The following is a 54,741-nucleotide window of genomic DNA, read 5'->3' on the forward strand; positions in this document are numbered from 1 at the left end:
GAAAACAGCAACGCATCCTTTTTTATACAAAAAAAGGAGTAAAATTCAACTTTTCACAAAAAAAATAATGCCCTTATTTTTTGTTCATACACCAAAAAATGATACAGCGCAAAAAGCTCCTCGTATAAAAGTATTGACATCCAACCCTGATTTTATGAAGTCTTCGCCTAGATGCTCTATTTGTTGAAAAGCCCCTACATCAAATTCTGAGCGGGATTCAGGTCCGCCAGCGGCTTCTAGCTTATATAGTGCCTGTAGATTTTTCCCTTTAAATTTTTCCATTCTTTCCACTAGCATCTCATCGATATCTTTACCTTCAAATAAATGGTTAAAAGGTGCGTGGATAGCTGATTCCCCTAAAGAGCCAATATGCTCATCAGAATATAAAAATTTCATTACTTCCATCGCTTCGTCTTTATGTTGACTTGGCTCTGTAATACCCAACCCCCATCCGCCTGCCAACGGACCAATATTGGGTGCCTCTTCCCATTGTGGGTATGTGACAATATCAAAGTTTAAATCTTCAGGCGTACCTATATCCAGCCATAAAGGTCTCATCGCCAGTGTTCTTGATTCTGTCCAAGGGTCCACTTCCGGCATTTCATTCCCTGGCATGTTATAAACATTTTCCACCATTTCTAACCATTGCTTCACATAGGGACTTTTTGTCCATAATACTTCATCCGTTTCAGGATCAATTAATTGGGTCCTTCCAATGATTTGGCTCATAGGCAAATGCCCATTTCCGGTGATATCCAGTCCTTGATATTGAACGCCATTCCTTTCACCAGTTACTTGGGATGCAAGAGCTGTCACTTCTTTCCATGTCATTCCATCCTTGGGATATTCAACGCCAAATAGATCGAAAATATCTTTATTATAGTGCAATGCATAATGATCAGCCATAAAAGGCAATAACCAAATTTCCCCGTTCGCCCATGATTTCCATTCATCTAAATGAGCTGGATCATAACGAGATAAATCAAAGTCATGTTTTTCTAGTAATTCCGTCATATCATAATTCAGCTCATATTCTTCCAAAAGATTGACATGGTATTGACGATAAGCAAAAATAAGATCTGGAACATTCCCAGCAGTGAGTGCCTCTTCAATCCAATCTTTATTACCAGTATCCCCACCGATATTTTTTACAGTAATATGGGGAAATTGTTCTTCCACTACCTCTTTAATATTCTCTTGAAAACCTTGTCCCCAATCTTCCCACATCATAATCGTTAAGGTAATATCCTCTTTTTTTCAATGTTCCCCTCAGAATCAGAAGTGACATCTTTTTCCTTATTGCAACCAAACAATAGAAATAAAGATACAAAGAACATAATAGATAACAATAATTGCTTGTTCAAGAACATATACATCTCCTCCATCTTATTTAATTTTGAAAACTGTGCTTACCTACTTTCACCGTCCCGTCTAAAAAAGAAAGAGTAAAACCCGTTTTACAGCCAATTTCTTCATTAACCTATAGACCAATTTATCTAATTGTAATTTTCTGATATATCGCTAACTTTATACCGAACTTATCTTTTCTTCTGTAAAAAAACTGTTAGGTTTACCTTTTTTACTCTATTTCATTCACCGAAACTCTCATTTCCCCAGGTTCACGATTATCCCACACACAATAAGGAATCGCTTTCATTTTAGGCCTTTCACTTTCACTGTCTTCCCAACCTGATTCATCATAAGATAAAGCATCTCCTTGAATAGTTGCCATACCATTCAGTAAATCTTTCCGGAAGTCTTATCTGGTTTTCAATTTGCCTTCACTATGTGTCGCCATGGATTCGATTACTGTTCTATTAAACCTCAGCCACCTTTCTTTTCTCTTTGTTATGATTACTTGCATTTTTCATGCCAAAAGAATGGATAGAATATACTATCCATGTCAACTTTTCTAAAGAATAGAATTTTTTATATAAATCTTTTTTCATTGGGAGAAATAATACCAGAGAAAGGAAAAATTTTTTACACATAAATCTTTTTATTCTAAACTCTTTGACAGCTCATTTTTCAATTCTTATGCTTCCATAAATGTAAAAAAAGAAAGGGAGTGTAGTCATTTTTCCTACACTCTCTTACAACAAATCTCAGCTTTTTACGTTCGTATATACATTTTTATTGACCATCCGTATACCGAAAATCCGCCTAACTCTTCCTTGAGGATGGGCTTGGAATTTTACAGTTACATGACTCTTATCTTCATAAATTTCTGGAGGAATAACATAGTTGACAGTATAAAACCTGGATGTTTCATTAAACCCATCTGTTGGCTGTACCGTTAAATGGCGGTCATTTATAAAAATATCAAATTCCGTTTCTCTTCTTTGTAATTCTTTTGCATAGGTAATGACCAACATCATTTCTTCTTGATGATCTACCTTGAGATCAAAGGAAAACCAGCCCCACCATAAGCCGTCCTACACTTTCTACTTTGCAAGGCACCAACTCGCGTATCGTCCCCATCAAAATGATGGTCACGTTCTGGTTGCATTTCTCCGGGCTGAACATAGTCGATTGTTGCCTTTTCTAGAATATTTATTTGTTTTCGAGCATGGAGATAATCCTTCTGACGCTTTTCCCATTCTTCTTGCGTAAACAAATCCCAGTAAACCGAATACATTTTATCATGCATACGGTAGAACGGATAAAGTTCAATATCTCTTGGATACCCCGCTTGGACCGTTCGGAAAGTATTTGTTTTTCCTTGTACAGGCTGAATCCATCCAGATAATGATTTTCCTTCGGGGATAAATACAGGTGTATACAAAAAATCAGTTGCTTCCGGGTCACCCAACGGGCCCAATTCCCCGGCAAGGACGAGCGGTCCATACATAATGGCGACCCGCTTCGGATTATCTGGCATCCTTTCGAGACGTAATGTCATCGGAATCTTAATTTCCACTCTGTCATTGTTGTTCCAAACTCGTTCAATCTCGATAAAACTTCCAGGTTGGGCATCCGTTTCATAATTTTCATCGTTTATTTTGATTAAAATTCCTTGTTCTGCCCAAGATGGGTAACGGATATTCATGGTGAATTTTTCAGGTTTCGCACATTGAACACGGATATAAATATCATTTTCTTCAGGATATTCTGTTTCCTGAAATACTTTAATCCCTCTTTCACCCCAATTCAGAGAAGATGGAATATATTGATTCACATATAATTGGTCTCCATTATGGAAGTAAATGCTATTTCCATAGCTTGCATGATTTTCCATTCCAGTGCCAACACAACATGTAAAATGATCAAACTTATGATTATATTCCTTATACCCTCCCATATCCAATGACAAAAAGTAGGTGACCCCTCCTTCTAGTGGATCTTGAGAAGCCAGTATATGGTTAAAGAGAGCCCTTTCATAATAATCGGCTGCTTTTGTAGAGCGATTCCATTCAAATAAATATTTCGTCAGTTTTAGCATATTATACGTATTACAAGTTTCGGTCGTATGAGGGCCAAGGCGATCACTAAGTTGATCTGGAGGACCAAAATATTCTTCAAAACTATGCCCGCCAGTAACATAAGAATGATGATCAACAACTTGCTCCCAAAAGAATTCAGCTATCTTCTTCCGTTTCATATCATTCGTCAACTCATATTCCCTTGCAAGACCGATAATCTTTGGAATTTGTGTATTCGCATGTCTTCCTGGCAAACTATCTTCCTGCTCCGAAAGTGGGTCGAGAATTTGCTTATGCCAAAATCGTTGAGCCATTTTTAAATATTTCTCATCCCCAGTATCTGCATATAAGTCGACCAATACCTCATTAATTCCTCCAAACTCACATTCCATTACTTCTTGCATTTGCTCCTCATCCAGTCTAGAAAATACAGTATCAAGCCAGTCGGCTAATTTAATAGCGACATTAAGAGCTTTAGAATTCCCAACAAGATGCAATGAATCACGTAAACCAGCAAATAATTTATGGATTGTATAAAGGGGTGCCCATAAACCATTTAGATCAAAGCCTTTTGATTCAATCTTCCCCTCCGAAACTTGTTGGAAAACTTCTTTCGCATTTGGAATACCTGAAACATAGCCATCCCCATGAGCTTCTTGGCATTCACTAAGTTCATCCACAATATAATTGACTCGCGTTTTGAAACGATCATCATCTAATGAAGCATAAAGCATTGCACAAGCGGATAAATAATGACCGAGTGTATGCCCAGATAAGCTCATCGCCTCCCAACCTTCATATTGAGGGGCTTTTGGTTCCAAACCGGCATACTCTCTAAACCTGGCTAATAGTCGATCTGGTTCAAGTTGCAGCAAATAATCTCGATTCAACTCCATCGCATGCTTAAAAGGTCCACCCAACACTTTGACATTTTTCAAATGAAAAGGTTTTGCCATTGTTTCAATTCTCATTTCTAGCATCATCAGGTCCCCCTTGTAAATTCAATATGAGCGCTTAGAATTACATCTATTTCCGATCCTTCTTTTAAAGGATGATAAGGTCTCGTGGTGACTTCGTTAATATTTCATTCCCATTTTGTTTAATGAATAGATCATCTTCAATTCTCACACCACCTAAATCGGGAAGATAGATGCCTGGTTCTACAGTGATCACCATTCCCGCTTGTAAATCTTGAGTAGATCTTGGCGACAAAAATGGATCTTCATGAATCATTAACCCAATACCATGACCTGCTCCATGTCCGAAATAGTCTCCGTAACCTTCTTTTTTAATGAAATCACGAACGATCGCATCTGCTTGTTCTGCAGGCATCCCATGTTTGATTACTGCTGTACATTGTAGCAATGCATCAAGAACAATCTGATAAATTTCTTTTAATTTTGGATGTGGGTCCCCAACGGCAACCGTTCTCGTCATGTCTGACCGGTACCCCTCATATAATGCACCAAAATCAAGTGTGACCATATCTCCCTTTTCAATCACTTTTTCACTGGCAACACCATGAGGGAGGGCTGACCGGGATCCAGAAGCGACAATAATGATGGAGGAATTGGATGTCGCTCCATTTTTCCGCATACAAAATTCCAGCTCATTTGCAACCTCAATCTCCGTTACACCTGGACGAATAAAGTTTAAAATATGCTCAAACGCCAAATCGGCAATTGAAGCTGCCTTCCGCAGTTTTTCAACCTCCATTTCCGTCTTGACTAAACGAAGACTTTCAACAACATTGGTCGTTGGGCAGAGGCCCACATCAAGTTTCTCATTTAATTGCAAATAAAAGTCATAGGTAACAAAACTTGCTTCAAAGCCAAATTTCTCCATATTTTCACTTTTAACTAGCTGAACAATCGTCTCCATCATCGAAGCCGATTGACCACAAATATGAATATCATAGTCTGTGATTTGTTCATGGGCTTGTTTGTCGTAACGGAAATCTGTCAAAAAAATCGCTTTTGTCCGTGAAACAATGACAACCCCAGATGTCCCTGTAAAATTCGTTAAATAGCGAACATTTTCCGGCTTACTAATAAGCATTCCATCCATCTGAAGCTTTTCAAGCTGTTCTCTAATCTTCTCTACCAATAACATCAAAATCCTCCTCACTTATCATTCTTTCATATTCTTCACTTATAAACATGCAAGTCCTATGCCAATCTTGCAAAACGAACGATTTAATCCAATTCTTTTCTTTAAGTCCATCAATCTTTCTCAACGAATAGATGGGCATAATTATTGTGCAAAACGGTATAAAATATTGTATAGTATATTAAAAAACATCACAAAATTTGGTTATTTGGTGCAAATTCAAGAAAGGAGGTAAAAAATTGGAGCTAGGTTTGTTTCAAAAACAAACAACAAACTTGGTCATGACGACAGAACTAAAACAAGCCATTGCCTTATTACAGTATTCAACAATGGAATTAGCGCAATTTATCCAAGAACAGGCATTGGAAAATCCGCTTATTGAATTAGAAGAAAAGAAACAACAATCACAGGTTGAGGAAACCTATGACTTTTCAAGAAGAAATTCCACAAGAAATAATGAACCGCTAAGTCCTTTAGATTTTGTTGCAGAGGAAAAAGGAGGGTTATCGGAAAGCCTATTGGAACAACTCCAATGGTTAGACATATCCGCAAAGGATCGTTCTATATTAAAGTTTTTAATCCATAGCCTGGACGACAACGGATATTTAACGATCAGTAGTCGAGAAGCAGCCCAACATCTATCGATTGCAGAGCCTATTGTTGAAAGGAACATTAAGAAATTACAAGCTTTGGAGCCAATAGGCGTAGGTTCCAGAGACTTAAAAGAATGCTTGCTTTTACAATTGAAAGCCTACTATCCTGAAAAGGAATTAGCCGCAAAAGTAATAAGTGATCATCTTGAAATGTTTGCTCATAAAAAATGGCCAGAGCTTGCGCAAAAATTACGTGTTTCATTAAATGACATTAAAGATGTTGCGAATTGTATCCAGACACTCCAACCAAAGCCATGTATCGGGATTGAGTATGGTCCGACAAGATACATGGTTCCCGATATTACGATCGTAAAAGAGAATGATGAATATATCGTCTCTTTAAATGACCATTTTCTGCCAGGGATTCGGTTGAACACAACCTATAAAGATATGTTATCCCAAAGTAATGAAACCGCTCACTATTTTCATGAAAAATATAACCACTATAAATGGCTGACCAGGAGTATCGAACAACGTCGGAATACACTGTTGAAAATTGTTGACGTACTTGTCAATAAACAAAGGGAATTTTTGGATCACGGCTTTTATATGTTACAACCCTTAACATTAAAGGAAATCGCCTATGAAATTGACATGCATGAATCTTCCGTTAGTCGGGCGGTAAAAAACAAAGTGATTCAGACTCCGAAAGGGACGTTCGAAATGCAGCGGCTATTTACGTCCAAATTAAAAAAAGAGGATGGCGGTCATACCTCCTCAACAAAAGTAAAAATCTTAATTCAAACCATTATTGAGCAAGAGGATAAACAAAAGCCTCTCTCTGATCAAAAAATAGCCGAACATTTATATAATCATAATAAAATCGCCATTTCCAGGCGGACAGTCGCCAAATATAGAGAAGAATTAAACCTGCTATCTTCAAGTAAACGAAAGGAATTTTTTTAAAGATGGGAAAGGGCCTCCACACACGTAGAAACCCTTTCCTTGTTACTGTAGATTCACCCAAATACTTTTGACTTCCGTATAGTTATCCAATGCGTAACTACCCATTTCTCTTCCCATTCCAGATTGTTTATAGCCACCAAATGCAGCAGCGGGATTCTCAAGATTATAATCATTAATCCAAACGGTTCCGGCTTTTAAGCGATGGGCTACATGATGGGCCCGTTTCACATCCGATGTCCATACACCTGCTGCTAAACCGAATGCACTATCATTTGCCCTCTTAATCACTTCTTCTGTTGTATCAAATGGAAACACAGTAACGACCGGGCCGAAAATTTCCTCTCGCGCAATCGTCATATCATCCCCGACATCGGCAAATACCGTAGGAGTAATAAAATACCCTTTATCAAAGGCTTTTTTACCTCCTGTCACTAATCTGGCCCCTTCCTCAATCCCTTTTTGTATATAGCTCAATACCCGATTACATTGTTCCTCCGACACTAATGGTCCCATTTCCGTTGTTGGATTTAAACCTTCACCCAATTTCATCTTTCTTGACCGGTCAGCCAATTCGGCAACTACCTTATTATAATATTTCCGTTGAACATATACACGGGATCCAGCACTACAGTTTTGACCGTGATTATACATTATTCCTTGAAAGGCACCTTCAATCGCCTTATCCATATCGGCATCTTCAAAAATAATATTCGGCGATTTTCCTCCGAGTTCCAGTATCACATGTTTAACCGTTTTAGCGGCTTCACGCATAATTTCTTTCCCGACAACTGTTGAACCTGTAAAGGCAATTTTATCGATATCTTGATGTCTTACGATGGCAGCACCGGCTTTTTCTCCAAACCCAGGAACAAAATTGACCACCCCATCAGGAAAACCGGCATCTTTAAACAATCTCGCTGCATAAAGTACCGAGAGTGGCGTTTGTTCGGCCGGTTTTAGAACAACTGTACAACCTGTTGCAAGGGCTGCCCCTAATTTCCATGATGCCATTAATAGAGGGAAATTCCATGGAATAATTTGGCCCACAACCCCTACTGGTTCATGTCTTGTATAATGTAAATAATCGGGGAGTATTGGGGTTGTTTGTCCCAATACCTTCGTTGCCCAACCGGCATAATAGCGGAAATGTTCGACAGTCCCAGGAATATCATCCTCCAAAGCCACAGCATACGGTTTACCATTATCCAATGCTTCCAGCTGGGCTAGTTCCTCCTTATTTTCCTCGATGAGGTCAGCCAATTTATAAATCAGATGGGATCGTTCAGCTGCACTTAATCGAGGCCACTCTCCCTCTTCAAATGCTCGACGTGCTGCCCGTACAGCCCGATCGATATCCATTTCTTCCGCCTCACTCACTTCAGCAATCACTTCTTCTGTCGCCGGATTGGTTATAGCAAAAGTTTTTCCAGAGGTTGCTGGAACAAATTCACCATTTATATATAACGGAATCTCGCCAGCCAGAAATTCTATTACTCTAGGTTTTAACTCGATATTTGTGGTAATCACTTATATCCACTCCTTTTCATTTTCCAAGACTACTAGACTTTCTAAGATGTTTTGAAGCTTGGTATCTTCTTCCGTTGAAAGGGGAAGCCTAGGTTTTCGAGATGGTCCACCAGCAAGTCCTTGTAACTCCATTGCTCGCTTCACAATCTGTACATATTTCCCAGAGCCCTCTAAGAAACGACAAAGTGGTAAAAGGGGATCGTATATCTTCCAAGCAACTTCTAGTTTATTTTCCTGTACCTTATCAAATAAATCAGTCACCAGTCGCGGAACAATATTTCCCGCCACTGAGATCCATCCTGTCGCTCCCACTAAAAACGATTCCAACGCAAGGTCATCCGCTCCACAAAATGTATGAATATAAGGGCTGCCCTGTCTTGTAAGATCCCGAACTTTGCGAATGTCCCCACTGGACTCTTTAACATGTGTAATATTCTCAACCTCACGTCCAACTTTTAACATTAATTCTGTACTCATATCTACCCCCGATGTAAAAGGATTATTATAAATCATAACAGGGAAGGCAACAGAGCTTGCAACCGATTTAAAATGTTCATAGATTTCATTTTCTTTTGGATGAGCATAGTAAGAATTGATGAGCAAAGCGGCGTCTGCCCCGACAAATTCTGCTTGCTTCGTATACATAATAGCATCATTCGTTGTTTCAGCCGCTGTCCCAACAATCAATGGAATACGTCCATTTACTTGTTCCGTCGCGATTTCTGCTACACGAAAACGCTCTTCTTTCGTCAAGCTCACAAATTCACCTGTACTGCCGTTGACAACGATTCCGGCAACTTTATTCTGAATAAAATGCTCAATATTCTGTTTTAAACCCGACCAATTGATCTCACCATTCTGTTCCATCGGTGTAATTAATACGGGAAAAACTCCTTCCAATTTCTTCATTTATTATACTCCCTCCTTATGAAATGCCCATCTTTTTTCCGCCTTATTTTCAAGGGGTGGTAATACTTATTTTAGTAAAAAGCCTTCCTCAAATGGATCGCGAGGATCATAAATAAACTCATGTGTACCAGTAATAAACCCTCTTGATTTTACAAAAAAACGATTGGTTGTACCCACTATCTTATGTGCAGTCAAGGAACTCGAAAATATGCTTTCGTTTGTAAGTGAATCCATTTGTTTCCTTACAGCTAATTTTGTAAAAATGGCAAATGTGCTATCAAACCCCGGGGAACGGACAATACTGCCATCTTTTGCAAATGTCAGGGAACGAACTTTATTGGATAAACCAGATAAGGGTTCATATAAAATCACACCATCCATTTGGACATTTTTAGTCCTTATCTGTCTCGTGACCGCCATCCCCCATGTTTGCAAAGAGGTCATTTGCTCAAGTTGGATCGCTTGGATATCGCGAGGCAGCGGAAAAACATAATAATAACGAGTCTCATCAACAGCCACGACACTGTACTCTGGTGTTTGCTCTAAAAGAATACAGTTTTCACTTTCAATCGAAACAGAGATGACGGACTGGTTCGCCACTATCGCCTCTATTTGATAAATACCATTAAGCGTTTCAATCTTGTATTGATTCATATGTTTTTTTTCAAGATTGCCAGTTTCCAACAATGCTGTCACCGTTGCGATTAATCCACTATATTTAAATGGAACATCCCCATCATGGTGTAAAAAGAGAAGGGCAAAATCAGCTACTTCGGATGTTGTAACGATACAACCATTCATACCACGATGTCCCCTAGGTTCATTTAATAAAAAATATTTTCCTCTTTTATATTCTTCCACCAAGAGACGGGAATTTTCCATGAGACCCTTCTGATTTAGCTTTATAGGTGAATGAATAATAATTCGAAATGCTTCACCCTCTACATGGGTGTCAATCGTAAAAAAGATTTCTTTCACGTTCATTTATTCACCTTCTAATAATGATTTTTCATCGGAGGGATTAGTAAAAAACCTTCCTCTAATGGATCTTCCTTTTGATAAAAAAAGCGATGCATCCCCATTATCCACGCCGATCCCGTTATTTCGGTAATCACTGCATCGGTAGTCTCCACCTTCGTTTTCTCCAGCACTTTTGCCTTAAATAATGTACCGACAATACTCTCATGAATAAATGATTCATTCATTTGGATTTCCCCTTTATGAAACATAGTTGCAATCTTTGCCGATGTCCCCGTTCCACAAGGGGAACGATCAATTCCACCAGGGGGAACAACAACAGTGTTTTTCACATTGGCATCTGGATGGACAGGATCAGAATAAAACTCGATATGGGTCAGGCCTTTAATAAATGGAAATTCGGGATGGATCACTTCCTCGGTTGCATTGATTGAATTGCGAATCTTGATCGCCTTCTCGATAATGTCTGAGGCATTTTCTTTCGTTAAATGTAAGTTGATTTTACGAGCATCAATGATTCCATAAAAATTTCCTCCGTAAGCAATATCGCATTCCACTTCCCCAACTCCATCCACGTATAATTGGATAAATTTTAAAAAGAAAGAAGGAACATTCGTAAACGAAACCTCCTCCGCAGTCCCATTTACCACTTTTATCTTCACTTCTATCAATCCGGCGGGTGTGTCTATTTTTACAAAGGTGTAAGGCTCCATTACTTCAATCAAGCCCGCTTCTATTAAAGCTGTACAACATCCAATCGTATCATGACCGCACATAGGTAAATAACCACCGGTTTCGATATAAATCACACCTATATCTGCTTCCGGGTGACATGGTTCAACTAATAAAGCCCCAGACATCACAGCATGTCCTCGCGGCTCATTCATTAAAAACTTTCTGATCCAATCATAATTCTTTTCCATATAAAGCATTTTCTCCGCCATCGTGCTGCCTTTCAGAAAAGGAAGGCCACTGATTAATGTTCTAGTTGGATTACCCCCTGTATGTGTATCAATCGTTGTAAACACACGTTGAACATTCATTTATGGATCACCCCTTCCTTAAATCGATCATTACGGAGTGGATGAAGTGGGACGGATGTGTCCTTCTCATTCAATATTTCCTCCATTAATTTTCCAGTGATGGCGGCGAGTGAAATCCCATCCCCTTCATGACCCGCTGCGATGTAAAAACCAGAAACCTCTGTCACTGGCGAAATAATCGGCAAATGGTCTTCTGTCCATGGACGTAATCCAGCATAGGTTCTAATCACCGTCATATCAGCTATTTTCGGATAAAATCTTAACGTTCGTTTTGCCATTAGTTTCGTTACTTCCTGATTTACTTTTAAATCAAAGCCGCAAAACTCACGGCTACTTCCAATTAGAAAATTTTGACTTTCAGTTGGCTCAAATACCAAGGCAATCCCGTATTTTTCAAGGGGTGGTTCGACTGCTCTTTCTCCACCAAATTTTGACATAAGGTAGCCGAACTCCATCACCTTTCTCAAGCCGACAGGTTGTTGTCTTGATGCTACAATGAGTTGACCTTTTCGCGGCTTGATCGGGATATCGACATTCAACATTTCGCCAATAACGGGCGCCCATATGCCACATGCATTCACTACTCTATTAGCCGTAAACACATGATTACTCGTTTCAATCACAAATTGTTTGTCTCCATTTTTATAGATATGCTTAACCTCTGTGTTTGTATGAATTTTTGCACCTAAACGTTTGGCACCATCAAACATTGAATATGTCAACATATATGGATTGACCGTTGAATCTGTTTTACACTCAAGACCACCTAGTAAGTCATTGGCAAAATATCGAGATTCATTCCGTAAATCTTGTTGATCTAACATTCGGAAATCAAGTCCCGCCTCTTGTTGCTTTAGAACCCATTGACTAGCGGCTTCCATTTCCAACTCGTTTTCACACACTAAAATACTGCCCGGATTCCGGTATTCAAAGGGAATCTCTAATTCTTTGCTTAATTCATGAACAAGTTGTTGACTCTTCAAAGACATTTGACTGTCAAATCCGGGGTCCTTATCAATGGCTAGAATATTTCCATCACACCGAGAGGAAGTACCACTTGCCAGTTCATGTTTTTCCAAAATGGTGATATCTAGTCCCCCTTTTACCCCATAGTAGGCAATGGCTGCCCCAATAATGCCCCCTCCAATCACAACAACATCACAATGAATCGTCCTTATAATGCCTTCACCCTTTCTGACCATTTAATAAAATATAATGCAATTATTATGCCAACCCAACACCTCCCTATTTTTTGAAAAATTGCATTTTTAACGCAACCATGTCAAAATGTTTTTAAAGTTGTCCATAAACTTATACACTGAAAGGGGATTCATATGTTCTTATTACAAAAGGAGATAATGGATTTTATTTCTACTAATATGACCGTTCTAGAAGAAGGACACAAGAACATTGAACAGCTAGTATATGAGAAAACAACAGCCCATCCAGACACTGAAATATTTCTTCGTAAACAAAATAGTGTGTACGTTTTAAAATATAACAAAGACCGTCAACTTATTAGTCAAAAATGCAAAACGATTGCTTCATCTGCAGATATACAAGAATTAATTAACTTATTCGGGGATTACAAACAACATGAAGATTCACAAGTCATTGTCGTGAAACTAAATCATACCATTATCGGTTTTATTCATATCAAAAGTTTCTTATCCACACTTTTCTATAAATATCAAAAACTAGATGTCTTCTTTCAAACGGTATTAAACACTATTGATACATCTTGTACAGTAATAGATCATGAGAAAAAGGTCTTAGTATGGACAAAAGGAGCAGAAAAAATATTTTCCATTAAGAAGGAAGAAATTCTAGGTAAAACCATTACAAATTTTTTCCATCCAGACGATTTAGAGATCATTACAACACTTGAACAAGGAACCTCTGTAAATTTCAAACAGCATCATGCAAGGGACAATCTAATTGTGTTAATTAATTCAAACCCTGTGAGATTAAATGGACAGACGATCGGGGCCGTTGTTTCAGAAACAGATATTACAAGTCAAGTTCGCATGAATCGTGAATTATTTACCATATCCGAAAAAATGATAGAACTTGAAAAAGAAATGAAAGCCCATTCAAAAATGGATAATCCTTTTATACATATAAAAGGAAACAGTCACCCATTAAAAGAAACAATCAGTAAAACGAAAAAAGCAGCCTCAACACCGGCTAATATTTTAATTCTCGGGGAAAGTGGCGTCGGCAAAGAACTGTTCGCAAAAGCAGTCCATGATCTAAGAGAACAAAAAAACGCACCATTTGTTCCGATCAATTGTGGTGCCATTCCTTCAGCACTTTTTGAAAGTGAATTATTCGGTTATGAGAAAGGTGCTTTTTCGGGAGCCGATCATAAAGGGAAAAAAGGAAAGATAGAACTTGCTAAAAACGGGACTCTGTTCTTGGATGAAATCGGAGAAATGCCAATGGAGATGCAAGTGAAGCTATTAAGAGTTCTTCAAGAGAAACGCTACTTTCCTGTTGGAGGCACAAAAGAAATCGAAGTTGATTTTAGAGTTGTGGCTGCAACCAATCGTGATTTATTAAAAAGGATCAAAGAGGGAAGTTTTCGGGAAGACCTCTACTATCGATTAAATGTGGTCAGTTTAGAAATCCCTCCATTAAGAAAACGAATCGAAGATGTGATTGAACTAACCCATTACTTCTTATATGAACTCTCTGTCAAATACCATCGGCCTGTTCATGGGATTTCACAAGAGGTTATGCAAGCACTACTGCAGTATCAATGGCCTGGAAATATTCGTGAATTGCGGAATGTCATCGAAAGACTCGTTGTTTTTTCTGAAAATGGGGAACTAAATATTACAGACTTACCATTTTACAATGAAAACATCTCCGGTTCAGAAAAGAACAAAGCCAATGAACACTTGGCTTTAAGCCAGAGGTTACAACGCTATGAAAAGGAAATTATTATCAGCGAGCTGGAGAAAACAAAGGGGAATAAATTATTATGTGCTAAAAATTTACATATTTCTCGTGCTACACTCTATAACCGTATGAATAAATTAGGGATACACGAGTAATGATGAAACCGCTAAATAGTGGCGGTTTTTTATTCTTTTGGCCCGAAACTTGCATATTACAATAATGAGAAATATAAATTTTCTTCCATTGAGGTGTTCTATTTTGGAAAATAATTCGTTTATTATCTGTAGATGTGAGGAAGTTTCCTATCAAAAACTTTTAGAAACCATGACCGCCTTTCACTGTTCTCCCAGAGAGTTAAAATTACGGACGAGGGCTGGCATGGGGTATTGTGGAGGAAGAGTCTGTCGAACATTAATTGACGAAATTGCCCATTCAATCCATCCTAGGCAAAACGGGATTCCTTTAAAATATCAACCTCCGATAAGACCGGTAAGTTTTGGAGAATTAGGTGGTGAAAATAATGACAAACAGAATACTTGATCATCCTGTACTAGGTAAGATTGATGGAGAACCGAAAATTTCTTTCCGTTTCAATCATCAGATACTCACCGCAAGAAGTGGAGAAACGCTCGCGGCAGCATTATTAGCGAATGGAATCCGTCGTTTGCGTGAACATGAAGAAAGTGGCGCCCCAAGGGGAATCTATTGCAATATCGGTCACTGTTATGAGTGCAGATTAACCGTAGATGGAAAAACAGGTGTAAGAGCCTGTTTAACTCTAGTCAAAGAAGGAATGATTGCTGAAAGTATAGAGAAGTTACCCACTCCCCTAAAGAATCGGGGCATTTACCATGAATGATGTCATCATAATAGGAGCTGGGCCCGCAGGTTTATCGGCGGGGATTGCTTGTGCTAAATATGGATTAAAAGTACTTATTCTTGATGAATTTATGTTTGCTGGCGGCCGCCTTTTAGGTCAATTATATCAGGAGCCTAATGGAATTTGGTGGAATGGAATAGAAGAATCAAGGAAATTAACGGAAGAGGCGGTCCGCCTTGGTGTAGATATCCGATTAAATACATCGATTCACAACATTGAAAAAAACGGAATACAGTGGGATGTTTACACGGAACAAAATATTTTTCAAACACCTTCTCTGCTTCTTGCTACTGGTGCAGCGGAAGCTCCCATACCCATACCCGGGTGGACCTTACCGGGAGTTATGTCCATTGGTGCAGCTCAAGTCATGACCAATTTACACCGAGTAAAGCCTGGCAAGAAAGGGATTATTATTGGAATGAACATTCTTTCCGCAGCGATAGCGACCGAGTTAAAATTGGCTGGTGTGGAATTATACGCCCTTACATTACCTAAGCGAACGAAGCTGACGGAAAAATTCGCTAACCCGATTAGTACTCTCGATTCTCTTGCAAGTTTAGCCCATTTAGCCCCGAATAAATTCATTCAACTATCAGGAAATTTTTTAAGAAAGGACTTTTTCAGCAAAATGATCCTTGCGCTTTATCCAAAAAAAGGAATTAAAGTGTCGGGAATTCCATTCCAATTAAAAAAAGCTGTAATTGATATTTACGGAGAAAATTCAGTGGAAGGGGTAACGATTGCCAGTATCGATCGGAAAGGTACAGTGATTCCCAACAGTGAAAAGCAAATAGAAGTTGACTTTGTTTGTATTGCTGGTGGTCTTTATCCCCTAGCCGAACTCGCAGCGCTTGCCGGATGTCCTTTTTATTACATAGAGGAACTAGGTGGCTATGTTCCTCTTCATAATGAAAAAATGGAGACAACGGTTGAAGGTCTGTTTGTCGCTGGTAATATTACAGGTATTGAAGGTGCAAAAGTAGCAATCGCCCAAGGTACAACAGCAGGATTAACGATTGTTCATAAATCCGGAGTAAACGTGGAAAAGGAGCTTCAAAATTCCATTCTAAAAATCAATGAAACAAGAGAGAATGCCCTTATTCAATTTCATCCCAAAATCGCGCAAGGAAGACAAAAAATCTTCCAAGAATGGGAGAAATATTACTCTGATTCACAAGTCGCCTTAACCTATAATTAGAGGAGACGAATGGTTCATTTTTACGTGGCAGAAACGTTTACAAGTGTCACTTGAGAATCCGTCAATCTTCAAGACTCCTTGTTCAATGAATTAAGAAAAGCGCAAGGCGCCTTGTTCAGCCCCGACAAGCAAATGTTCTGAGACAAGAAAAGTCCGGTCTTGACTTTTATTGTCTCAGGTTATTTGACCTCGAGGGGCTAGGCGCTGGAGCTAGACCTAGCATTAGCCAATTTTTATACTTTCTTACCTTTTTAAGAAAAACCGGGCAAACCCCGCCCGGTCCTTTTCTATCCACCCAGACTAGAGGAAATCCGATAATTTATATTCCTGTCCATGTAGGCCTTTATAATACTCTGGATATATTTCTCCACCACAGTTCTCACAGCTGAATCTTGGTGGGGTTGTTGGATCTCCCCCATCCATTAAATCAAATTCCCTTACAATGTCATAAGGAATTTCCTCCTCCTCATGATTTGTTCCAATCGCAGGTCGACGAATATAACGGGGCAATATAGGCTTAATCCTTTTAAACACCGTGCAATATAAAATTCAATAAAAATAAACCCGAGATAATATATAGGGGGATGGAAACTTGGGATGCTTTTCCAACGACTAATTTTGCAATTGGATAAGCAATAAATCCAAATGCAATTCCATCAGCAATACTATACGAAAAAGGAATCATAATAATAATGAAAAATGCTGGGATTACTTCTGATAAATCCTCGAAATTAATACTTTTCACATTTTGCAGCATTAATCCTCCAATAATAAGAAGAATTGGTGCAATGGCACTATTCGGTATAATGGTTACAAATGGAATAAAGAAAATCGACAATAAAAATAACAGACCCGTTACGATTGATGTAATTCCGGTCCTTCCTCCTGCAGTAATCCCGGCTGCCGTTTCCACTGTCGAAACAGTAGGGCTAGAACCAAATATACCGCTAAGCACTGCCGAAATCGAGGTAACCCGAAAAGCTTTACCATACTTTTCATTTTGATTTAGCTGTCCTAACTGCCCACTAATCAATCCAATATTTTCAAAAACAAGTACCATTGTTAAGGAAAAAACGGCGATCCAAAACGTGATGGACGTCATACTTCCAAATGTCATTGCACCAAATACAGATCCATAATCACCAGAAGAAATTCCAAAGCCGTTTTTTAATAAACTCATATCCACAAGCCCGAACATCCAAGCAATGATTGTTCCAACAAAAATAGTGATTAAGAAGTTGGCAGGAACATTTCGTAAAAATAGAATCACAGCAAGAATGAGTGTTAGGATAAACGCAATGACCTGGGGACTACTTATATCCCCTAAACTAATTAAAGAATGTTCTCCTCTTACGATCAGTTGACTTTTTTCTAATCCTAGCAAGGATAAAAATAAGCCCAAGCCAACACTAATAGAATCCTTCAACGAACTAGGAATCGCCGTAGCAAGAATAGCCGCCAGTGGGGTAAAGGCAATGACAGCAAATAATAATCCGGCAATGAATACTACAGCAAGCGCTTCATGCCATGTTAGGCCCATAGAATGGACAAAGGTATAAGTAAACATGGCGTTGAGACCCATACCTGGAACGAGGATAAGGGGCAAATCCCCCCATATTCCCATCATTAAACACCCTGCTACACAGGTTAGAATCGTTCCCCAAACCGCAGCCTGCATTGGTATACCCGCATCTGCTAAAATACTTGAATTGACAGCAATAATATATACAATTGTGAAGAATGAGACGAAACCAGCAAGGAGCTCTTGTTTCATCGTCGTTCCTTTTTCAGTAAGATTTGTGAGGTTATTCAACTTTCCTTTCATTTTATTTCCTTCTTTATGAATCTCCCTCGCCCACCCAGTCTTTTATTCCCGAGGGTAAAAGACCAAAAGTAATTTAATAATCTGTTTTTGCATTTCCACCTGAAACAATGGCCACCCCGGAGCTAGCCCCAAGTCTTGTTGCACCAGCTTCAATCAATGCTAGTGCTGATTCACGACTTCTTACACCACCAGAAGCTTTCACACCTACATTAGGGCCTACTGTTTTACGCATTAATTGGATATCTTCCACGGTTGCTCCACCAGTTGAAAAACCGGTAGATGTCTTAACGTAATCAGCTCCAGCCTTAACAGCAAGTTTGCATGCTATCACTTTTTCAGTATTTGTAAGTAGACAAGTTTCTATGATTACTTTAACTAATGCTTTTCTTTTTGCCGCTTCCACTACATTTCTTATATCTTTTTCAACATAATCAAGATCGCCATCTTTTAATTTAGCGATATTGATGACCATGTCGACTTCAGTTGCACCATTTTCTATCGCATCTTTCGTTTCCAATGCCTTTATGTTAGTTGTGGTAGCCCCTAATGGAAAACCAATTACCGTACATACTTGTACATCAGAACCTTCTAACTGATGAGATGCTTCTTCCACCCAAGCTGGGTTAATGCAAACCGAATAAAAACCATATTCCTTTGCTTCTTCACATAATTTTATAATTTGTTTTTTTGATGTATCTGGTTTTAAAGCTGTATGATCAATCATTTTTGCAATGTTTTTTTCCATGATTATCTCCTACCTCTTTTTAATCCATGCCATTTACAAACGTTCGACAATCCCTTTTACTAAGTTTAAGAAGTTTTCTTTTGCTTTTTCTGTCGTTTCAATCACTTCTTCATGGCTAAGTGGTTGATTCAAAATACCCGCAGCCATGTTCGTAATACAAGAAATTCCAATGACGTTCATTCCAGCGTGACGAGCAACAATAACCTCTGGTACTGTTGACATTCCAACTGCATCCCCACCGATTTTTTCTAGCATCCGTATTTCTGCCGGTGTTTCATAACTCGGGCCACTATTCCAAACGTAGACCCCTTCTTTTAGTATAATGTTCAAATCCTTAGCAACCTCACGTACAAGTTTCTGTAAAGAAGGTGTATAAGCCGTTGACATATCAGGAAAACGCACACCTAATGTATTCTCATTTGGACCGATTAATGGATTGGCTCCTGCATTATTAATATGGTCGGTAATTAACATTAAATCCCCAGGAGTGAAGGTTTGGTTTACTCCACCAGCAGCATTCGTTACGACAAGCGCTTCAACGCCTAAGGCTTTCATTACTCGAACAGGGAAAGTTACCTCATCTAAAGGATATCCTTCATAGTAATGAAAACGTCCTTGCATGGCTAATACCGTAACACCTTTTAATTCCCCAACCACCAATTGTCCAGCATGCCCTTCCACTGTTGATATTGGAAATCCAGGAATCATTTCATATTTAATTTTTACCGGATTATCTATTTCATCTGCCAATACTCCTAAACCTGAACCTAAAATAAGGCCAACTTTTGGTTTGGAGGCAATTTTTCCTTCTAGAAATGTTTTCGCGCGCTCGATTTTATCCATACCCATCCTCCTTCAAATTTCGTTCAAAAAGCTTTTTCCATGTTGTGGACTGTTAACCTGGAAATTTTCCGCAATGGTCTCACCAATATCCGCAAACGTATTTCTTATTGGTAACGATTTTCCTTCTGTGACTCCTTTATGATGTACAAGTAATGGAACATATTCTCTCGTGTGGTCTGTCCCGTGATGGATAGGATCGTTCCCATGGTCTGCCGTAATGATAAGTAAGTCGTCCTCTTTAAGTTTTCTCAATACTTCAGGTAATCTTGCATCATATTCTTCTAATGCTTTCCCATAACCAAGTGGATCACGACGATGGCCAAATTTCGCATCAAAGTCTACTAAATTCAAAAAGCTTAGTCCAGTAAAATTCATGTCCATTGTTTCTAGTAATTTGTCCATACCATCCATATTTGATACTGTTCTTAGAGACTTGGTTACCCCTTCTCTATCATAAATATCGGAAATTTTCCCAATGGCGATTACATCATAATTAGCATCTTTTAACTCATTCATAACTGTACGACCAAACGGTTTTAAAGCATAGTCATGGCGGTTTGGTGTACGTTCAAAATGACCTGGTTCCCCGACAAATGGGCGAGCAATCACACGTCCGACCATATATTCAGGATCATTTAATAATTCACGAGCGTATTGACAAATATCGTAAAGTTCTTCTAATGGAACTACTTCTTCGTGAGCGGCAATTTGTAAAACGGAATCAGCTGAAGTATAAACGATTAGGCTTCCAGTTTTCATATGTTCTGCACCTAACTCGTCTAAGATGGCCGTTCCTGATGCCGGTTTATTTCCAATAACCTTTCGACCAGTCTTTTCCTCAAGCTTATGAATGATTGCATCCGGAAATCCATCAGGAAAAGTTCTAAAAGGGGTATCAATTTGGAGCCCCATAATTTCCCAGTGTCCTGTCATCGTATCTTTTCCTGCTGAGGCTTCCTGCATTTTTGTATAATGTGCAAGAGGTTTCTTTGCTGGTTTTATACCTTTTAATTCACGAATATTACTTAATCCAAGGGCACCCATATTTGGCATGTTTAATCCATTCATATGTTCTGCAATATGACCTAATGTATCCGCTCCTTTGTCATTATACTTCTTTGCATCAGGTGACTCCCCGATACCGACTGAATCCATGACAATTAGAAATACTCGTTTAAAAGGTGATGTTTTGCTCATCCCTCTAGTTCCTCCTTTATGATCTACTTTTATTGTAAGACGTCCAACCTCTAAAGGTCAATAGTAGGGGTCCAAAATTTTGGACCCTCTATGTCTATTCAGAAATAACATTATACACTAATGGATTGCTATCGACCGGTTCGCTTGAAATCGAATAGGATTCATATATTTTCCCCATTACTTCCCCTACATCTTCTCGATTACTGTGAATAGTTACAAGTGAATCACCTTTTCGAACTTGATCCCCGATTTTTTTATTTAAAACAAGACCTACCGCTAAGTCAATTTGTGATTCTTTCGTCACACGACCCGCGCCTAAAAGGCTTGCCGCGATTCCTATTTCATTTGCGATAATTTCTGAAATATATCCATCCTGTTTTGCTTCCACTTCAAATGTGTGTGCTGCGGTTGGTAATTTTTCCGGTTCATCGATAATCGATGGATCGCCACCTTGTGCAGCAACAAAGGTTTTGAATGTTTCAATGGCTTTACCAGATTCCATGGCATCCACTAATTTTTCTCGTGCTTCTTCTACTGTTTCTGCTTTTCCCCCTAAATAAACCATTCGACTTCCTAATGTTAAACATAATTCTTCCAAATCTTTTGGACCTTCGCCTTTTAACGTATCAATGGCTTCTTTAACTTCTAAGGCATTTCCAATGGCAAATCCCAATGGTTGATTCATATCTGAGATGACAGCAATGGTTTTGCGGCCAGCCCCATTCCCAATCTGAACCATAGCTTTTGCCAATTCCTTTGCACTGTCAAGATCTTTCATAAAAGCTCCTGAACCGGTTTTTACGTCAAGTACAATTGCATCGGCACCAGAGGCAATTTTCTTACTCATAATCGAACTTGCAATAAGTGGGATGGAATCTACTGTCGCTGTTACATCTCGAAGTCCATATAGCTTTTTATCTGCAGGGGTCAAATTTCCACTTTGACCTACAACAGCAATCTTATTCTTGTTCACTAATTCATTAAATGTTTTACTATCAATTTCTACTTGAAATCCTTTAATGGATTCCAGTTTATCAATGGTGCCGCCTGTATGTCCTAATCCGCGGCCAGACATTTTAGCTACAGGGACACCAATAGAAGCAACAAGTGGTGCCAGGATAAGTGTTGTTGTATCACCTACCCCTCCCGTACTATGTTTATCCACCTTAATACCATCAATATCAGATAAATCAATCTGATCCCCTGACTCTACCATTGCCATAGTTAAATGGACTCGTTCTTCTGGAGTCATATCTTGATAAAAGATGGCCATTGCCAATGCGGACATTTGATAATCCGGTATCTCCCCTTTTGTATAACCCTGAACCGCAAAATCAATCTCTTCCTTCGTTAACGAATATCCATCACGTTTTTTCTCAATAATATCGATCATTCTCATCATGGTCACCCTTTCCTTCAGGCTATAGATGTTTCTCAAATTTTCCTAATTCTATTTATGAAAAGAACATACCCGCTACTGCTGCGCTTAATAAAGAAGCCAAAGTCCCGGCTAATACCGCTTTTAATCCTAGTTTAGCAATATCATTTCTACGACTTGGAGCCATACCTCCTAATCCCCCTAACAAGATTGCCATTGAGCTTAAGTTGGCAAACCCACATAATGCGAAACTAACAACAAGTGTCGTTTTTTCTGATAATACTCCAATTTCCGGAGCAAAGGAGGCATAAGCGACAAATTCATTTAGTACTAATTTTTGCCCAATAAAACTTCCTGCTTGTATTGCTTCTGACCATGGTACACCTACAGCGAAGGCAATTGGAGCAAATACATAGCCTAAAATCTGTTCTAACGTAATTCCACCGAAAATTCCTAAAATCCCATTGATTAGGGCAATGAGTGCAATGAATGCTAACAACATCGCCCCTACATTCAATGCCAATTTTAGTCCGTCCGACGCCCCCTTTGCAGCTGCATCAATGACATTGACTGTTTCCGTATCTTTTTCCAATTGAATATCATCAGAAATTTTCGCTTCTTCTGTTTCAGGCATCATCATTTTTGCCATTATCAATCCAGCTGGAGCTGCCATGAAACTTGCAGCAAGTAAATACTCTAGTGGTACTCCTAATAAAGAATATCCAACCAATACTGAACCAGCAACAGATGCCAATCCACCAGTCATGACAGCAAATAGCTCAGATTGTGTCATTTTCTCTAAGAATGGTCTTATAACAAGGGGTGCCTCTGTTTGCCCTACGAAAATATTAGCTGCAGCTGACATAGACTCGGTCTTACTTGTTCCTAGTAATTTAGACAGTGCACCACCAATGATTTTAATAAACCATTGCATAATACCAAGATAATATAAAACCGAAATTAATGCTGAAAAGAAAATAATAATTGGTAAAACGTGAAAAGCAAATATAGAGCCAAACTGATCACTATCCGCTAAAGATCCAAATAAAAAGCTAATTCCTTCATTAGCAAAATTAATAACATCTTGAACCCTTAGCGTAAACCATTGAAGGGCTTCCTTTCCCGCTTCCCATTTTAATACAATAAATGCAAATGTAATTTGAATAGCTAATCCACCAAGTATCGTTCTTAGTTTAATCGCTTTCTTTTTATTAGAAAAAAGAAAAGCTATTCCTAATACAACAACTATCCCCATGATACCCCATAGGATATTCATATTACACTCTCCTCTTTCATTTTTTGGGTATTCTATTTTTACCAGAAAATAGATAGGACGTCCAACTTAAAACTCCCATTGTAATCCCTTTTGCATTGATTACAATCCCATTTTAAGGTTAGACGTCCAACAAGTCAAATGTTTTTTAAAATATTGTCGAATATTGTTGTAAATTTTTACGAAAACTTTATAAATTCTTTTGATTATTCCTTAACCAGATTTTTTTCACCTACATGTGACGTTTGCGCAATACATTAAATGATATTTGAGTAGAATTAAAGAAGTTTATGGAGTAAAGAACGGGTCTATTATCTAAATCATAATGAATTTGACGCAAAATTAAGAGTGGTGTGTCTTGATCACAATTCATAATATCAGAGATTTCCTCGTTATAGCCCATTGTTTTAATTTCAGCTTTTGCATAACTAATCGTGATCCCTACTTCTCCTAGCGATAATAGTATTGACTCCTGGTTTAATTTATACCCTTTTTCAAGTAAATTCGCTGGAATTTTATCAATACAATAAACTAGCGGTGTCTCGTCGGCTGTTCGAACTCGTTTAACTAAAAATACTTGTTCGTTTTTCTCCAAATTTAACTCCTTAATGTCATCGCCATGTGGATCAACATAGCCTGTAAAAAGAATTTCCGTTCCTGGCTTTTTCCCTTGTCTTTCGATCATATCGGTAATGCTAAATAACTCCTCTATTCCACCGGAGAATATGGGCTTTTTATTCACAAACGTCCCAATTCCATGCTTACGGATAATGATATTTTCCTCTTCTAGAATTCGTAAAGCTTCCCGTAGTGTGTTACGCGAAACTCCTAATTCCTTTGCAAACTCCATTTCAGAAGGTAAACGTTCACCTGGTTCCAGCTTGCCTTCTTTGATTTTTTCCTTTATTTGTTCAATCACCACAAGATAACGAGGTGTTTGAAAATTATAGTTGTTCATACCTTCCCACTCCTTTTATGTCTCTCATTTTACATTTATTATAAATCGCTTTCAAGGTAGTTGGTGGCACTTCCTGAATTTTGTTAGATCTTGTAGAATGCTAAAGAAATGCGCAAGCGCCCGTTTTATATGGAAGAAGAATTGATTAGTGGAATATTAAAATGGAAAAAACTGGATCAAAGAAAAAACATATGTTCAATCACTTCAGTTGTAATTGACATCATATGTTTTTTAAACAATCCTATTAAGGTCTGTTTCTGTTCATTATCCCACGTTGCAGATAGATCATTTCTTCGGCAAGTTTTTGAATTCTCTCGGAAATTCGTTTATCGATTATTTCATCGCTTTCGATATCAAAGGAATCATTGTGGATGAAGACATTTCCTGTTGGAACTAGTCCTTTAAAATAAGATAGGATCGATCCTAAATGATATTCCAAGACAAGAAAATGTTTATTCGTCCAGCCTGTTGCCACCATCCCTGTCACTTTATGTCTAAATGCGTATTCGGGTAAGTGATCAAGCAGGTTTTTTAAAGCACCTGAAAGAGATGCTTGATAAATGGGTGTGCCGAATACAAGAAAATCTGCAGATAAAATTTTTTGGACAACACTCCGAGTATCTTCATTATAAGCTGCCAATGGGAGTCCAGCCGAAAATTCAATGTCGAAATCTCTCAAGTCAATTAATTCTGTCTCTACAGTCGAGTCATGGCGTCGAGCAGCAGCTAAAACACTATGTACAGCGACAGATGTTTTCTCACCAGCAAGTGCTCCAGATACACCGACAAGTTTCATTATTTTCACCTCTTTCCATATAAAGTGAAACTTCATTCAGTGGGGATTTTTTTCATCCCCACTGAATGTTAGTTGAACGAATCGGGGATTTACTGGCAGTTGATCCCCCACTTGCAATTCTTGTTTTCCCTCGAATTCTCGAAGTGGGGGTCTTACTGCCAGTTAATTCGGGATAAATGAAACTCATTGCCCTAATGCGGGATAAATAACCAATTAGTGATAGAATTTTAAGTCCATGTAATTACCAAAAGATAAGTCAGCAATATTAAATTTTACTATCACATCAATGTCACTGAATTCTTTTTGCTCCTCGCGGCTGTACGAACCGAATAAACCAATTCGCTTAACACCATATTTTTCTTTCCTGAGTTACTATTGATCATTATCTTGCATTGCTGAAGCGTTCACCTTTTGCCATTCTTTCCCTCAAAGCTATCGAGTAATACACGCACTTCATCTGTTGATTCTGTGTCCATCAATTGGTTTCTTAATTCACTTGCTCCTCGAAACCCACGGACATATATCTTAAAAAAGCGGTGCAATGCCTTGAACGAACGCCGCTCTATTTTAAAGTATTTATCATAGAGATCCAGATGAGACCTTAAGAGACCAAGCAATTCCTGACTGCTATGCTCTCTTGGTTCTTTTTCAAAAGCAAATGGATTGGTGAAAATACCACGCCCAATCATCACACCATCAACACCGTATTGACGGGCAAGACTCAAGCCTGTTTGACGGTCAGGAATATCCCCATTAATCGTTAACAATGTATCTGGTGCGACCTGATCGCGAAGTTTCTTTATCTCCGGGATCAGTTCCCAATGGGCATCTACTTTGCTCATTTCTGCTCTGGTACGTAAATGGATGGAAAGATTCGCAATGTCTTGTTTCAATATGTGTGTCAGCCATTCTTGCCATTCCTCTACATCCGTATAACCAAGCCTAGTCTTTATACTTACGGGCAATTCTCCTGCTTTGGCTGCCTGTATTAACTCTGCCGCAACTTCTGGTCGGCGAATAAGGCCAGAACCCTTCCCATTCTGGGCTACATTAGGCACAGGGCAACCCATATTAATGTCCACACCGTTAAATCCTTGTTTTGCCATACCAATACTCATTTGCCGAATGAACTCAGGCTTATCTCCCCATATATGAGCTACAATTGGTTGTTCATCCTCTGTAAAGGTCAAGCGGCCACGCACGCTATGGTGCCCCTCTGGATGACAATAACTTTCCGAGTTTGTAAACTCAGTAAAAAACACATCAGGGCGGGCTGCTTCACTCACTACATGGCGAAAAACAACATCCGTCACATCTTCCATTGGTGCCAACACAAAAAATGGCCTTGGTAAATCACGCCAAAAATTTTCTTTCATCTTCCCACTCTAATCCTCTCATCTATGGATAACAGACAAAGGCCCTTATCAAAATTAAAAAGCGGACATACGCCTGCCATTTTTATTATATTCATGACAATAGTATCACAAGAATATTGAACAGTACAAAAGACTGAATCCCTATTGGCACCACCTAATTCTGTGAGTAGAAATCATAATTTGACTCGTTTTATAATCCATTTCATTTATTTTGTTTTCTAACCCTCAAATTTTTCTGCTATCCAAGAGTAAAAAAGGGCAGACCACTCCCTTTGTGGCTGGTACGCGTTTTTTTCAGCCCGAAAACTAATTACTTCGAACATTTCGATAAGACATTCACGTTCACCCCATTTTGAAAGATGAATGAAGTATAGCACATTGCACATCCATTTTGATGTGCTTCGTACCAGATGGTATATGATAATTCCATTATACGATTATATTAAACAATTGCTCGAACTAGATAATACGATTGAGTGACCGCTAATCCCTTCTCCGTAGCTTTTTCCTCAAAAACCTTGGAAATCTGGTTGAGATTTTCATCTTTCACTTTTTCAAAGACTTTTGGTGTCTGGCCAAAACACCTTCGCTTAATAACGTCCAACGGGGTATGGAAATATTCGATACTATTCACAATCTCGATCTTAGAACTTGTGAAATGGCTTTTTTCTATTACCTGTCTAATCACATGGAGGACAGGCGTATCTGTGGATTCCTCAAAAAGGTTCGGGAATAATTGTGGAAACTCTTTTTGCGCCTCATCACCGGGATGCAAAGCAAGGATTTCTCCGCCCTTTTTTACGACTTGGGGCAAATACGGATAAACCGATGTCGGCCCTTTCCGAATGTATACGCAATCAAAGGTATCAGCAGCAAAAGGTAAGCCTTGTTTTGTATTGCCTACTACAAAAGAAACATTGGGTTTCCTGTTTCCATCGCCCACTTTTATAAACGCTTCGGTTGCATCAAGGCCGGTAATCTCCTTTGCCAGTGAACCACATTGATTGGTGAATTCTCCGTGACCACAACCCACATCTAGGACTTTCTTATTCTGAATCATCTGAGCAACTTCTTTATCAAAGACCGACTCCCCGTTTGGTTCCGTATGAGTGGAGTCCCAAGAATACTCATATATCCCTTGTATCCTACTAAGCTGGTTATACCATTTTAGCGAATGTGGGGGGACCCAATCAGGTAAATTGGTTGGATCGTAAAGTTTCGTCATTTTCATGGCTATCCTCCATTATTTGTTAGACTGATGCGTCTCTTTTTACTACACCGCATATTTAATTTATTTACTTTGCATAATTAATCAGACGAATTCTCTATTAATTCGGAATAATAACGAACAAGTTCTGGGTATTCATATATCTCTTTTTTACCTAATTCGCTGATGATGTATGTTCCTCTTCGAACTCTATTAAACCAACCATAATAGTTTTTATTAAGGATGGATAAGGTCTTGTCCCCAGTCCCCAAATTGCGTAGTCCTTTAGGCGATAACGGGCCAAAATGTTCAAGACAACAAGCAATGTGGATACAATTTTCTTTATATGCTGTCATAATTTTGGTATTATGACTCCCACCAATATTATGGTCTCCATGCCTCCCCTTAAGTTCTTTGAGAAGCTGGCTCCTTTTGTTCCTACTCCTTTCCATGCTCTTTTTTCGATCAAAAGAGGATGGGGGAATTTTTATCTCTACCTGATCATTATTACGCTCTAATGAAACGATGATCAGACCTAACTCCAGTCTTCTTATTAAGTAACATATATTTTTCCATTTCTTCGAATATAGACTGTACTTGGGTTTGGGAATAGCGATGTAAACGAGATCAGATAAGCGTTGTCTTATGGTAGCTTGTATAAGGAGTTCTACACTTAGATTAAGTTTTAATTCAACAATAATCAGCTCGTTCTCTTTCAAAGCGATTAAGTCACAATGGTTGACTTCTCCATAAACCTCATAACCACGTTGGATGAAGTAGTTTTGAATCGGCTGATATAAATGAGTTTCGTATAATTTTTCTGTTTTATGTTTCATCGCTTATCAGTACACCCCTAAAAAAAGCTGAGGATAAGTCCATTGCAGACCCTATCCTCATACTTTTACTTGATGAAAGTCCGATGACATATTCTTATTTCTCCGAATTATTAAATCGGAAAATAAGCTGATATCCATCAAAAGTTTCTCCATGTTGTTCCTCCATGTACATCCCATTCGTATAATTAGAAATCGTCTTTCTCCAAAATTTTTGCCCTACGATGTTTTTTTCTGATGGATTTGTAAACAATTCCCAATTCCCTTTAAATTGTTCAAACACTTTATTTGCCGCATATTCAGCAATCCCTTGCCCCCTTAAGGATTGAATTAAAAAAAATTCATTTATAAAATAGTCAATCCCTTTATTGCAATGTGGTGGGGTTGCGATGAGGATAAACCCTGCTGGTTTCCCATCTACTAAAATTAAGTATGGAAACAAAATATCTGGCTTTTCCCACCAAATATTTTGCACTTCATACTGATCACTCAATGTTTGGAATTCATCACTATCCTCGTAAATTCCATGTGAATTTGGAAGTCTGCTATAATGTCCTGATAGATCATACAGATACAAAGGATATAAGTTTTTTATCCTATATGCTTCATTTTTATCTGTTAATTGTACATCAATTTTCATTGGATTCTCCTTAATGATAAAAATTTGTCACCAACTAATCCCTTTACCGTTAGTTGAACAAGAAACGTTCCCCATTTAAGTATTTTCTACAAAAGTTTTCAACTACAAAGGGAGTGGATTTGGCTAATTCATTGTGTTCATTCCTGTTTTTAGATAGAAATGCAAAATTACGTATAACTGCCCATATAAAAAACGCCTCTAAAACTTCCGTATAATCTCCTTCTAATTTTCTTTCCTTCTGATAGTATGTAATGAATTTTTCCCTATTGTTTGGACTAAGGTGTAATAATGTTTCTGCCATATCAAATAAGTAATATCCGAAACCACAGGATGAAAAATCAATAATGGAAGGTTGTCCTTGGTTCATTACATAATTGCTTTCATGTATGTCTGAATGAATCACTCCCCAAGCATCCTTACTTTTACCCTGTGAATGAATGACCGATTCTATTTTATTCGTAGTCTTCTGTAATATTTTAAAGTCATCGATAGTTATTGCATGTAAACTTATCAATTGTTTTAATTGGGTTAGTGAATTTAATAAATTTTCAGCATTGTAGTAAGGCCTTTCAAATGTTTCTGGGACGCACCAAGTTAAAGAATTTCTGTGAAGAGTAACCAGTAAGTGAGCTAACTTTTCAATTTCTGCGTCAGTTGGTTGTCTCTTTAATGTTTCTCCTTTAATCCAATTTTGTAAAGTCCAGTAAGCATGATCACCCGTTTTATGATCATTTATTTTGGTAATAAATTGATTGTTTATATTTCTTATAGGTGTTTGAACTTTTAAATCTGTATTGGTTTCTAATTCCTCAAGCCATAACAGTTCGGATTCAATATAACGTTTAGATTTAGCTCCCATATGAAGTTTAAGCAAATATTTTTTCCCCTTAATCATGTCAATGCGAAAGGTAATATTATCACTCTTCCCTAAATATTCTACCTTTTTTATAGTATCTAAGTTGTAATACCTAATCAATTCTTCCTCTACCTTTTGGAGACTTGGCACTTCATAGTTCAAATACTTTCCCCCTAAAAATAATACTTCTATTAAGTTAGCAAAAACTGCTTATCCATATCCATTCAACAAAGCAAAAAGCGACTCATGCCCAAATCTCGTTTTTCCTTCTGTTAAAATTTGCATAAGAAGGTCATCAAGTTCGTTTGTTAATAAATGTAAAGATTGACGAACATATCCCTTTTCAAAATGATCAAGCGCCACAGGCAGCTCTTCCTCATCTAAAATAGACCAATCACCATTCGGAAAAACCAAAACATCGATAATCAGATCTTCAAAAGTGATAAGGGAATCTGTGATAGAGGTGTTTTTCACGATATTAAAATAGGCCCCCAAATAATGACCGTTTTTGTCTCTCCAAGTGTACAAATTATAAGGGCGATCTTCCCAATAATAAGCCAGCGTATAACTCCCTACAGGGATGGTTAAGGTTGTTTGATCAGTCACCATCGAAAAAGAATCCTGGATCTTATGAAAAAGGACCGCATGTTGCTTATCCTTTTGTAACAAAAAACAAGGATATTCCACAATTTTCGCGTCATAGCAAATTTTTCTTTCTATTATATTTGGTTGTATGGTATGTACAGAGATTGGCAAATCCCCCTTTTTAAAAATATGCGAATAAGATAGACTTGATCGTTCTTCATATAGGTCTTACCTCATTTAATATTTCAGATTTTATACTTTGATGAATAGAATTTTCTGTGACAACATCAACATTCCTACCCATTAATTTTATTTCTTGCTTAAACCGAATTAAATCGAATAAACTTCTTCGCTTCTCAAAACTTACCAATAAATCAAAAATCACTGTCATACGAATCATCTTGCAACCGACCCAAAAACGTTGATACTGTCAACACCATGTTCTTTTGCACATTTTAAAATATCTTCGCGATGAACTCTTAACTTTGTAAGAATAGATAAGAGCCGCCACTTCTGAAATACTCATTTATTGAGTTTAAAGCTTATTCTTATTCTATAACACCCTTACTACGAAGTATATATGACGGTGAACAATGATGAAAGAAAACCCTCTCAAAACACTCATTTAAGTTCTGAAAGATGGAGCGCAATTTCTCTTATTCTTTCATCCGTCCTTTCTTCCAAAATACCCCTATCTTCATTGTTTGAATAAAGCGTATCACCTTTACTAATGTGGTCCGATAAATTCAGTAAGCTTACTGCCTTTTTATTAAATCTTTTTGCAACCGCAAATGTGGTAGCTGTTTCCATGTCAACCCCAATATAGCCTTGATTAGCCCACTCTTTTGCCAATCCACCTGTTTCTGCCATAATGGCCCCTGTACTAAATACAGTCCCCGTAATGTATTTATAATTCTTTTCTTCACAATACTTAACAGCCTTTTCCACAAGCATTTCATCTGCATATACGGTTTTTTCATTAGGAAGATACCAATGGGAAACCCCATCTTCCATTACAGCAGCAGTTACAATGAAAATATCTCCGTATCGAATTTCATGAGATAATCCTCCGAAATAACCAGTCTGAATAAACCGATTGGTTCCGAGAACAGCAAATCTATGGGCAATCGACGCGGCAATTGGCCCACCGAACACATTCGCAAACCCTATCCTTTGTTTATTATACTCCCCAATAATCGCATTCCAGCTAGGGATCCATTGTTCTTCTTGTAAAATTTTTTTCCAATAAGAAATGTTCCATTCATGCTCCCATTCCCCATGTAATATAAACGATTGTGGTATTTCCTCTTCTTTAATTTTTAAAATGGACAACCAATCCGCTTTTGTAAAATCGCCATATAATTTCAACCTATACACCTCCCTAAACTAAGCCTTCCAGATAGGCGAACCTTTTTTCCAATCGACCATCAATATCATTGTGTCAATAATGAAGAAACCTTTTTAATCCACTCTCCCTCTTCATCGGCAAGCAATGTGTTCCAACATAGATGAATAGCCCCTTTAAAGTTTTTCTCTTGGTCATCAACAAATAACACTTTGCCGTTATCTTTTAGATAAAATTGAGTCTTTAAGTATATATCGATTTCTGGTTTACAATAACCTACTTCAGCAGAAATGGTCATACTTTTTATGTAATCTTGGACAGGGTTGATAAGATGCTCTATCCACTCTCTACGGTGATTACTTAACAAATGAATATCTGCATATTCACTCCATATCGGAATTTTTTCAATAGCAGGCAATGGTTTTATAATCGATAATAATTTACACCTTGCAGGTTCAATATCCATGTTGGGCAACTGACTTTTTAATCCGGACCAAAATTCTTGCTCGGCTATCCTCCCTTTCCATAGCTCTTCACGAATCCCTTTTCTAAATTCAAGCAATTCTTCATAACGCACACCATAAATGGTAGATAAGTAGCGCCAAAATGAAGGTGAAAAATTAGTGGCCAGTACTCCGGCGATGTCTAAGACTAAATCAGGTTTTACCTTCATTTTTCTCACTTGCCAAAGCTTCTTTCCATGCTTGGACAAATTCCTTCACACTTGCATAGCGATCATGCCACTCTTTTTCTACAGCTTTCATGGCCACTTCGTATAAGGCTTGAGGAGCCTCCCATTTATTTATAGAGCGGTCCAATTCCCCACCTACTAACGCAAATGCTGTTGCCCCCATTAGGAAAACATTCGTTTTTTCGTCGATTTTAGCTCCCTTTGTAAATTCCTCCGGAGACATAAACCGTGATGAGCCCCAAAGTCTGCCCATTGTATTGATGTAAGGCTTTTGCTGATACAAATCAATATCACATATTTTCATTTGATGATTCTTAAAATCGTACAGCATACTGCCATCATAGAAATCAACCGCCACATACCCCATTTCTTCCACATGGACATGGAATTCAAAGATCTTCCTTAACGCATCTAGTCGAAGTTCAATAGGCAATTGCCGAAAGCGAAAAAACGGGGATTCTGGATGTTCATATTTCAGTGGAGGGGGAAATTCCCAATGTGGGTGTAAGCCCTCTCCCTCAAACCAATCAAATACGAGCGCATACCCATTTTCAAGTTGAAAATGATCGACGAGATTTACTAAGTGCGAATGTTGTAAGTCTTCATAAATGGGGATTGCATCTTTTAACCTTGTGATCGCTTCTTGCGGCTCTTCAGCAAAGTGAACAGGTCTGGCTCCCGCATATTTCACGAACTGCTTTATCCCATCCTTTTCCACACCAAAGCTGATATTGCCCGAATCCTGTTCAGCAAAAACAGTGAATACCTTACCTAAATCTCGGATCCAAGCAAAATCATGTGGTTCTTTTAGCGAAAAAGACACGTGATCCAACGATACAAAACTGCTCATTTCATCCCTCCGATTGTTTACCTTTGTTATCTATATTCGATTCTAAGAAGGAAAAATCCTTTGACGGGGGTTCAAGATTCTTTCAATCTGTAACAGCTATAGATTGATACAAGTTCTCTTTTTTTGCAATACTTGTGGATCCTGCTACTATCAAAATAGTTGCGTGATCTACGTTATAGCTCTTAAGACATCCTATTCTAGATTTCCTTGGTTCAATTATTTGATCATGAACAGCATCGGGTAAATATTGATAGACCGCTAATATCATGAATCGTTTCAACGAACTCAGTATCAAGCTTTAATGAGTATTTAATAAATTGAATGAACCAGTTCTGAATTACAAGCGTCTTGTTAAGTGAAGGGGGTGAGTTGGCTGGAAGAGTTTACAGATGAATGGTTAATTCAACGTAGTATTCAAGGGGATCAGCAGGCATTCAGTCTTTTATGTCAACGGTATGAGAGTTCCGTGACTCGCTTTATCCGTTATCAAGTGAATGATACAGTGGCACGGGAGGATATTTTTCAAGAAACGCTGCTAACTTCATGGCGTAATTTAAATACTTTGAATAAGCCTGACAAGTTCAAAAGTTGGATTCTGCAAATAGCGCGTAATAAATGTAAAGACTATTATCGGCGTCAAAATCACGTTGATCAACCTATGGAAGATGAAGTATTGGAATATAGGATCAATCGTCACGGTGTTACGCACCAGAAAAAAAGTTCATTAATTGAAAGAGTACTAGAGGAAATGGAGGAGATATCTCCTGCTGAAAAACAATTGCTTCGATACTTTTATTTCCAAGGTATGACAGTAGCCGAAGTTGCTGTAAAAAACGGGGTACCGATTGGGACTATTAAAAGCCGATTGCACACTGCCCGACAACACATTAGAAGAAAGCTAGATCTAAATAATGAGAGGAGTCCAGAAGATGAACAATAAAATCATATATGATGAATTCCCGGAGAAATGCCCACCAATCCATATACAGCCACTAGATAAGAAGACTATTACTGTAGATTTTCCTGAATTACGCTGGTGGTTTGCTATTCCAGAGGTGGGTTATCAGTGCAAATGGGCACAGTATAATGTCGCACAAGGGGCACTAGAGGTCACCGTTGACATGAAAGCAACTGGTGAGGCTGTCATCCATGACATTCGTGGCATTGAATTTGAAGTGACTAAACGTGAAAAGAAAAACCATTGGAAACCTGAAATAATGCGTATGTATGCCCGACTAACTAAACAAACGGTCCAGTGGCTAGCTGTTTTTAACATACAAAGCAATGTTAGAATACTAAGAACGTTTTTAGATGAGCATTTTGAAGAAGATTGGGGTCCTGAAGAACAACGCCTGATTACCGGGGATGAAAAGTTTGGTTATACGATGGCAAATGTCCGAATTGGAGAGCAAAATTTCGAGTGTCTACGGGTAGTGGAAATTGATTACCAAGGTAATGATAGCCCTGATGAGGAGGGGATATTAATAGAAACATTTATCTCTACCGCAGGCCGCGCAGTTCTTACAAGAAGATATAATGGGCGCAAATGGGCATTGAAAAAGGGAGAATTTGCACAAGGAGAACAACCTTGGGATGAGCGTTATCCAGACAACCACAAGATAATTTTAGAGGGACAGACCTATGTTCATTGGTATGATTATGTTCCTGAGTCTGTGATTTAAACCTCTCGTTTTGAAAGATGTTTTTAATTAAAAGACACCGAATGTATTAGAACAAATTGGTTAGCTATCGGTCCTTATTCTAGAGACTGTGAGGAATTTTGACCTCATATGACCTGCAATTCTCCAGTATGCATTCGGAGTACCGTTAGTTTTTCTGACTAGCGGTATTTTTATTGATTCTTAATAGGGCTTCTTTCTTTTAAGCGAATACTCGTTAATTAATCGACTCCATTAACTTCTTTTCATCACAGACTCGGACCGTATTATATGAAGAATTTTCTCCGAATCCCCTTCTACATAATAGTCATTCGTATCCAAATACAAAGGTGGGCTTACATTAATTGCGATAATACAACCGTCATCATTTCTTGTTTTAAATTCTTCCACAACGATTCCCACTCCCTCATCACCTAAGCCAATAGTGAGGATTATATCGTATTCCTCTAAACTTGGAATATCAACCCTTTCGGAATTTGTTTGATAAATTGGTTTCATGCCTGTTTTTTCATGTAGTCCATCTATATTTCCGGTGGCTAGTACAAATCCGTATTGATCACATAATTCTTTTATGTACCAATGATTTTGGTTAGGTTTGGAGGCAGTGAAGTGGCGATAGTATTCTCTTGCCTTTTCTATTCGAATACTTGTCTTATTTTCAATAATATCTAGAAAATATTGTTCTGGTGGGTGAAATATACTTTGTTGAAGGGACATTATTCCATCAAGATCAGGAACTTCTGAAGCAATGGATATTCCTGCTCCGGTAAAAACTAATACATTTTTTCCCTGAAGTAGTTTCATTACCTCGTTTGGTTGTATTTTCTTATAGTTTCGATTGGTTGAATGATCTTCATAGTTTTCGACACTGGTCTGTGGAACCTCTTGTTGTTCTAGGTAAAAATTCTTCAGTAAATCGGTTAGAACAACTGGAGAGTTAGGTGTCCAGCAAGCAGACAACCCTTTAAGTGGAACACATTGTCCGTCATCTTGTTGAACGATTTCCCCCTCTGCTGTTAAAAAGTCATTGGATTGAAAGTTGATCTTTGAAAGATTGTTTATCTTTTTTTGAACATATTCTGGAATAACAGTTGTGATCATGGCAAAACAAAGCCTGAATTCTCCACGATTATGCATTGCTCCTAAAATGGTCAAAGTCTTGCTTTCAAAATCATATTTCGAGTTACAAGCAAAGTATGACATTTTATCCCCCCTTTTCTTCAAATAACATGAATTCAGAATAGTCCCTCTTACATTATTCAATATAGGTGGTAAACTTGCCTGCTTTTTTCACCTAAAACTTTGAAATTGTTCCAAAACCCACTATTTACGGAGCGTATAGCACAGGCGGTATACATTGCAACTAACAAGAGCAAACCCAAATCGAACAAGCGATGATTTCGATTACTTGTTCAACATTCTCCACCTGTAACATAAATAATCGCTCAAGTTTTTAATACTTTTAAAATTTCCTAAACCAGAACAAAAGTGCAAGTGCCTGTTTAGCGATGTTCGGTATATGAAAAGACATTGCGGACCTTTATTCGTCGTTGAGATGGATTTATTCGCCGTCATCCGTTTTTATTCGTCGTCAGGCTATTTTTACTCGTCGTACTCTGTCTTTATTCGTCATCATGCTACTTTTATTCGCCGTTATGACTTTCATGTTATGAATAAACTCGGTGCAAGGCACCTGGTCTAGGCATAGACCGCAATTCACAAGCTGAGATTTTCATACGCTAGACCATAAAAATAAAGCGTAGACAAAGTTAGTACACTTTATCTATGCTTTGACAGTTTGAAACTCAGGTTTTCACTGCGACTTCTTCAGTTTTTCTCCTACCTGTGAATTTTTAAGATTCCTTTTAAAATGACTCGATAGTTCCAATAATAATCACCGCATACCCGGTGTTAGTCCTTGTCGTTAATCTATACCATAAAACAGCAATATAAAATATTTTTTCATGGATTCGAACTTCTTCGATCCTATTCAGCCCTATTGATAGCTTTTCTACATACAAAAAAGGTTCCAAACCACCTCAATCTGTTGTATAATACCAACAGAATTACCGGAGGTGATAGAAAATGGCGAATAACCTGCCGCCAGAATTGGTAGCGTCTCATGCAAAGCCTATTAGTGAAAAGGCGATTCTTTGCATGGGATGGACAACTAGATAAATCGCCTAATCGATAATGGCTTTGCCCCTTATTTCCAATGAATTAAAATAAGGAGCTGTAAACAATGACAAGCCATATAAAAATAGAACCATTTATTCGAAGTGATCAATATCACTTTATAAAATTCCAAGTAAAAAATCTGGTGCATGCTTATTCCACTGTGAAAGATCCAAATGTCTTAAAGGCGGTAAAATATGGTGCTCTCGATAAAGTGATTGATTTGTTTCCGGAAATTCCTGAGAATCAAGCAGAGATTTTCCATACAATCACGGAAATCGAAGAAGACCATCAACCCAATCAATATTTAACCGAGCTTAAGGAATACGTGATTCCGTTCAAATCGGTTACGGAAAAAACAGTGAGTAAGTTATTTCCTAAAGCTAAAAAATTAAAACTTCCTTCCTCTTTAAAGGAAATTGATTTTAGGGAAATCTCTTACTTGGGCTGGTATGATATCCGCTCAGAGAAAAAATTTCTCATTTTCAATGATAATGGAAAATTATTTGGGGTTCATGGGACTTTTAGACATACAACGAAAGGCATTTGTGCATTATGTAATGGTCATGAAGAAGTTGGGTTGTTCATGGCCAATGTCAAAAGTGGCAAAGAAACGTACACCAATAGAGGAAATTATATTTGCACAGATAGTCAAACATGCAACCAGAACTTGCGGACATTAGATAAGCTCGAACATTTTATTGAGCTGGTAAAAAAATAACAGAGGGAAATCCCCTCTGTTATTTTGTATAGTTCATTTCTTTAAAACCTCATCAATAATCCCATAATCTTTCGCTTCTTCCGCGCTCATAAAATAATCCCGATCCGTATCCCTTGCCACTCTTTCAACAGGCTGTCCGGTTCTGTCTGCAATCATTTGGTTAATTTTAGCCTTCAGCTTTAAAATTCTCTTCGCCGATATTTCAATATCTGTTGCTTGCCCCTTTGTCCCTCCAAGTGGTTGATGAATCATAATTTCGCTATTTGGCAGGGCAAGGCGCTTACCTTTTGTACCAGCTAAAACAAGCATGGCGCCGAAAGATGCGGCCATCCCCGTACAGATTGTTCGCACATTTGGCCGGATGTAGGCCATCGTATCTAATATCGCAAAACCCGCACTTGTGGAGCCACCAGGACTGTTAATATATAAGGAAATATCTTTTTCCGGATTTTCCGCTTCTAAAAACAACAACTGTGCGACAATGGTATTGGCCATGGCATCGTTGATTTCTTCACCAATCATAATGATGCGATCCTTTAACAAACGGGAGTAGATATCATAAGAGCGCTCCCCGCGACTTGATTGTTCGATCACATATGGAATTGGATTCATATACAAAACTCCTCCTTTTCAGCGTAAAGCTATGCAGCCATAGAGAGTGTGCTTGACGGAGAATAGTTTGAATACGCATATTTTTCCTGTAAAACCATATAAGGCACTCCTGTTTCCTTTGTTAAGATCCGAATAGTGGGAATGGCATGGATCAAGACTGTTGGATCCTGTGATTTTACTGCTTGATGGAACAGCTCATAAAGCTGCTCCCGCTCTTCATCATCCCAGTACAATTCATTGGAAAAGGATTTTTTTTCTTCATGCCTTTTCTCCAGTCTTTTTCTTGCTCGATAAAGGGTCGCCTTTACAGCTACTTCCGATGTGTCCATTAAGTTCGCAATTTCTTTTACTTGAAATTGAAAGCCATCTTTCAGCATCACCATAACGGCCTGTTTAGGGGTTAATTCTCTTATCAAAAAGTCAACCACATCTATGACAGAACTAGTGTCTTTCGGATTTTCCTCTAATTCGGTTAAAGATGTACTCGTTTCATATTTCCTTTTTCGGACTGTGTCAATCCATAGGTTATAAGCCATTTTTTTCAATAAGGCAGGAGAGATCTCGTCTCTATGAGCATAATGCTTCAGTGCTTTCACGATGACCTCTTGTGCTATATCCTCCCCATCCCATTTACTTTGAGAAAGATAGTGGCAATATTGCTGCAACTGCGGAAGCATTGCCATAAGATTCTGTCCCAACGCATGTTGAGTGGGATGGAGAGTTTTACTGGATGTATCAACACGCTTTTCAACCATTTCATTCACTCCTTTTCGCACCTCTCTATTTACTAAACGTTTGAGCAGACTATATAGATATGGGGGGCAAAAATTTCTGTATTTATTCTTATTGCAGCCTATAGCTGACTATGTAACAGATTGGATAAAAAACAAACAGCTCATTTATTCCCATGATCAATATAAAAATACTTCCTTCATTTTCCTTCTACTTTATGAATGTCCTTAAATCACACTCAAATAAAGATCCAGTGAATTTTCTACTTCGTTTGCAACTAACTGGACCCTCTCAAAGCCGGTTATTCCTAATACTTTGTCCAATTCACGCTTCATTGTGTTTATATATTTTACTATACAGGTTATGATAAAGCGAAACCTCAATTAGTGGAATTTCCCCCGTCCCTCCTTCGGAATAAAATTACACATCTTTCCGCTAAACCTTCCCCTCAGCAAATCATTTTACACGAAAAATCCTCCATACTATAAAAGTACGGAGGACCCATTTGTCTCATCTATTATTCATTTCATTTGGATCGGAATTATGGCGTTCATTGCGATCTAAGGAGGCAATTTTCTCCATGTCCGCATTCGTTAGTGTAAAATCAAACACATCTAAATTTTCTTTCATACGTGAAGGAGTCACTGTTTTCGGAATAACCATCACATCTGTTTGCAAATGCCAGCGAAGAATGACTTGGGCTGGGGTTTTTCCGTATTGTTCGGCTATTTCTTTAATCACAGGATCCTCGATCACTTTCGTTCCATTCATAAGTGGACTATATGCCTCTAGATAGATGCCGTTTTCTTTACAGAATTGCTTAAGTTCCTTCTGTTGCAAATAAGGATGGCACTCTACCTGATTGACTGCCGGTACCACTTCACACTCATCCATAATCCGCTGCAGGTGCTCAATTTCGAAGTTACAAACACCAATCGCCTTGGCACGGCCATCTTTATAAAGCTTTTCTAATGCTTTATAGGTCTCCACATACATATCATACTTAGGTGTTGGCCAATGAATTAAATAGAGATCGACATAATCAAGACCCAATTTTTCAAGACTCTCATCCATCGCTTTTAATGTCGTTTCATACCCGTGATCACTATTCCATACTTTCGTTGTAATAAAGAGCTCCTCACGAGATAAATGGCTTTTAGCAAGAGCTTTTCCCACACCGACTTCATTTCCATAAATTTTGGCTGTATCAATTAAACGATAGCCTGTTTCAAGAGCTTTTCCAACAGCATTTTCTGCTTCCTCATTTGGAACTTTCCATACACCATAGCCTAATTGTGGCGAACGAATCCCATTATTCAATGTTATGTAGTCCATGAAATCGCTTCCTCTCTCTAATAGTATATCATTAGTCTATCACAGGCTTAAGAAGGTTTAAATTATTTTGACTATAACATCGTCATTTGTATCTTTCGTTTAGATGCGTTCCAACTCATCTAAAAAGCTCCTTTGATTTATTTTCGAGTAAATTAGACAAGTGAAAATGGTTACATAATTTTAGGGGATATGTATTATCATAAATATCCACCTTTTTTCCTATTAATCAAACGTTTGATTAAATCTTTGACCAACTGAATTCAAAAGAACTAAAACTAAAATAAATAGTGATACATGATTTATCAACCTAAACTCAGTTTCCACTATTTAAATATGATATCATTTCCAATTTACGGAAAAGGTTTTTACCTAGCAAGTCTCCTATAGAATCGTGTATGATAGATGTAAGTATAACATTCGTTCTAAAATATCTTATAGAATTTAGAATCTCCGTAAATTCGTAAATGATTACATTCTAATGACTAGATAGTGAAGGAGGAAACTCATTGAGTTATGGAACTACTTTACAAAAAGAAGCCATGCATATCCTAAAATTAACAAGTAGGACCTTCTACATTCCGATTAAATTGCTGAATCCAGTATTACGGGAAACTGTAGGATCCGCCTATTTATGCATGCGTGCAATTGATGAAATTGAAGATCACGAGTCCTTGCCGTCTGATATAAAACAATATTTGCTTCGTTCAACTAGCAAGCTCTTACAGACAGGCTTTGATCCCCAAGCTTATCGACAACTTCTAAAGCCCTATGAAAACCTTTTACCTGAAGTAACCTTAAGGCTTCATGACTGGCTTCACGTCTGTCCAGCCGGTATTATCGACAAAGTGAAAGAATCAACAAGTATGATGGCCGATGGGATGGCAAAGTGGGTAGAGCAGGAATGGTTTGTCCAAACAAAAGAGGATTTAGATGATTATACCTACTATGTAGCAGGTTTAGTAGGTGTGATGCTTTCTGATATATGGGAATGGTATGATGGAACAAAAACAAATCGGGAATTAGCGATTGGCTATGGACGGGGCCTGCAAGCTGTGAATATGCTGCGAAATCAAGAAGAAGATGCGGAACGCGGTGTACATTTTATTCCCAATGGTTGGAAACGAAGGGATATGTTCGAATATGCGTCGATCCACTTGAACATGGCCGATGAATATATCGAGTCTATTGATACAAAAAATATCCTGTTGTTTTGCAAAATCCCGCTCGCCCTTGCCAAAAAGACCCTGAAGGCATTAAACAGTGGCAAGGAAAAAATGGGACGTTCTGAAGTGGAGTCCACTGTGAAGGAGATATTAAACGAAAAAAATATGTAGGGAAAAGTCGCCATATGACTGCTTTTCCCTACCTGCAAACCGTGAAAAACGACAGCCTGTTACTTCATTTCCTATATCCATGTGTGTTGCGATCCACCCAACCATGTCCAAAAGTTACTTTAAAATAACAAAAAGCCTATCATTTCGTTTCGGGACGAATTTGTGAATAGGTTAACCGTTACAACATAAAATAAGGTTTAGACAACGAGGGAGGGGATCGCTATGCTTTTTGGCCGGCTCTTAAAGGCTTGCCTGATATCGATGTTATGTGTGGGTTTGTTTACTCCTTTTGTATTCGTACAGGCTTCTACCTACCCATTACAAACGAAATACCCAGACATTATGATTTATAAGGCGAATACAAAACAAAAAGTGATTGCCTTAACGTTTGATGATGGACCTGACCGGCGTTTTACACCACAGGTTTTGGATGTTTTAAACAAGCATCGAGTAAAAGCAACCTTTTTCTTACTTGGAACCCGTGTTCATGAATACCCAGATGTGGCAAAAAGAATACACAATGAGGGGCATGTCCTAGGAAATCATACGTATTGGCATCCACAACTCACAAACTCCAGTGTCAATAACATGCTTTGGGAGATCGAAAAAAATGAAAAAGAAATCAAGTCAGCAACCAATTTTGAAACGAAATTATTTCGCGCTCCTTATGGAGCATTAAATGATAATTTGGTGAAGGAATTAGGTGAACTTGGCTATCTTGGTGTGGGTTGGTCTATTGATACGGAGGATTGGAAAAGTTTATCGTCTAAGGAAATAAAACAAAACATTCTTAATAACGTCCATCCAGGGGCAATCATTCTAATGCATAGTGCCGGGCATTGGACACAAGATCTTTCAGGAACAGCAAAAGCTTTAGATGAAATCATTCCGTATTTAAAAAAACAGGGTTACGAATTTTTAACCATTCCGGAAATTTTTAAGTATAACATGCATGCTCCTGAAGAAATGAAGTAATAAACCGCAACAATCGGACAGGGTTACGTCTTCAACCTCACCTTTTGTTAAGACACCATAAGGAGTAAAAGTGTCTCTTTTGGATTTAAACAATAAACATCGAAAAGAGGTTTTTCAAAAGTTCTGTGAACGAATGAGAAACCTCTTCGTTTTTTTACAGAATTTCCCTGCATTACGACATTGAATACTTCAGCGGTATGTTTTCTTTAAAAGCCTCCATTTAGCCTAAAAATTCTGTTTCCAGTTCGGTCTCACCATCCAAGGAAACACGATAGGCCTTTGCACTAGGCCGAGAACTGACAATTCTTTTTAAGTCTTGCCCAACATAATGAAGAGCCACACCATCGTCCGCAGCGATACCTGGCTTTATTTGTTTTGAGGTCACCAGCTTTTGATATGTAGGTCTTCGATCTGCTTCCCCATCATAATGAGGACAATGGCTTCCTGATAAAAATCCTAAGCAAGATAATGGCTCAAGCCCACTCCCATAAGAGTCTGTCAAACCTTCTTCAAACCAACAAATCGATCCAGCACTGATTCCAGCAAGGATAATCCCTTGCTTCCATGCCTTTCTCAAGATCTTATCAAGGCTCCATTCTCTCCACAGAGCCAACAAATTCTTTGTATTTCCTCCACCTACATAGAGAATGTCTTTGTCTAAAAGAAAGCTTTCTAAATCTCTTGTTGGTGGATTAAAAAGCGATAAATGGGATGGTTGACAAGCTAGATTTTCAAAAAAATCATAGTAACGCGCAATATAGGAATCACTATCCCCACTAGCTGTAGGAAGAAAACAAATTTTCGGATTGGTTTTCCCGGATTGATGGAGAATATAAGAATCTAACAATGGATTGTCTGGTTCCATCGAGAAACCTCCTCCACCAAGAGCAATAATTTGACCCATACACTCACTCCCTATTGGAAATATGTTGGTTACATATTTCGATTATTTCCGGGGAAATTCCTGCATTTTTTGGAAGAAACAAGAGTTATATAGAATAAGGTGACGGAAATCCTTTTAATCCGTTATGGGGATCACTTGATTTTACATTGATGGAAATAAAGAAGTAGAAATTTTTTAAAACGAAGTTTCTAAATATTGCGGATCGCGCTATAATGAAAAACATGAATAGTGAAAGGAATGATAAAGATGAAATCATTACAGAATAACGTGATTGGAAGGTAGATTCTCGAATTCTCTTTTCAATCATCTTAGAAAAAATACGATGAAAAGAGGAAATATATGTATAGCGATGCGGAATTAACAATTAGACCTATAAGAGAAACAGATTTAGAACGCCTTTGGGAACTTATTTATAAGGATGAGCAGCCTGAATGGAAAAGATGGGATGCCCCTTATTTCCCGCATAACCCAATGACATATGACGTCTTTTTACCAATAGGTGAAATGTGGGTGAAGTGCGATAATTATTGGATAATAGAAGTAGAAGGAATTGTGCGTGGTATTATTTCCTACTATTGGGAGCATGAGCCTTCTCAATGGCTGGAGATGGGAATCGTTTTTCACGAAGCAACTTCTTGGGGGAAAGGGCTAGGGACTAGAGCAATGAAGCTATGGATTAACCATTTATTTTCCACAATGCCTCTTGTACGTGTTGGTTTTACAACCTGGTCCGGCAACAAACGCATGATACGTGTAGGAGAAAAGCTTGGTATGCAGATGGAAGCCCGCATCCGCAAAGTCCGCTATTATAACGGACAATATTATGACTCCATTCGGATGGGTCTCTTAAGGGAAGAGTGGGAAAGTCAACCTGCTTTTTTAGTGGACTGATTTCGCCTTTTCCATTACTAACAAACGGCAGGGGTGTGGCTGTGAAATCATCTAGAAAAATATTATTTTATGTTGTGACGATGATGTATTGGTTTTCCATGTATACGTATGTACCCATTCTCTCGCCTTATGTGGAGCATCTTGGTGGTTCTGTTTTTATGATCGGTTTGGTCGTGGGGAGTTATGGGTTTACGCAGATGCTTGTACGCATTCCCTTGGGAATCTGGTCAGATCGAATTGGAAAGCGCAAGCTGTTTATTTTTGCCGGAATCGCTTGTGCGGTCTTAAGTAGCTTAGGGCTAGCGTTCTCGACCAATGTGTGGGCGTTTTTCGGCTTTCGTTCCCTTGCAGGTGTGGCAGCGGCAAGCTGGGTAGCCTTTACCGTTTTATTTGCGAGCTATTTTGAATCCGATGAAGCACCGAAAGCAATGGGGATTATTAGCTTTTATACAAGTATCGGGCAAATGACCGCCACTACGATTGGCGGATTTTTAGCCGATTATATTAGTTGGAGTGCCCCTTTTTATATGGGGGCTATCGTTGGACTACTCGGTTTACTCCTTGCCTTGAAACTTGTTGAAAAACCAGCCGATGTGAAAAAGAAGCCTGTTGAAGTGAAGGAACTTCTAAAAATGGGAGGAGAAAAATTATTATTGTCTGTCTCCTTATTGGCTATTGTTGTACAGTGTATTACATTCACAACGATGTTTGGTTTTACCCCTTTACATGCTGCTAGTCTAGGAGCATCGAATGCAGATCTAAGTATATTAACCTTGCTGTCTACCTTGCCCAATGCGATTGCAGGCTATATGAGTGGAAGTTTTTTTGTCAAAAGATTTGGGGAAAGATACACAATTTTGTTAGGATTTTTAGCCGCTGCGATCTGTACCATTCTCCTTCCTTTTACAAATAGCTTGATTTTATTGATCCTTACACAAGCCGTTAATGGCTTTGCCCAAGGATTGATGATGCCTGTATTAATGGGACTGGCAATTCAATCTGTCAATGAAGAAAGAAGGGCTTCAGCTATGGGTTTTTTTCAGGCCCTGTATTCCTTAGGAATGTTCGGTGGCCCTTTTATTGCAGGCTGGATTGGAGAATTTGTTGGCCTTTCGGGTGGATTTATTGTGATTGGTGCGCTTAGTTTGGTGGGGGCTATTTTAGCTTATCTTTGGATGCCAAATAGCAAATTAAAGCAAGGATTGGGGCATTGATTTTTAAAAAAATATGGTTGGTAGTTAGGAAGATTACCAGCCATATTTTATAATCAGATTAATTTTCTTATGTCCTCTCCCACTCTTGCTCTAAAATACTATAAAGATACGAATCACGCCATTCATCTTTTATTAACAAATGTTCGCGTATTCTTCCTCCCTTGATCATGCCAACTTTCTCTAGAACTCTAGCTGAACCAATATTCCTCTGATCACAGGTAGCATAAATCCGATGTAGCTTTAACTCTCCAAAACCAAAACCTATCAATGATCGGGCAACATCTATCGCTATTTTGTTCCCTTCCTTTCTTTGTTTGTATTATTGTATTGTGAAAGATGCATCACTTGATTATAATCTTGAATTTCCCATTGATTTTCCCTGAGGTGAAGATTGCTTATACAGGCATTGAATAACTTTGACTTTCCCGATCCGATTTTACCGTTTGAGAAATTGGTTAAAATGGCATTGATCACCGCTCCATGTGCAACAAGAATGATTTTTTGATTGGGGTATTCTTCATGAACTCGTTGAATGCCTTCTATAACTCGTCGATTAAAGGAGGTTCGGTCTTCTTGATTCGGGATATCCCCATCTGGAAAGCTTGCTAGCCTTTCCTCCTTTGTCATCCCTTCTGCATCCCCAAAGCTCCGCTCAACAAACTCCGCCATTTCTATGATCGGGAGTTGTAATGACATATTGATGATCTCCGCTGTTTGTTTGGCTCTTTTCATGGGACTCGTCACGATCCTATCCCAGTGTGAACGAGCAAAGTATTGACCGCATTCTCTTGCTTGTTGTTTTCCTGTTGCATTGAGTGGAATATCTGTCCTACCTTGCAGTTTTCCCGCTGCATTCCAATCCGTTTCACCATGTCTCACTAAACAGATTCTACTCATTTTTTATCCCTCCAGACAATCAGCTTGATTGGATCCATCGGTCTCCCTCAGCGCTCTTTCATCCTAAATCAATTTATTTAATTCAGTCGATAAACGATTCTTTAATTCTGCTAGTTCTTCATCATTCGGTTTAACATTTTCAGAATACATTTTATTCTTCGGTGTCCACCATACGGGGTGGGTAGGATTAGGCTCATCCGAACTTCGTGGAAATATATGCCAGTGCATATGTGCATCTCCATTCCCCAAAAGTTCATAATTTAATTTTATTGGGTTGAATGCCCTATAGACCGCCTCTGAAACTTTACTCATTTCAACAAGGAATTTTCTCTTATATTCGGACTCCAATTCATGCAATTCCTTTCGGTGTGCTTTACACAAAAATAATGTGTAACCCTTGAAATATTGATGGTCCCCGATTACAACATATCCTGTTTCAAGTTCAGTTACAAAATATTTGTTCGTACCTTCCTTTATCATCTCGATACGACTACAAATCAAACAATCACCCATCTAATCTACCTCCGTTTTCAAAAGAGTTCACTGTTAAACAGACTTTCCGTGTCCACGGTATATTCATAGGCCTCTGCAAGCTGATTAAACGCAGCTTGCATTTGCTTTTTCATAAGTCACCTCAATGAATTGAATTGATCTTTTTAATTCTAGTGGTATTCCTGCCGTATGATTAAAGGGCTTAAGTGAACATTCAGATACACGACTACCCAAAATCACAAAACAATGATCATATTGATTTACATGAACGGTCTCCCCATCACCTTTTTCTAAAAATACCTCTCATTCTTATTTCGCCAATAGAAGAGCGATTTCCTTTTCACCCGATAAAATATTGAGCCAATGGTCAGCTATTTGCCCTTAATCGTTACCAATTTATAAGGTTCCTTGGCTTTTTAGTCATTATTCAGGAGGAGTATGAATCTGAGTGGCGCTCAGTTGTTTTGTATTTCGATAGGTAATTCAAAGTGCTAAAGGCAATCTTTTTTCCATATATTGAACAAGAGAAGAATAAGATCATGCTATTACCTTCTATTTTATACATCTATTGTATCCGCAGCTTATTTTTAATGCGGAACTAGGTAAATTTCAAGACATTCTCAGAGCTTCAAAAATAAAAGTCGCGTTCTTTGTTTACGGAGTTTTCAATTCCATTTTCAAATAAATAATTTGCTTACAAGGGGGTATTGTCATGAGAAAAGTTTTAAATGCCTTTGTAATACTGGTATTGATCTTGATGCCACTTCTTAGCGCATGTGGTGCGGACACAAAGGTAAATAATGGTGGGAATGATACGGGCGATGATTCAGGGAAAGGTAAGCACAAAATTGGAATCCTTGCGCCGGCTGTGACACATGGATGGGTTGCTGCGGTTGCATACCATGCAGAAGCTCGTGCTAAGGAACTTTCTAATGAGATCGAGTACCAGATTCAAACAAGCTCTAATGCCGAAGAAATGACTTCACAATTAGATGATTTGATCACATGGGGAGCAGAAGCCATTGTCGCATTCCCACAGTGGGAGGGAATGGAACTCCCCATCCAAAGAGCACTCGATGCTGATATTGAGGTTGTCAACTTTGATATTGAAATCGGTGTGGAAGGGGTCCACCGCGTTTCTGGAGATAACGAAGACATGGGGGTTCAAGGGGCCAAATACATTGTAGACAAGATTGGGAAAGAAGGAAATGTTGTGATGTTGGAAGTTCCTTCTTCGGGTTCCGTTTCTGAGTTAAGAAAGAAAGGCTTCGTTGAGACCATGGAAGAAATCGCCCCCAATATGAACATTACCACGTATGCTACAAAGTTTACACGAGAAGATGGTTTAAAGGATTTTGCTGATATTTTAACAAGTAACGATAAGATTGACGCCGTTTACTCTATGGATGATGAAACATCTATCGGTGTCCTGCAAGCGATCAGTGAAGCCGGAAGAACGGATATTAAGGTCGTCACTGGTGGAGGTGGTATGCAGGAATACTTTAAAATGATGCCAGAAAATGAAAAGATCTGGATTCAGTCCGCGCTATACAGTCCAATTATGGTGCAAGATGCTGTAGATGTAGCCCTGAAACTTTTAAATGGTGACGACGTTGAAGCGGTTAAGGTGATTCCCACAACTGTTGTGGATAGAGAAAATTATGAGGAGTTCCTTGACGAAAATTCACCGTATTAATTTTGGTCATTTTCTATAGAGAATGAGGGATTATGGCATTGCCATGGTCTCTTCTTTCAATAATTGTCTGGAAGTGATGTCATGATCATAGAGATGAAGAACATCAGGAAATCCTTTGGAAGCAATGATGTACTTAAGGATATATCGTTTACACTTAAGGGCGGTGAAATTTGCGCCTTACTGGGTGAAAATGGTGCAGGAAAATCAACTCTTATGAATATTTTAGGAGGCGTCCTCCCAATGGATTCGGGTTCACTCCACATAGATGGGAAGCAAATGGCATTCAGCACTCCAGCAGAGTCACAAGCAGCAGGAATTGCCTTCATTCATCAGGAGCTAAATTTGATCAACGATTTACCAATCTATGAAAATATGTTCCTAGGGAGGGAACTGAAAACCAAAACAGGAAGCTTGGACTTAGCTAAAATGTACAAAGAAACGGAAGCGATATTTAAGGAAATGAACGTGAATCTAGATCCTGGAATGTATGTACGCGATTTAGATACTTCTTACAAACAAATCGTTGAAATTTGCCGAGCGTTGATGACGAAAGCATCGATTATCATTATGGATGAGCCCACTACTTCCTTAACAGATCAGGAAATTAAACGCGTTTTTGCGATGATGAAAATGTTAAAAGATCAGAATGTCGGAATTATTTTTATTTCCCACAAGTTAAATGAAGTGCTTGAGGTTTGTACCCGATATGTCGTCCTTCGTGATGGCAATCTGGTGGCAGAAGGGAATGTCAGTGAAGTAACAACAAACGATCTCGCGCGCTTCATGGTCGGCTTTGATGTGAGAACAGAACCTTTAGTAAGGGAGAAAAAACTAGGGCCTGAGGTGTTACGAGTGGAGGGATTTACATCCAACCAAACGTTTAGGGATATTCACTTTTCTATCAAAGCCGGAGAAATTGTTGGAGTGACCGGTCTTCTTGGTGATGGACGCAGTGAACTCTTTCAATCGATTTTCGGTGCAAAAAAAAGGATATCTGGAAAAATATATGTAAACGGAAAAAAAGCTACATTTAAGAATACGACACAGGTAATCAAGGAAGGGATTGCCTATCTTCCAAATAATAGAAAAGAAAATGCGATCATTAAGGATATGAATATCATCGAGAATGCATCCATTGCCACTTGGCCAAGATTTTCCAAAAGAGGGGTAATAAACGAAAGGAAACATCAGGAAATTTTTGCAAAACAACGGAAGGCATTAAGTTTAAAGATGGGAGAGCTTACCGACAGCATTACAAGTCTTTCTGGTGGGAACCAACAAAAGGTGGTACTTGCTAAGTGGTTAGCGGCGGACCCCAAAGTGCTTATCTTAGATAATCCTACCCAAGGTGTGGATGTAGGAGCGAAAGAAGACATTTATGATATCATTTTAAAACTTGCCGATGAAAACATTGCGATTATCGTACTTTCCAGTGAAGCGCCTGAAATTATTCGTGTATGTGATCGTGCTATTGTTATGTATCATGGGGTTATTCAAGGAGAGGTTGCTGGAGAAGCAATGAATGAGCATAACATAATGAATCTTGCTACGGGTGGGCAATGAACACCTAAGTGAGGGAAAGGAAAGCCAATGATGGATCATACCAACATAAATAATAGATATTTTTTTAGATGGTTTTTAAATAAATGGTCAAATGAACCACTGTTTAGCACAGCGGTTGCACTTATCATTATGATTATATTACAAACTTTCGTTTTGGGATTTGATTATGATTCATTTGGTCATTGGTTTCAATCTTGGATCAATAACTGGATTAACATTTTAAGAAATAATGCGGGTACCGGAATTATTGCTTTAGGCATGACCTTTGTCATTATGACAGGAGGCATTGATTTAGCAGTAGGGTCTACTTTGGTCGCTACTGGTGCATTCTCCATGGTCCTTCTTGACAGTGGTACCAACGGAATCTTAGGCAAATTAGGATTATTAGGAGTTCCCGCATTTGTGGTTACAATTCTTTTCGTTTTGCTTTTTGGATATTTGCTTGGTTTGCTTATAGGCGTATCCGTTACAAAAGGGAATGTGCCCCCATTCATCGCTACATTAGGTGCGATGATGATCTTTAGAAGTGTGACACAACACTTCATGCAAGGCTATAATCCCAAGCTGCCAATGGAATTTTTACAAATTGCCAGTTTTAAGATTGGAAATTATATGATCATGCCGATTATTTATTGGCTGGTCATCGCCTATATTCTATACTACGTATCCAAGCGAACGACCTTTGGCAGACAAATTATTGCTGTTGGATCAAATGAAAAAGCGGCAAAACTATCTGGTGTACATGTGAATAAAGTGAAGCTCCGTGTGTACGCTCTTATGGGGATTCTCGTTTCCATTGCCGCCATCATCCAGGTTTCGCGAATTGGATCGATGGATTTTTCTAATGCCGGGAGAGGGTTGGAAATGGACGCCATTGCCGCAGCTGTTGTGGGTGGCACTAGTATGATGGGTGGTAGAGGTTTCATCCTCGGAACCGTGTTCGGGATGTTAATCATCGCAGTTATGAATAATCTCTTAAACTTGTTTGGGGTACCGCCTTTCTTAAGAGAAGCATTTAAAGGCTTCATTGTGATTGGAGCTGTGCTTTTGCAGAGAAAGGAAAAAACGTCTTAAGGAAAAAATGTGTTGGATGATTAGCGGTTCATTAAAACGGTCACATAATCCTTTTCAAAATGACCGTTCGGTGCATCAACACCTGGACGGTCATCGCAATAAGGTCGCTTCAAAGGTGAACGGCAAATGAGAGAGTGGTCAGCAATTCCTTTGAAAAGTTCAGCAATCCTACTCCGAAAATTCAGCCATACCTGCCGTCTCCAATATTATTTATAAATCCTTCTTCATATAGCTGCCTAAGGTCCGAACATCATATCCATAGGTTTCCAAAATCGTCTTTGCTTTCTGTAATTGGGTGTCTTCCACTCCAGCGGCGGTTTCAATAAAAAATCGATAGGTGCCAAGTCTTTTCTTCGTTGGACGGGATTCAATCCAAGTTAAGTTAATACCTAGGGAAGAAAAGACATTTAAAATAATCGCCAATAATCCGGGACGGTCCTCTGTCGGTGTCACCAAAAGCATGGATTTTGCACCTTTTGCCGTGCGTTCAACAGGCGCTTTCCTAATAATCACAAATCTTGTGGAATTACAGGCATTATCATGGATATCCGGTTGAATAACCTCTAGACCAAATGTTTTCCCTGCCCATTCTGAAGCTATCGCCCCCGCATCCATTTTCCCTTCCTTTTGAATCGCTTCCGCAGCCGCTGCTGTACTGCTATAATGCTTCGTTTCTGCCTTTAGATTTCTTGTAAACATCCGACATTGAGCAAGAGCAGGTGGAATCGACCAAACTTCCTTTATGTCTTCAAGCTTTGCCCCTGGATTCCCCAACAATTGCAATCGAATAGGAAGAACGGCCTCTCCCTCAATCCACAAATCATGGTGAATAAGCCCATCCGTCGTCATGGTAATGGTGCCTTCAAGCGCATTTTCAATTGGAACAATGCCCTTGTCCACCCTACCTTCATCCACCGCTTCCAATACATCCAAAATCGTACTACACATAATCGATTCAACGCCGTCCTCTGTAAAATAACGGGTGGCCGCTTCTTCTGAAAAAGTTCCTTTAGGTCCTAGATACGCGATTCTCACAGTCAACAAACTCCTTCTATTTATCCAATTAAGAAAAGCGCAAGGCGCCTTGCTCATTGACGTACAGATTTAAAATAAAGGATGAGATGAGGATGAACGGCTAAATTCGCGCCGTCCTGGCGCAACGCCGTTCTGACTCACATCCTGTGAGCCTAAATTCGCGCCGTCCTGGCGCAACGCCGTTCTGACTCACATCCTGTGAGCCTCAGTACGTGCTGTCCTGGCGGCAGGCTCAAAACGCAACGTCCTGTTGCTTCGCCTGCACTAGTACATCCTGTACGTCGTGGCGCTGTTCCGACCAATGTCCTAAAATTCGGGTCGTGCCAGGCACTCTCATTACTTTCATTATTTTGTTAAAGCTGCTGTTAGTGGTGGTACAATTTGTTTTTTCCGAGAAACAACGCCCTTTAATACGGCTTTTCGTTGATCTAATTGAACATTGAAGGCTTGTTCGACCGAGTTCGCTGCTTGTCCCACCGCAATGGCTGTGGAATCATTGGTTAAAATATCGGTGACAACAAAGAGGAATAAATCTAACCCTTTATCATCCACCACACGATTCAAGGCGGCTTCAATTTCCTCCTTACGAGCAAGCACCTCTTCGACCCCAACAGCATTCACTTGTGCAATTTCCACTTTTGCATTGCCCATAGTAAATTCTTTGGCGTCTAGGGCAATCAGCTCATCCGTAGATTTTCCGCTCACATCGGCTCCTGCCTTTAGCATCTCCATTCCATAGCCTTCTGGATCCACACCGGCAATAGTAGCCAATTCTTTTGCTGCTGCTATATCCTCTTCCGTACACGTTGGGGACTGGAATAGTAAGGAATCAGAAATAATTGCCGAAAGCATTAAGCCTGCCATCTTCCGATCAATCTCCAGCCCTTTTTCATGATAGATTTTTTTCAAAATCGTGGCCGTACATCCAACGGGCTCTGCTCGGAAATAAAGGGGATCGCTTGTTTCAAAATTGGCAATGCGGTGATGGTCGATAACTTCGGTAATTTTCACCTTTTCAATGTCACTCGCACTTTGTTGCCGTTCATTATGGTCCACCAAAATCACTTCGTTCGCTTCGTCAGCAACCGCCTCTACGAAACGTGGGGCTTCTATTTGAAAATAATCCAAAGCAAATTGAGTTTCCCCATTGATATCACCTAAACGAACAGGCTCTACCTCGAACCCTAATCTCGTTTTCACATCTGCGTAAACCAATGCCGAACAAATTGTATCTGTATCCGGGTTTTTATGACCAAAAATTAAAGTTTTTCCCATTTTAGACTCTCCTTGCTATATAATATGTATGATTTCATTTTACCATATGAAGAGATGTTTGAAAGAAAGAATGATTTTTTTTACAATTAATCGGTACTGTCAAAAGTTCTATGAAAACTCACGCTTAAAAGTAGCTCCAAGTCTGAATTGTAGTGGTAGCCGCCGCAATCGCTCTTGACAAACACGCCAATGGTTTGTTTTTAGGTTAAC

Annotated in this window: 54 protein-coding genes and 1 pseudogene; 15 read left to right on the plus strand and 40 right to left on the minus strand. The window is 38.7% G+C overall.

Annotated elements, in window-relative coordinates:
- Positions 1-84: 84 nt before the first annotated feature.
- The 5 genes from MUB24_RS16010 to MUB24_RS16025 form a co-directional block, all read right to left on the minus strand.
- Entirely contained in the window at positions 85-1,230 is a 1,146-nt protein-coding gene (locus MUB24_RS16010; protein WP_244705827.1) for an ABC transporter substrate-binding protein, read from the minus strand.
- A gap of 349 nt (positions 1,231-1,579) precedes the next feature.
- Positions 1,580-1,732 (minus strand): hypothetical protein, encoded by a 153-nt coding sequence (locus MUB24_RS16015; RefSeq protein WP_244705829.1) that lies wholly within the window; start codon positions 1,730-1,732, stop codon positions 1,580-1,582.
- A 373-nt stretch (positions 1,733-2,105) separates the two neighbouring features.
- Positions 2,106-2,372 carry a DUF6805 domain-containing protein gene (locus tag MUB24_RS23515; protein ID WP_313898461.1) on the minus strand — a complete coding sequence of 89 codons (267 nt, stop codon included), beginning with the start codon at positions 2,370-2,372 and terminating at the stop codon, positions 2,106-2,108.
- 20 nt (positions 2,373-2,392) lie between these two features.
- Positions 2,393-4,402, minus strand: coding sequence for a glycoside hydrolase family 127 protein (locus tag MUB24_RS16020; RefSeq protein ID WP_313898462.1), 2,010 nt, complete (start codon positions 4,400-4,402; stop codon positions 2,393-2,395).
- Between the two features lie 64 nt (positions 4,403-4,466).
- Positions 4,467-5,534 (minus strand): M24 family metallopeptidase, encoded by a 1,068-nt coding sequence (locus MUB24_RS16025; protein ID WP_244705831.1) that lies wholly within the window; start codon positions 5,532-5,534, stop codon positions 4,467-4,469.
- Positions 5,535-5,770: 236 nt separating this feature from the next.
- Between MUB24_RS16025 and rpoN the strand changes: the two genes are divergently transcribed.
- The gene (gene rpoN / locus MUB24_RS16030) at positions 5,771-7,090 is read left to right on the plus strand and encodes an RNA polymerase factor sigma-54 (RefSeq protein WP_244705833.1); all 1,320 of its coding nucleotides are present in this window, start codon (positions 5,771-5,773) and stop codon (positions 7,088-7,090) included.
- Between the two features lie 42 nt (positions 7,091-7,132).
- Here the strand turns inward: rpoN and MUB24_RS16035 are convergent, their stop codons facing one another.
- The 5 genes from MUB24_RS16035 to MUB24_RS16055 form a co-directional block, all read right to left on the minus strand.
- Entirely contained in the window at positions 7,133-8,617 is a 1,485-nt protein-coding gene (locus MUB24_RS16035) for an aldehyde dehydrogenase family protein (protein WP_244705835.1), read from the minus strand.
- Complete coding sequence (gene dapA, locus MUB24_RS16040; RefSeq protein ID WP_244705837.1) at positions 8,618-9,526, minus strand: 4-hydroxy-tetrahydrodipicolinate synthase; 909 nt, start codon at positions 9,524-9,526, stop codon at positions 8,618-8,620.
- A gap of 66 nt (positions 9,527-9,592) precedes the next feature.
- Entirely contained in the window at positions 9,593-10,510 is a 918-nt protein-coding gene (locus MUB24_RS16045) for a proline racemase family protein (RefSeq protein WP_244705839.1), read from the minus strand.
- An 11-nt stretch (positions 10,511-10,521) separates the two neighbouring features.
- Positions 10,522-11,547 carry a proline racemase family protein gene (locus tag MUB24_RS16050; protein WP_244705841.1) on the minus strand — a complete coding sequence of 342 codons (1,026 nt, stop codon included), beginning with the start codon at positions 11,545-11,547 and terminating at the stop codon, positions 10,522-10,524.
- The gene (locus MUB24_RS16055; protein WP_244705843.1) at positions 11,544-12,749 is read right to left on the minus strand and encodes an NAD(P)/FAD-dependent oxidoreductase; all 1,206 of its coding nucleotides are present in this window, start codon (positions 12,747-12,749) and stop codon (positions 11,544-11,546) included. Before MUB24_RS16055 ends, MUB24_RS16050 begins: the two co-directional genes overlap by 4 nt.
- Before the next feature lie 132 nt (positions 12,750-12,881).
- Here MUB24_RS16055 and MUB24_RS16060 point away from each other — a divergent pair, with 132 nt between their 5' ends.
- The 4 genes from MUB24_RS16060 to MUB24_RS16075 all read left to right on the plus strand — a co-directional run bounded on the left by MUB24_RS16060 (position 12,882) and on the right by MUB24_RS16075 (position 16,529).
- On the plus strand, positions 12,882-14,606 hold the full coding sequence (locus MUB24_RS16060; RefSeq protein ID WP_244705845.1) for a sigma-54 interaction domain-containing protein: 1,725 nt from the start codon (positions 12,882-12,884) through the stop codon (positions 14,604-14,606).
- Between the two features lie 103 nt (positions 14,607-14,709).
- A complete protein-coding gene (locus tag MUB24_RS16065; protein ID WP_244705847.1) occupies positions 14,710-14,991 on the plus strand; it encodes a (2Fe-2S)-binding protein in 282 nt (93 codons plus the stop codon).
- Complete coding sequence (locus MUB24_RS16070; RefSeq protein WP_244705849.1) at positions 14,972-15,310, plus strand: (2Fe-2S)-binding protein; 339 nt, start codon at positions 14,972-14,974, stop codon at positions 15,308-15,310. The genes MUB24_RS16065 and MUB24_RS16070 overlap by 20 nt, the downstream gene beginning before the upstream one ends.
- Entirely contained in the window at positions 15,303-16,529 is a 1,227-nt protein-coding gene (locus tag MUB24_RS16075) for an NAD(P)/FAD-dependent oxidoreductase (RefSeq protein WP_244705851.1), read from the plus strand. Before MUB24_RS16070 ends, MUB24_RS16075 begins: the two co-directional genes overlap by 8 nt.
- Before the next feature lie 300 nt (positions 16,530-16,829).
- Here the strand turns inward: MUB24_RS16075 and MUB24_RS16080 are convergent, their stop codons facing one another.
- The 20 genes and pseudogenes from MUB24_RS16080 to MUB24_RS16170 all read right to left on the minus strand — a co-directional run bounded on the left by MUB24_RS16080 (position 16,830) and on the right by MUB24_RS16170 (position 33,927).
- A complete protein-coding gene (locus MUB24_RS16080) occupies positions 16,830-17,039 on the minus strand; it encodes a hypothetical protein (RefSeq protein WP_244705853.1) in 210 nt (69 codons plus the stop codon).
- A 16-nt stretch (positions 17,040-17,055) separates the two neighbouring features.
- Positions 17,056-18,354, minus strand: coding sequence for an NCS2 family permease (locus MUB24_RS16085; RefSeq protein WP_244705855.1), 1,299 nt, complete (start codon positions 18,352-18,354; stop codon positions 17,056-17,058).
- Positions 18,355-18,427: 73 nt separating this feature from the next.
- On the minus strand, positions 18,428-19,099 hold the full coding sequence (gene deoC, locus MUB24_RS16090) for a deoxyribose-phosphate aldolase (RefSeq protein WP_244705857.1): 672 nt from the start codon (positions 19,097-19,099) through the stop codon (positions 18,428-18,430).
- 33 nt (positions 19,100-19,132) lie between these two features.
- On the minus strand, positions 19,133-19,948 hold the full coding sequence (locus MUB24_RS16095) for a purine-nucleoside phosphorylase (RefSeq protein ID WP_244705859.1): 816 nt from the start codon (positions 19,946-19,948) through the stop codon (positions 19,133-19,135).
- Positions 19,949-19,954: 6 nt separating this feature from the next.
- The gene (gene deoB, locus MUB24_RS16100; RefSeq protein ID WP_244705860.1) at positions 19,955-21,139 is read right to left on the minus strand and encodes a phosphopentomutase; all 1,185 of its coding nucleotides are present in this window, start codon (positions 21,137-21,139) and stop codon (positions 19,955-19,957) included.
- A 94-nt stretch (positions 21,140-21,233) separates the two neighbouring features.
- Positions 21,234-22,538, minus strand: coding sequence for a pyrimidine-nucleoside phosphorylase (locus MUB24_RS16105; protein ID WP_244705917.1), 1,305 nt, complete (start codon positions 22,536-22,538; stop codon positions 21,234-21,236).
- A 55-nt stretch (positions 22,539-22,593) separates the two neighbouring features.
- Positions 22,594-23,793, minus strand: coding sequence for a NupC/NupG family nucleoside CNT transporter (locus MUB24_RS16110; protein ID WP_244705862.1), 1,200 nt, complete (start codon positions 23,791-23,793; stop codon positions 22,594-22,596).
- A 229-nt stretch (positions 23,794-24,022) separates the two neighbouring features.
- Positions 24,023-24,748 (minus strand): GntR family transcriptional regulator, encoded by a 726-nt coding sequence (locus tag MUB24_RS16115; RefSeq protein ID WP_244705864.1) that lies wholly within the window; start codon positions 24,746-24,748, stop codon positions 24,023-24,025.
- A gap of 244 nt (positions 24,749-24,992) precedes the next feature.
- Positions 24,993-25,544, minus strand: a complete 552-nt coding sequence (locus tag MUB24_RS16120; protein ID WP_244705866.1) for an NADPH-dependent FMN reductase — start codon at positions 25,542-25,544, stop codon at positions 24,993-24,995.
- Between the two features lie 213 nt (positions 25,545-25,757).
- Positions 25,758-25,895, minus strand: a pseudogene (locus MUB24_RS23520) (nucleotidyltransferase family protein); the annotation flags it as partial.
- Between the two features lie 53 nt (positions 25,896-25,948).
- Positions 25,949-26,920 (minus strand): tRNA dihydrouridine synthase, encoded by a 972-nt coding sequence (locus tag MUB24_RS16130; RefSeq protein WP_244705868.1) that lies wholly within the window; start codon positions 26,918-26,920, stop codon positions 25,949-25,951.
- Between the two features lie 442 nt (positions 26,921-27,362).
- Positions 27,363-28,151: a class I SAM-dependent methyltransferase gene (locus MUB24_RS16135; protein WP_244705870.1), complete on the minus strand. Its 789-nt coding sequence runs from the start codon at positions 28,149-28,151 to the stop codon at positions 27,363-27,365.
- Positions 28,152-28,228: 77 nt separating this feature from the next.
- Positions 28,229-28,963, minus strand: coding sequence for a DUF2161 domain-containing phosphodiesterase (locus MUB24_RS16140; protein WP_244705872.1), 735 nt, complete (start codon positions 28,961-28,963; stop codon positions 28,229-28,231).
- 94 nt (positions 28,964-29,057) lie between these two features.
- Positions 29,058-29,600: a GNAT family N-acetyltransferase gene (locus MUB24_RS16145; protein WP_244705874.1), complete on the minus strand. Its 543-nt coding sequence runs from the start codon at positions 29,598-29,600 to the stop codon at positions 29,058-29,060.
- 49 nt (positions 29,601-29,649) lie between these two features.
- On the minus strand, positions 29,650-30,618 hold the full coding sequence (locus MUB24_RS16150; RefSeq protein ID WP_244705876.1) for a phosphotransferase enzyme family protein: 969 nt from the start codon (positions 30,616-30,618) through the stop codon (positions 29,650-29,652).
- Between the two features lie 48 nt (positions 30,619-30,666).
- Complete coding sequence (locus MUB24_RS16155; RefSeq protein WP_244705921.1) at positions 30,667-31,206, minus strand: ribonuclease FAU-1 family protein; 540 nt, start codon at positions 31,204-31,206, stop codon at positions 30,667-30,669.
- A 52-nt stretch (positions 31,207-31,258) separates the two neighbouring features.
- Complete coding sequence (locus MUB24_RS23700; protein WP_396426768.1) at positions 31,259-31,441, minus strand: nucleotidyltransferase family protein; 183 nt, start codon at positions 31,439-31,441, stop codon at positions 31,259-31,261.
- A 221-nt stretch (positions 31,442-31,662) separates the two neighbouring features.
- Positions 31,663-32,418 (minus strand): nucleoside phosphorylase, encoded by a 756-nt coding sequence (locus tag MUB24_RS16160; RefSeq protein WP_244705878.1) that lies wholly within the window; start codon positions 32,416-32,418, stop codon positions 31,663-31,665.
- Positions 32,419-32,474: 56 nt separating this feature from the next.
- The gene (locus tag MUB24_RS16165) at positions 32,475-33,059 is read right to left on the minus strand and encodes an HAD family hydrolase (RefSeq protein ID WP_244705923.1); all 585 of its coding nucleotides are present in this window, start codon (positions 33,057-33,059) and stop codon (positions 32,475-32,477) included.
- Complete coding sequence (locus tag MUB24_RS16170) at positions 33,043-33,927, minus strand: serine/threonine-protein kinase (protein WP_244705880.1); 885 nt, start codon at positions 33,925-33,927, stop codon at positions 33,043-33,045. Before MUB24_RS16170 ends, MUB24_RS16165 begins: the two co-directional genes overlap by 17 nt.
- 355 nt (positions 33,928-34,282) lie before the next feature.
- Here MUB24_RS16170 and MUB24_RS16175 point away from each other — a divergent pair, with 355 nt between their 5' ends.
- Entirely contained in the window at positions 34,283-34,867 is a 585-nt protein-coding gene (locus MUB24_RS16175) for an RNA polymerase sigma factor (protein WP_244705882.1), read from the plus strand.
- Positions 34,857-35,609, plus strand: a complete 753-nt coding sequence (locus MUB24_RS16180) for a hypothetical protein (RefSeq protein ID WP_244705884.1) — start codon at positions 34,857-34,859, stop codon at positions 35,607-35,609. Before MUB24_RS16175 ends, MUB24_RS16180 begins: the two co-directional genes overlap by 11 nt.
- Before the next feature lie 231 nt (positions 35,610-35,840).
- On the opposite strand, the gene MUB24_RS16185 is transcribed toward MUB24_RS16180, so the two are convergent.
- Positions 35,841-36,809, minus strand: coding sequence for an SIR2 family NAD-dependent protein deacylase (locus tag MUB24_RS16185; protein ID WP_244705886.1), 969 nt, complete (start codon positions 36,807-36,809; stop codon positions 35,841-35,843).
- 1,039 nt (positions 36,810-37,848) lie between these two features.
- Here MUB24_RS16185 and MUB24_RS16190 point away from each other — a divergent pair.
- Positions 37,849-38,502 (plus strand): FusB/FusC family EF-G-binding protein, encoded by a 654-nt coding sequence (locus MUB24_RS16190; protein ID WP_244705888.1) that lies wholly within the window; start codon positions 37,849-37,851, stop codon positions 38,500-38,502.
- A gap of 33 nt (positions 38,503-38,535) precedes the next feature.
- Here MUB24_RS16190 and clpP read toward each other — a convergent pair whose 3' ends face one another.
- The 3 genes from clpP to MUB24_RS16205 form a co-directional block, all read right to left on the minus strand.
- Positions 38,536-39,114 (minus strand): ATP-dependent Clp endopeptidase proteolytic subunit ClpP, encoded by a 579-nt coding sequence (gene clpP / locus MUB24_RS16195; protein ID WP_244705889.1) that lies wholly within the window; start codon positions 39,112-39,114, stop codon positions 38,536-38,538.
- Positions 39,115-39,143: 29 nt separating this feature from the next.
- Entirely contained in the window at positions 39,144-39,869 is a 726-nt protein-coding gene (locus tag MUB24_RS16200; RefSeq protein ID WP_244705891.1) for a sigma-70 family RNA polymerase sigma factor, read from the minus strand.
- Between the two features lie 487 nt (positions 39,870-40,356).
- The gene (locus MUB24_RS16205) at positions 40,357-41,181 is read right to left on the minus strand and encodes an aldo/keto reductase (protein ID WP_244705893.1); all 825 of its coding nucleotides are present in this window, start codon (positions 41,179-41,181) and stop codon (positions 40,357-40,359) included.
- A gap of 506 nt (positions 41,182-41,687) precedes the next feature.
- Between MUB24_RS16205 and MUB24_RS16210 the strand changes: the two genes are divergently transcribed.
- Both MUB24_RS16210 and MUB24_RS16215 read left to right on the plus strand, forming a co-directional pair.
- On the plus strand, positions 41,688-42,515 hold the full coding sequence (locus MUB24_RS16210) for a squalene/phytoene synthase family protein (RefSeq protein WP_244705895.1): 828 nt from the start codon (positions 41,688-41,690) through the stop codon (positions 42,513-42,515).
- Between the two features lie 222 nt (positions 42,516-42,737).
- A complete protein-coding gene (locus MUB24_RS16215; protein ID WP_244705897.1) occupies positions 42,738-43,490 on the plus strand; it encodes a polysaccharide deacetylase family protein in 753 nt (250 codons plus the stop codon).
- Positions 43,491-43,710: 220 nt separating this feature from the next.
- Here MUB24_RS16215 and MUB24_RS16220 read toward each other — a convergent pair whose 3' ends face one another.
- Positions 43,711-44,394: a Type 1 glutamine amidotransferase-like domain-containing protein gene (locus MUB24_RS16220; protein ID WP_244705899.1), complete on the minus strand. Its 684-nt coding sequence runs from the start codon at positions 44,392-44,394 to the stop codon at positions 43,711-43,713.
- Positions 44,395-44,733: 339 nt separating this feature from the next.
- Here MUB24_RS16220 and MUB24_RS16225 point away from each other — a divergent pair, with 339 nt between their 5' ends.
- Together MUB24_RS16225 and MUB24_RS16230 are read left to right on the plus strand one after the other, a co-directional pair.
- Positions 44,734-45,285 carry a GNAT family N-acetyltransferase gene (locus tag MUB24_RS16225; protein ID WP_244705901.1) on the plus strand — a complete coding sequence of 184 codons (552 nt, stop codon included), beginning with the start codon at positions 44,734-44,736 and terminating at the stop codon, positions 45,283-45,285.
- Between the two features lie 41 nt (positions 45,286-45,326).
- Positions 45,327-46,499: an MFS transporter gene (locus MUB24_RS16230; protein ID WP_244705903.1), complete on the plus strand. Its 1,173-nt coding sequence runs from the start codon at positions 45,327-45,329 to the stop codon at positions 46,497-46,499.
- Positions 46,500-46,566: 67 nt separating this feature from the next.
- Here the strand turns inward: MUB24_RS16230 and MUB24_RS16235 are convergent, their stop codons facing one another.
- The 3 genes from MUB24_RS16235 to MUB24_RS16245 all read right to left on the minus strand — a co-directional run bounded on the left by MUB24_RS16235 (position 46,567) and on the right by MUB24_RS16245 (position 47,909).
- Positions 46,567-46,767, minus strand: coding sequence for a GNAT family N-acetyltransferase (locus MUB24_RS16235; RefSeq protein WP_244705905.1), 201 nt, complete (start codon positions 46,765-46,767; stop codon positions 46,567-46,569).
- A gap of 20 nt (positions 46,768-46,787) precedes the next feature.
- Positions 46,788-47,396: a histidine phosphatase family protein gene (locus MUB24_RS16240; RefSeq protein ID WP_244705907.1), complete on the minus strand. Its 609-nt coding sequence runs from the start codon at positions 47,394-47,396 to the stop codon at positions 46,788-46,790.
- 63 nt (positions 47,397-47,459) lie between these two features.
- Entirely contained in the window at positions 47,460-47,909 is a 450-nt protein-coding gene (locus MUB24_RS16245) for an HIT family protein (protein ID WP_244705908.1), read from the minus strand.
- 691 nt (positions 47,910-48,600) lie between these two features.
- Between MUB24_RS16245 and MUB24_RS16250 the strand changes: the two genes are divergently transcribed.
- The 3 genes from MUB24_RS16250 to MUB24_RS16260 all read left to right on the plus strand — a co-directional run bounded on the left by MUB24_RS16250 (position 48,601) and on the right by MUB24_RS16260 (position 52,221).
- Positions 48,601-49,584 (plus strand): ABC transporter substrate-binding protein, encoded by a 984-nt coding sequence (locus MUB24_RS16250; RefSeq protein WP_244705910.1) that lies wholly within the window; start codon positions 48,601-48,603, stop codon positions 49,582-49,584.
- An 81-nt stretch (positions 49,585-49,665) separates the two neighbouring features.
- Complete coding sequence (locus MUB24_RS16255) at positions 49,666-51,147, plus strand: sugar ABC transporter ATP-binding protein (protein WP_244705912.1); 1,482 nt, start codon at positions 49,666-49,668, stop codon at positions 51,145-51,147.
- Positions 51,148-51,177: 30 nt separating this feature from the next.
- Complete coding sequence (locus tag MUB24_RS16260) at positions 51,178-52,221, plus strand: ABC transporter permease (protein WP_244705913.1); 1,044 nt, start codon at positions 51,178-51,180, stop codon at positions 52,219-52,221.
- A 210-nt stretch (positions 52,222-52,431) separates the two neighbouring features.
- Here MUB24_RS16260 and pheA read toward each other — a convergent pair whose 3' ends face one another.
- Together pheA and MUB24_RS16270 are read right to left on the minus strand one after the other, a co-directional pair.
- Positions 52,432-53,256, minus strand: a complete 825-nt coding sequence (pheA, locus tag MUB24_RS16265) for a prephenate dehydratase (RefSeq protein WP_244705925.1) — start codon at positions 53,254-53,256, stop codon at positions 52,432-52,434.
- Between the two features lie 345 nt (positions 53,257-53,601).
- A complete protein-coding gene (locus MUB24_RS16270) occupies positions 53,602-54,531 on the minus strand; it encodes a manganese-dependent inorganic pyrophosphatase (protein ID WP_244705915.1) in 930 nt (309 codons plus the stop codon).
- Positions 54,532-54,741: the final 210 nt, after the last annotated feature.

The sequence above is a fragment of the Lederbergia sp. NSJ-179 genome (assembly GCF_022867885.1).
Classification (GTDB): Bacteria; Bacillota; Bacilli; order Bacillales; family Bacillaceae_C; genus Lederbergia.

Coding starts and splice junctions, on each gene's coding strand:
- MUB24_RS16010 (WP_244705827.1), bottom strand. CDS start 1,230: ATGATGTGGGAAGATTGGGGACAAGGTTTTCAAGAGAATATTAAAGAG.
- MUB24_RS16015 (WP_244705829.1), bottom strand. CDS start 1,732: ATGGCAACTATTCAAGGAGATGCTTTATCTTATGATGAATCAGGTTGG.
- MUB24_RS16020 (WP_313898462.1), bottom strand. CDS start 4,402: ATGCTAGAAATGAGAATTGAAACAATGGCAAAACCTTTTCATTTGAAA.
- MUB24_RS16025 (WP_244705831.1), bottom strand. CDS start 5,534: ATGTTATTGGTAGAGAAGATTAGAGAACAGCTTGAAAAGCTTCAGATG.
- dapA (WP_244705837.1), bottom strand. CDS start 9,526: ATGAAGAAATTGGAAGGAGTTTTTCCCGTATTAATTACACCGATGGAA.
- MUB24_RS16045 (WP_244705839.1), bottom strand. CDS start 10,510: ATGAACGTGAAAGAAATCTTTTTTACGATTGACACCCATGTAGAGGGT.
- MUB24_RS16050 (WP_244705841.1), bottom strand. CDS start 11,547: ATGAATGTTCAACGTGTGTTTACAACGATTGATACACATACAGGGGGT.
- MUB24_RS16055 (WP_244705843.1), bottom strand. CDS start 12,749: ATGGTCAGAAAGGGTGAAGGCATTATAAGGACGATTCATTGTGATGTT.
- MUB24_RS16060 (WP_244705845.1), top strand. CDS start 12,882: ATGTTCTTATTACAAAAGGAGATAATGGATTTTATTTCTACTAATATG.
- MUB24_RS16070 (WP_244705849.1), top strand. CDS start 14,972: ATGACAAACAGAATACTTGATCATCCTGTACTAGGTAAGATTGATGGA.
- MUB24_RS16075 (WP_244705851.1), top strand. CDS start 15,303: ATGAATGATGTCATCATAATAGGAGCTGGGCCCGCAGGTTTATCGGCG.
- MUB24_RS16085 (WP_244705855.1), bottom strand. CDS start 18,354: ATGAAAGGAAAGTTGAATAACCTCACAAATCTTACTGAAAAAGGAACG.
- deoC (WP_244705857.1), bottom strand. CDS start 19,099: ATGGAAAAAAACATTGCAAAAATGATTGATCATACAGCTTTAAAACCA.
- MUB24_RS16095 (WP_244705859.1), bottom strand. CDS start 19,948: ATGGGTATGGATAAAATCGAGCGCGCGAAAACATTTCTAGAAGGAAAA.
- deoB (WP_244705860.1), bottom strand. CDS start 21,139: ATGAGCAAAACATCACCTTTTAAACGAGTATTTCTAATTGTCATGGAT.
- MUB24_RS16105 (WP_244705917.1), bottom strand. CDS start 22,538: ATGAGAATGATCGATATTATTGAGAAAAAACGTGATGGATATTCGTTA.
- MUB24_RS16110 (WP_244705862.1), bottom strand. CDS start 23,793: ATGAATATCCTATGGGGTATCATGGGGATAGTTGTTGTATTAGGAATA.
- MUB24_RS16115 (WP_244705864.1), bottom strand. CDS start 24,748: ATGAACAACTATAATTTTCAAACACCTCGTTATCTTGTGGTGATTGAA.
- MUB24_RS16120 (WP_244705866.1), bottom strand. CDS start 25,544: ATGAAACTTGTCGGTGTATCTGGAGCACTTGCTGGTGAGAAAACATCT.
- MUB24_RS16130 (WP_244705868.1), bottom strand. CDS start 26,920: ATGAAAGAAAATTTTTGGCGTGATTTACCAAGGCCATTTTTTGTGTTG.
- MUB24_RS16135 (WP_244705870.1), bottom strand. CDS start 28,151: ATGAAAATGACGAAACTTTACGATCCAACCAATTTACCTGATTGGGTC.
- MUB24_RS16140 (WP_244705872.1), bottom strand. CDS start 28,963: ATGAAACATAAAACAGAAAAATTATACGAAACTCATTTATATCAGCCG.
- MUB24_RS16145 (WP_244705874.1), bottom strand. CDS start 29,600: ATGAAAATTGATGTACAATTAACAGATAAAAATGAAGCATATAGGATA.
- MUB24_RS23700 (WP_396426768.1), bottom strand. CDS start 31,441: ATGATTCGTATGACAGTGATTTTTGATTTATTGGTAAGTTTTGAGAAG.
- MUB24_RS16165 (WP_244705923.1), bottom strand. CDS start 33,059: ATGAAGGTAAAACCTGATTTAGTCTTAGACATCGCCGGAGTACTGGCC.
- MUB24_RS16170 (WP_244705880.1), bottom strand. CDS start 33,927: ATGAGCAGTTTTGTATCGTTGGATCACGTGTCTTTTTCGCTAAAAGAA.
- MUB24_RS16180 (WP_244705884.1), top strand. CDS start 34,857: ATGAACAATAAAATCATATATGATGAATTCCCGGAGAAATGCCCACCA.
- MUB24_RS16185 (WP_244705886.1), bottom strand. CDS start 36,809: ATGTCATACTTTGCTTGTAACTCGAAATATGATTTTGAAAGCAAGACT.
- MUB24_RS16190 (WP_244705888.1), top strand. CDS start 37,849: ATGACAAGCCATATAAAAATAGAACCATTTATTCGAAGTGATCAATAT.
- clpP (WP_244705889.1), bottom strand. CDS start 39,114: ATGAATCCAATTCCATATGTGATCGAACAATCAAGTCGCGGGGAGCGC.
- MUB24_RS16200 (WP_244705891.1), bottom strand. CDS start 39,869: ATGGTTGAAAAGCGTGTTGATACATCCAGTAAAACTCTCCATCCCACT.
- MUB24_RS16205 (WP_244705893.1), bottom strand. CDS start 41,181: ATGGACTACATAACATTGAATAATGGGATTCGTTCGCCACAATTAGGC.
- MUB24_RS16215 (WP_244705897.1), top strand. CDS start 42,738: ATGCTTTTTGGCCGGCTCTTAAAGGCTTGCCTGATATCGATGTTATGT.
- MUB24_RS16220 (WP_244705899.1), bottom strand. CDS start 44,394: ATGGGTCAAATTATTGCTCTTGGTGGAGGAGGTTTCTCGATGGAACCA.
- MUB24_RS16225 (WP_244705901.1), top strand. CDS start 44,734: ATGTATAGCGATGCGGAATTAACAATTAGACCTATAAGAGAAACAGAT.
- MUB24_RS16240 (WP_244705907.1), bottom strand. CDS start 47,396: ATGAGTAGAATCTGTTTAGTGAGACATGGTGAAACGGATTGGAATGCA.
- MUB24_RS16245 (WP_244705908.1), bottom strand. CDS start 47,909: ATGGGTGATTGTTTGATTTGTAGTCGTATCGAGATGATAAAGGAAGGT.
- MUB24_RS16250 (WP_244705910.1), top strand. CDS start 48,601: ATGAGAAAAGTTTTAAATGCCTTTGTAATACTGGTATTGATCTTGATG.
- MUB24_RS16255 (WP_244705912.1), top strand. CDS start 49,666: ATGATCATAGAGATGAAGAACATCAGGAAATCCTTTGGAAGCAATGAT.
- MUB24_RS16260 (WP_244705913.1), top strand. CDS start 51,178: ATGGATCATACCAACATAAATAATAGATATTTTTTTAGATGGTTTTTA.
- MUB24_RS16270 (WP_244705915.1), bottom strand. CDS start 54,531: ATGGGAAAAACTTTAATTTTTGGTCATAAAAACCCGGATACAGATACA.